The 57671-nt window shown below is 44.1% G+C and carries 43 protein-coding genes (2 of these 43 running past the window's edge); 33 read left to right on the forward strand and 10 right to left on the reverse strand.

What is annotated here, in order from left to right; all coding sequences use genetic code 11:
- Both FD04_RS05830 and FD04_RS05835 read right to left on the reverse strand, forming a co-directional pair.
- Nucleotides 1-884, reverse strand: partial view of an MFS transporter gene (locus FD04_RS05830; protein ID WP_056947655.1) — the 5' portion only. 274 nt of this gene lie to the left of the window's left edge; the window shows 884 of its 1158 coding nt (coding positions 1-884); its start codon is at nucleotides 882-884; the stop codon falls past the left edge of the window.
- Nucleotides 885-899: 15 nt separating this feature from the next.
- A complete protein-coding gene (locus FD04_RS05835) occupies nucleotides 900-1328 on the reverse strand; it encodes a MarR family winged helix-turn-helix transcriptional regulator (protein WP_054699855.1) in 429 nt (142 codons plus the stop codon).
- A 397-nt stretch (nucleotides 1329-1725) separates the two neighbouring features.
- Between FD04_RS05835 and FD04_RS05840 the strand changes: the two genes are divergently transcribed.
- The 4 genes from FD04_RS05840 (at nucleotide 1726) to FD04_RS05855 (ending at nucleotide 4873) form a co-directional block, all read left to right on the forward strand.
- Complete coding sequence (locus FD04_RS05840; protein ID WP_056947657.1) at nucleotides 1726-2355, forward strand: NADPH-dependent FMN reductase; 630 nt, start codon at nucleotides 1726-1728, stop codon at nucleotides 2353-2355.
- Between the two features lie 2 nt (nucleotides 2356-2357).
- Nucleotides 2358-3716 carry an NAD(P)H-dependent oxidoreductase gene (locus tag FD04_RS05845; protein WP_054700092.1) on the forward strand — a complete coding sequence of 453 codons (1359 nt, stop codon included), beginning with the start codon at nucleotides 2358-2360 and terminating at the stop codon, nucleotides 3714-3716.
- A gap of 216 nt (nucleotides 3717-3932) precedes the next feature.
- A complete protein-coding gene (locus FD04_RS05850; protein ID WP_054699859.1) occupies nucleotides 3933-4394 on the forward strand; it encodes a MarR family winged helix-turn-helix transcriptional regulator in 462 nt (153 codons plus the stop codon).
- Nucleotides 4391-4873, forward strand: coding sequence for a glutathione peroxidase (locus FD04_RS05855; RefSeq protein WP_054699861.1), 483 nt, complete (start codon nucleotides 4391-4393; stop codon nucleotides 4871-4873). Before FD04_RS05850 ends, FD04_RS05855 begins: the two co-directional genes overlap by 4 nt.
- A gap of 118 nt (nucleotides 4874-4991) precedes the next feature.
- Here the strand turns inward: FD04_RS05855 and FD04_RS05860 are convergent, their stop codons facing one another.
- The 3 genes from FD04_RS05860 to FD04_RS05870 form a co-directional block, all read right to left on the reverse strand.
- On the reverse strand, nucleotides 4992-5789 hold the full coding sequence (locus FD04_RS05860) for an alpha/beta hydrolase (protein WP_054699863.1): 798 nt from the start codon (nucleotides 5787-5789) through the stop codon (nucleotides 4992-4994).
- A gap of 156 nt (nucleotides 5790-5945) precedes the next feature.
- On the reverse strand, nucleotides 5946-6893 hold the full coding sequence (locus tag FD04_RS05865; RefSeq protein ID WP_056947659.1) for a 3-hydroxyacyl-CoA dehydrogenase family protein: 948 nt from the start codon (nucleotides 6891-6893) through the stop codon (nucleotides 5946-5948).
- 103 nt (nucleotides 6894-6996) lie between these two features.
- Nucleotides 6997-9273 carry a BspA family leucine-rich repeat surface protein gene (locus tag FD04_RS05870; protein ID WP_082603178.1) on the reverse strand — a complete coding sequence of 759 codons (2277 nt, stop codon included), beginning with the start codon at nucleotides 9271-9273 and terminating at the stop codon, nucleotides 6997-6999.
- Nucleotides 9274-9434: 161 nt separating this feature from the next.
- Here FD04_RS05870 and FD04_RS05875 point away from each other — a divergent pair, with 161 nt between their 5' ends.
- Entirely contained in the window at nucleotides 9435-9755 is a 321-nt protein-coding gene (locus FD04_RS05875) for a thioredoxin family protein (protein WP_056947664.1), read from the forward strand.
- A gap of 208 nt (nucleotides 9756-9963) precedes the next feature.
- Nucleotides 9964-10236, forward strand: coding sequence for a hypothetical protein (locus FD04_RS05880; protein WP_054699871.1), 273 nt, complete (start codon nucleotides 9964-9966; stop codon nucleotides 10234-10236).
- 126 nt (nucleotides 10237-10362) lie between these two features.
- On the opposite strand, the gene FD04_RS05885 is transcribed toward FD04_RS05880, so the two are convergent.
- The 3 genes from FD04_RS05885 to FD04_RS05895 all read right to left on the reverse strand — a co-directional run bounded on the left by FD04_RS05885 (nucleotide 10363) and on the right by FD04_RS05895 (nucleotide 12214).
- Entirely contained in the window at nucleotides 10363-10857 is a 495-nt protein-coding gene (locus tag FD04_RS05885) for a hypothetical protein (protein WP_056947666.1), read from the reverse strand.
- 215 nt (nucleotides 10858-11072) lie between these two features.
- Nucleotides 11073-11651, reverse strand: coding sequence for an LOG family protein (locus FD04_RS05890; protein ID WP_054699874.1), 579 nt, complete (start codon nucleotides 11649-11651; stop codon nucleotides 11073-11075).
- A gap of 62 nt (nucleotides 11652-11713) precedes the next feature.
- Complete coding sequence (locus tag FD04_RS05895; protein WP_056947668.1) at nucleotides 11714-12214, reverse strand: methylated-DNA--[protein]-cysteine S-methyltransferase; 501 nt, start codon at nucleotides 12212-12214, stop codon at nucleotides 11714-11716.
- A 169-nt stretch (nucleotides 12215-12383) separates the two neighbouring features.
- Between FD04_RS05895 and FD04_RS05900 the strand changes: the two genes are divergently transcribed.
- From FD04_RS05900 to FD04_RS05975, 16 genes are all read left to right on the forward strand, one after another.
- Complete coding sequence (locus tag FD04_RS05900; RefSeq protein WP_056947670.1) at nucleotides 12384-13094, forward strand: glycerophosphodiester phosphodiesterase; 711 nt, start codon at nucleotides 12384-12386, stop codon at nucleotides 13092-13094.
- A gap of 96 nt (nucleotides 13095-13190) precedes the next feature.
- Nucleotides 13191-14333, forward strand: a complete 1143-nt coding sequence (locus tag FD04_RS05905; protein WP_056947672.1) for an exonuclease SbcCD subunit D — start codon at nucleotides 13191-13193, stop codon at nucleotides 14331-14333.
- Nucleotides 14330-17431: an AAA family ATPase gene (locus FD04_RS05910; protein ID WP_056947674.1), complete on the forward strand. Its 3102-nt coding sequence runs from the start codon at nucleotides 14330-14332 to the stop codon at nucleotides 17429-17431. The genes FD04_RS05905 and FD04_RS05910 overlap by 4 nt, the downstream gene beginning before the upstream one ends.
- 40 nt (nucleotides 17432-17471) lie before the next feature.
- Nucleotides 17472-18263 (forward strand): type I methionyl aminopeptidase, encoded by a 792-nt coding sequence (gene map, locus FD04_RS05915; RefSeq protein WP_056947676.1) that lies wholly within the window; start codon nucleotides 17472-17474, stop codon nucleotides 18261-18263.
- Nucleotides 18264-18470: 207 nt separating this feature from the next.
- Complete coding sequence (locus tag FD04_RS05920) at nucleotides 18471-20462, forward strand: cation:proton antiporter (protein WP_056947678.1); 1992 nt, start codon at nucleotides 18471-18473, stop codon at nucleotides 20460-20462.
- 60 nt (nucleotides 20463-20522) lie between these two features.
- A complete protein-coding gene (locus FD04_RS05925) occupies nucleotides 20523-21122 on the forward strand; it encodes a TMEM175 family protein (RefSeq protein ID WP_054699888.1) in 600 nt (199 codons plus the stop codon).
- A gap of 18 nt (nucleotides 21123-21140) precedes the next feature.
- Nucleotides 21141-21533: a hypothetical protein gene (locus FD04_RS05930; RefSeq protein ID WP_056947680.1), complete on the forward strand. Its 393-nt coding sequence runs from the start codon at nucleotides 21141-21143 to the stop codon at nucleotides 21531-21533.
- Nucleotides 21534-21838: 305 nt separating this feature from the next.
- Nucleotides 21839-22552, forward strand: a complete 714-nt coding sequence (larD, locus tag FD04_RS05935; protein WP_056947683.1) for a D/L-lactic acid transporter LarD — start codon at nucleotides 21839-21841, stop codon at nucleotides 22550-22552.
- A gap of 191 nt (nucleotides 22553-22743) precedes the next feature.
- The gene (locus FD04_RS05940) at nucleotides 22744-23706 is read left to right on the forward strand and encodes an alcohol dehydrogenase catalytic domain-containing protein (protein ID WP_056947685.1); all 963 of its coding nucleotides are present in this window, start codon (nucleotides 22744-22746) and stop codon (nucleotides 23704-23706) included.
- A gap of 289 nt (nucleotides 23707-23995) precedes the next feature.
- Entirely contained in the window at nucleotides 23996-25294 is a 1299-nt protein-coding gene (locus tag FD04_RS05945) for an LPXTG cell wall anchor domain-containing protein (RefSeq protein ID WP_056947687.1), read from the forward strand.
- Nucleotides 25294-26118 carry an NEAT domain-containing protein gene (locus FD04_RS05950; protein WP_056947688.1) on the forward strand — a complete coding sequence of 275 codons (825 nt, stop codon included), beginning with the start codon at nucleotides 25294-25296 and terminating at the stop codon, nucleotides 26116-26118. Before FD04_RS05945 ends, FD04_RS05950 begins: the two co-directional genes overlap by 1 nt.
- A 10-nt stretch (nucleotides 26119-26128) precedes the next feature.
- Nucleotides 26129-27013, forward strand: coding sequence for a heme ABC transporter substrate-binding protein IsdE (gene isdE / locus FD04_RS05955; RefSeq protein ID WP_056947690.1), 885 nt, complete (start codon nucleotides 26129-26131; stop codon nucleotides 27011-27013).
- Between the two features lie 4 nt (nucleotides 27014-27017).
- A complete protein-coding gene (locus FD04_RS05960; RefSeq protein WP_054699898.1) occupies nucleotides 27018-27980 on the forward strand; it encodes a FecCD family ABC transporter permease in 963 nt (320 codons plus the stop codon).
- A complete protein-coding gene (locus FD04_RS05965) occupies nucleotides 27961-28722 on the forward strand; it encodes an ABC transporter ATP-binding protein (RefSeq protein WP_054699900.1) in 762 nt (253 codons plus the stop codon). The genes FD04_RS05960 and FD04_RS05965 overlap by 20 nt, the downstream gene beginning before the upstream one ends.
- Before the next feature lie 401 nt (nucleotides 28723-29123).
- The gene (locus FD04_RS12455) at nucleotides 29124-29345 is read left to right on the forward strand and encodes a hypothetical protein (protein WP_054699901.1); all 222 of its coding nucleotides are present in this window, start codon (nucleotides 29124-29126) and stop codon (nucleotides 29343-29345) included.
- A gap of 198 nt (nucleotides 29346-29543) precedes the next feature.
- Nucleotides 29544-30068, forward strand: coding sequence for a folate family ECF transporter S component (locus FD04_RS05975; RefSeq protein WP_235805661.1), 525 nt, complete (start codon nucleotides 29544-29546; stop codon nucleotides 30066-30068).
- A 43-nt stretch (nucleotides 30069-30111) separates the two neighbouring features.
- Here FD04_RS05975 and FD04_RS05980 read toward each other — a convergent pair whose 3' ends face one another.
- The gene (locus FD04_RS05980; RefSeq protein WP_056947694.1) at nucleotides 30112-30621 is read right to left on the reverse strand and encodes an effector binding domain-containing protein; all 510 of its coding nucleotides are present in this window, start codon (nucleotides 30619-30621) and stop codon (nucleotides 30112-30114) included.
- 81 nt (nucleotides 30622-30702) lie between these two features.
- On the opposite strand from FD04_RS05980, the gene FD04_RS05985 reads away from it, so the two are divergent.
- Both FD04_RS05985 and FD04_RS05990 read left to right on the forward strand, forming a co-directional pair.
- Nucleotides 30703-31650 carry a helix-turn-helix transcriptional regulator gene (locus tag FD04_RS05985; RefSeq protein ID WP_056947696.1) on the forward strand — a complete coding sequence of 316 codons (948 nt, stop codon included), beginning with the start codon at nucleotides 30703-30705 and terminating at the stop codon, nucleotides 31648-31650.
- Between the two features lie 63 nt (nucleotides 31651-31713).
- Nucleotides 31714-32673, forward strand: a complete 960-nt coding sequence (locus FD04_RS05990) for a DMT family transporter (protein WP_054699907.1) — start codon at nucleotides 31714-31716, stop codon at nucleotides 32671-32673.
- Between the two features lie 78 nt (nucleotides 32674-32751).
- On the opposite strand, the gene FD04_RS05995 is transcribed toward FD04_RS05990, so the two are convergent.
- Nucleotides 32752-34179 carry an APC family permease gene (locus FD04_RS05995; RefSeq protein WP_056947699.1) on the reverse strand — a complete coding sequence of 476 codons (1428 nt, stop codon included), beginning with the start codon at nucleotides 34177-34179 and terminating at the stop codon, nucleotides 32752-32754.
- 429 nt (nucleotides 34180-34608) lie between these two features.
- On the opposite strand from FD04_RS05995, the gene argS reads away from it, so the two are divergent.
- From argS to FD04_RS06040, 9 genes are all read left to right on the forward strand, one after another.
- Nucleotides 34609-36300, forward strand: a complete 1692-nt coding sequence (gene argS, locus FD04_RS06000) for an arginine--tRNA ligase (RefSeq protein WP_056947701.1) — start codon at nucleotides 34609-34611, stop codon at nucleotides 36298-36300.
- A gap of 195 nt (nucleotides 36301-36495) precedes the next feature.
- Nucleotides 36496-36963 carry an arginine repressor gene (argR, locus tag FD04_RS06005; RefSeq protein WP_056947702.1) on the forward strand — a complete coding sequence of 156 codons (468 nt, stop codon included), beginning with the start codon at nucleotides 36496-36498 and terminating at the stop codon, nucleotides 36961-36963.
- Nucleotides 36964-37376: 413 nt separating this feature from the next.
- Nucleotides 37377-39497: a PBP1A family penicillin-binding protein gene (locus FD04_RS06010; RefSeq protein ID WP_056947704.1), complete on the forward strand. Its 2121-nt coding sequence runs from the start codon at nucleotides 37377-37379 to the stop codon at nucleotides 39495-39497.
- A 57-nt stretch (nucleotides 39498-39554) separates the two neighbouring features.
- Nucleotides 39555-39896 carry a YlbF family regulator gene (locus tag FD04_RS06015; RefSeq protein WP_054699911.1) on the forward strand — a complete coding sequence of 114 codons (342 nt, stop codon included), beginning with the start codon at nucleotides 39555-39557 and terminating at the stop codon, nucleotides 39894-39896.
- A 126-nt stretch (nucleotides 39897-40022) separates the two neighbouring features.
- Entirely contained in the window at nucleotides 40023-41252 is a 1230-nt protein-coding gene (locus FD04_RS06020; protein WP_056947706.1) for a metallophosphoesterase family protein, read from the forward strand.
- The gene (locus FD04_RS06025; protein ID WP_056947708.1) at nucleotides 41233-43905 is read left to right on the forward strand and encodes an ATP-binding protein; all 2673 of its coding nucleotides are present in this window, start codon (nucleotides 41233-41235) and stop codon (nucleotides 43903-43905) included. Before FD04_RS06020 ends, FD04_RS06025 begins: the two co-directional genes overlap by 20 nt.
- Before the next feature lie 55 nt (nucleotides 43906-43960).
- Nucleotides 43961-44938: a 3'-5' exoribonuclease YhaM family protein gene (locus tag FD04_RS06030; RefSeq protein WP_054699923.1), complete on the forward strand. Its 978-nt coding sequence runs from the start codon at nucleotides 43961-43963 to the stop codon at nucleotides 44936-44938.
- A gap of 472 nt (nucleotides 44939-45410) precedes the next feature.
- The gene (locus FD04_RS06035) at nucleotides 45411-54944 is read left to right on the forward strand and encodes an MBG domain-containing protein (protein WP_056947710.1); all 9534 of its coding nucleotides are present in this window, start codon (nucleotides 45411-45413) and stop codon (nucleotides 54942-54944) included.
- Nucleotides 54945-54947: 3 nt separating this feature from the next.
- Nucleotides 54948-57671, forward strand: the start of a protein-coding gene (locus FD04_RS06040) for an MBG domain-containing protein (RefSeq protein WP_268873327.1). It continues 6195 nt past the right edge of the window; 2724 of the gene's 8919 nt are visible here — the first part of the coding sequence; the start codon lies at nucleotides 54948-54950; its stop codon lies beyond the right edge, outside the window.

Consider the following 57671-nt stretch of genomic DNA (forward strand, 5'->3'; position numbering starts at 1 on the left):
AGCCAGTTACTCAAGTCGGTCAGCCCTATAATGCCAATTAGGTTGAACCCAAGACAGAGCCAAAAAAACCTTTTAAACGGTACATGATCAAACGCATCTCGTAAAACTAGTCGCATGACCAGCAGAATTACGGCGTAGGTGGGGAAGAACGCACCGGCTGGCACGTCAAAATGTCGGTGAGCGATGTAGCTGACGATGTAAGATTCTGTGGCAAAGTATGGTAATGAAATCAACATCAAAATCACCGCTAATGGGACGACTTTCGGTTGAACCAACTGAAATTTTTGTGGCGTTGTTGTATTTTTTACTTGCGTGGTATCTGGTATGCCGTGGTTGCCGACAAATTGAATGACGATCAACATTAAAACACTAAACGTAGCGGCCACTAAAAATACACGCTGATAACTGTAGTGCTGGTATAAATAAACACTGAGTGCTGGACCAACTGCCATCCCTAACGCACTGGCTAACCCGTAAATGCCCATCCCAGAACCAATTCGGTCGGGCGGGAGTAAGGCTGCCATCCAGGTTGCCATGCAAACGGAGCAAAGTGTATAACCGAGACCGTTGATGATACGAAGTAGCACGACTAGCGCCACATTAGTCGTAAAAGCATACCCCAGGCTTGCAATTAAGATGAACACGCCACCTGCAAAAGTCAAAGTGTATTTCGAAACACGATCAGTTAAATTGCCGGCCAGTGGTCGTAATACAAGTGCCGTTAGGTTCATGGCACCAGCAATCACGCCCGCTAAAACACTGGTTGCGCCAATGTTGGCTGAAAATCCAGCAATAATTGGGTTAATTAACATGGGACTCATTAAATAAAAGAAACTTGCGGCTAAAACTAAGGTAACATCTTTGGTATATAAGTGCGCTTTCACGCTGTCATTTCCTTTCTAATTTTGGTGATCTAAGTTTGCGTTTGCACGGCGAGCGAGTGTGAGAAATTGTTGTTGTTCGGCAGGAGTGAATCCCTTAAATAGTTCACCACTGGTCTGCCAACCATGGGCATTGAGCTGTTCGTATTTGGTTGAGCCGAGTTCAGTTAGATTGACGAGTTTTGATCTGCCGTCTTCGGGATTCGGTACTAACGTAAATAAACCAGTCTGGACCATGTGTTGAATGATCACTCGAGCGGTCTGGTGAGTAACACTCTGATCGCTTTTAAACATTGAAATAGTGCGATTCGGATGATCACCAAAGTACTTCAAAGCATCACCTTGTCCCATCGTTAACTTTAAATCTTTGATATGTAGATTTCGTCGTTGTTTAATTTTGCGAGCTAACTGTATCAATTGACGTGCAATCATATCCTCGTTATCCATTTAATCACCTCACAGTAAACTATACAGTATACTGTACATTTTTGTAAGGCTAATTTTATTTTGGGTGTGCTGGATAGTTTTCCGCAAACAATTTCAATCATGAGTTGATTTCATTCCTTGCTTGAAGGGTCAATTAAAACATTCGAAATGCAAACCAAAAATATAACAAAACTAGTATTCCAAATTTAAATTTAAAAATTTCAAAAAATTCAATAAATTGTCAATAATTAATAAAGCGTTTCCGAAATTCATGTTATTATAGAGGAGTAGGTAATATTGAATTATGATATGTAGAAATCCTCACAAGCAGTAAGCTTCGACCTATTTAAGATGTTCAATTTATAGGGAAACGGTTTCATTTGCATATTGTAGTACTTAAGAAGGGTGGACCAAACCGATGAAAAAATTTGTAGCACTTGTGGGTACCAACACCGCTAAATCAACAAATCGGAAATTGTTAAAGTATATGCAAGGCCGATACGCTGACGAGGCCGAAATCGAAGTGGTTGAATTAAAGGGATTACCAATCTTCAAGAAGACGACTGAGATGTTCGTGCCGGAACAAGCTAAGACGATTGCCGAACAAATTAATGCTGCTGACGGTGTCATTATCGGCACACCGGAGTATGATCACTCAATTCCCGCCTTATTATCCAGTGCCTTAGCCTGGTTATCATATGGTATTCATCCACTGATGGACAAGCCAGTGATGATTGTTGGGACCTCATATGGCACACTTGGTGCATCACGTGCCCAAGCCCAATTACGTCAGATTTTAGACTCACCTGAATTAAAAGCCACTGTGATGCCTAGTTCGGAATTCTTACTGGGTCATTCATTGCAGGCCTTTGATGAATCCGGTGAACTCAAGAGCGAAGAAGAAGTGGCTAAGCTAGACGGCTTATTCCAAGATTTTCTGCTATTCACGGATCTTTCAAGTCAACTGGATCACTCGAAGGAATTACACCAAGAAGAAGCAGCTGAAAAGTTTTCATGGGACAATGGTTTAACGGAGGATAACAAATAATGGTGAAATTAGTTGGAATCGCCGGTTCAATCGGTGAAGAATCATATAACCGAATGTTGTTACAGTACATCAGCAAGCATTTTAAAGACACAGTTGAAGTTGAACTGTTGGATATTAACGATGTTCCTCAATTCAACGAAGATGAAGACGACGGCAACAGTGAAATCATTCAGGCACTTAACCGTAAAATCTCTGGTTCAGATGGTGTGATTCTCGCAACACCAGAACACAACCACACCGTTCCAGCGGCAATGAAGAACGTCATTGAATGGTTATCAAACAAGGTACACCCATTTGATGGTAAACCAGTTTGGATCGTGGGTGCCTCATACTACACCCAAGGTTCATCACGGGCTCAGTTGCACCTTAAGCAAATTCTTGAATCACCAGGTGTGAACGCGATTGTGATGCCGGGGAACGAATTCCTGTTAAGCAATGCTAAAAGTGCCTTCGATGAAAACGGTGATTTAAAAGATCAACGGACAGTTGGTTTCTTGAGCATGGTTTTGAAGAAGTTCCTTAAGTTTATGAAGGTGATTGATATGATGGACGCGCCAGATCCAAAGAACGCACACGAAGAAGATATGAAATCAACGAACAAGGTCAACACAACTGTTGAAGGTGTTGATATGGACGATCCTGAATGGGTTGAAAAGGCCGCTGATAAGACGCACGCTGCTTCAGGTGGTGATTACGTCAAGTTGGATCGCGGTTTGTTGACAGTTGATCAGTTGAACTGGTTCTTAAACTCAATGGCAGGCGAATTAACCTACGCTGATGATAACAACCAATTCATCTATTACAACAAGAATGCTGATGCTGCACACATGTTAGCACCACGGACCCCTGATCAAGTGGGTGATCCACTTGAAGATGTTCACCCAGCCCGTGTTGTTGAACACGTTAAGCAAGTCATCTATGCACTTCGTACGGGTCAATCAGATGTTGTCTCAATGCCTGCCCAACAAGGCCCTAACCAACACGTGATGCACTATTATCGTGCGATGCGTGATGAAAACCGTCGTTACCGTGGTGTGAACGAATTGGTTATCGACATTATGCCAATCTTGAAGTACTACTTGGCAGCTACTGGTCAAAAGTTGGTTAAAGATCCGGATGCAACGCCAATTTCACCAATCACTGGATTGGACGCTGTGACTGGCGCATCAGCTCACTCAGATCCTACTGCCGACGCCACAAGTGGTGCTTCTGCTGCAGCAGCACCTGAAGAAGAAAAGCCGGCTGCACCCGAAGTAGATGCAACCAGTGGTGCTTCCGAAGAAACTGAAGAAGTGGCACCTACGCCAGCTCCAACTCCTGAACCAGAAACCGATGCAACCACCGGTGCATCTGAAGGTTAAACTGATATAAAATGACTAATTAAAAACCAATCGTCAGGATAGACGATTGGTTTTTTTGTGTCTCTCAGATGGCTTAGCCCAGGTTCGTGTGTGAACTAAATTGAAACAAACAAAATACTGAAAGCGCTTGAAAAATCCCATATTATGAGCTATATTTGTTTTAAATAATCGTGTACGAATAGTTCAAGCACGATTAATATGAAATGAGGTGAGCTTGTGACTGAAAAAGTCCTGAATTTGGATCAGCAGCTGTGTTTTTCGGCTTATCGGGTCAACCGACTATTTAGTCAATTTTATGAACTGGCATTAACGCCATTTGAGCTGACTTACCCGCAGTATCTGGTGTTAGTGGCACTTTGGGAGCAAGATCACCAGGCGGTTCATGAGTTAGGTGACCATCTGCATTTAGCAAGTAACACGCTAACGCCGTTGTTGAAGCGATTAGAAACCGCGGGGTGGTTAACTAGAATTCGGCCGGCGTCCAACCAACGGCAACTTGTGATTAGTTTGACACCAAAAGCGATTAGTACTCAAAGCGAGGTTGCAACTGCTATTGCAGCTTGTATTGATTCGAAGGACCAGGATGTGCACACTGATTATGAGCGGCTATTAGCGGATAATCACCATTTAATTAAGACACTTCAGAGGATTATTGATGAAAGGAAGTCACAGGCATGAGCAAAATTTATGCGTTTCAAGAAACCGAAATGAACGGCGAAGTGATTGATTTTAAGCAGTATGCAGGCAAAGTACTTTTAATTGTGAACACGGCAAGTAAGTGTGGGTTGGCACCCCAACTTAATGGCATAGAGAAACTCTACCAAACTTATCATGACCAAGGGTTTGAAGTACTTGGTTTGCCATCGAATCAGTTTCACCAAGAACTTGGGTCGGATGAGGAAACTTCAGCATATTGTCAGTTGCATTACGGTGTGACCTTTCCAATGACGCAACAGGTTCGGGTAAACGGCACCGACGAAGATCCGCTGTTTACGTACCTGAAGGAAACAGCCGGCCATGGCCGAATCAAATGGAATTTCACTAAATTCTTGATTGGCCGCGATGGTCAACTGATTGATCGATACGCGCCAGTATTTAAACCTGAGAAGATTGAACCTGCTATCGTTACGGCTTTGGCAAAACCTGCAAATTCATAAAAATCAAATTTAAAATAGTTATTTCGTTCAATAGACAACACGACGGAATCACAAAAGTACCACCAAACTGTCCGATGCTGGGAGGTTTGGTGGTACTTTTTTATGCCATAACTGATTACTATAAATCTGGATGGGTGACAAGCACCGTACGACGTAAGAAGTCGACTGTTGAGTCAAAAACGTCATCCAAGTAACCTTTAGCATGTCGGTGTCCAGCTAGAAAATTCAACTGGTAAGGCACTTGTGCTTCGGTGAGGGCGGATGCCATAGTTAAAGCACCGCTGGTCGGCACAAACTCTGCCAAGGAATTGGCCATATAGATTGGGCCAGTTTGTGACGTCACGCGATGAACGGGTGTAGCAGCAGTCAGTTCATCTGTTCGCTGATTGAAATAGTTAAGGACGAACCACTTGTAAAAGGCGTCGTTAGTACCAGTTTGGTTAATGGTGGCACTTGCTTGTTGATTAAAATGACTGGTATCACCCTCATCAGGGACCACGTCTAGATGATTAGCCAGCCAATCGTCAATGTCTAAAATACCGGAAAGCGAGACTGCAGGGACACCATATCGAATCGCCAGTTCAACTGCTAAGTTCCCACCAGCAGAGGAACCGACAACACCAATTGGCATTTGATTAAAGTCACTTCGGGCAATCCAATCAAATAAACTCGCCATGTCAGACAGCGGTTCCGGGTAGTAGGCTGCAGGTGTTAATCGGTAATTAGGAACTAGCACCATGTAGCCTAGCGCTGCCAGTCGGGTTGCCCAGTCAGCATCCTTACTTTTGTCACCGCGAAACCAACCACCGCCGTGAATATCAATAATTAGCCCAAGATACGGCCGAGTTTCTTCATGATAGGTATCCAACTTCAAATGTTGATTTTGATCATATTCAATATCAGTTACAATTTGCATAAGACCACCTCCCAGTGCTTTCGAAGGCAGTATCGCAAATATTTATGAAGTGGTCAAGTAATCACCTTTGAAACGTTTTAGCGATTTGGTCAATCAATTATTGAGAGACTAAAAAACAACTGTGGCCTTGTAGTCACAGTTGTTACTTGTTGATGTTTATTTAGTATCAGGCTGCACGTCATCTTTGAGGTGCGCAAGTAATGCTTCATCCCGTTGTGCGACAACTTGTTGACCAGCGTCACCTTGCCAGTCGTAAAAGCCGGAACCCGATTTAAGGCCCAGATGACCTTCAGCGACCATTTTGCTAAGAAGTGGGTCGCCATCAGTTTGGTTGGCTAAATCAGCGTAAAGGTAATCACTGATCTTCTTAAAGACATCCAACCCGCCTAAATCGGCACTCGCAATCGGTCCGACTAAGCTCCAACGTAATCCTAAACTGGTTTTGATGATCTCATCGACTGCTTCTGGGGTGGCGATGCCTTCGTCGACGATATGAAGTGCTTCTCGTAACACGGCGAGTTGAATTCGGTTACCAACGAAGCCGAGGGCTACCTTTTTCAACGGCACAGCATGCTTACCAATCTGGGTGATGCGGGTCACCGTCTGATCGACAACTGATTGATCAGTTTGTTGACCTGGCACCACCTCAACCAGCGGCATTAATTGTGCTGGATTCCAGAAGTGCGCAACCACCAGACGTTCCGGGTGATCCAGGTCGGCCTGCATTTCGGTTGGGTCAAGACCTGAAGTGTTGGTTGCCAAAATGGTTTCCGGTTTGACGTACTTTTCAACTTCCGCCCAAACTTGCTTTTTAACCGCCATATCTTCGACAACGGATTCGATGACAAACTCGGTGTCGTTCAAAGCTAATTCATAGCTAGTCGTGGGGTGGATTCTCGCCATGATTTGATTTGGAAAATCGGTAAGAATTCCAGCGTGGTTAAACGTTTCTAAATCGGCTTCGATTAACTTCAAGCCGCGTTTTAAGGCTTCTGAACTGGTTTCTAAAAGGTTAACGTTATACCCGTTCATTGCAAATTGAAGTGCAATCGCATGGCCCATTGTTCCTGCACCAATATTGGTGATCACTTTCGTTTCGCTCATAAGGCAGACATCCTTTCTTGATGAAAACGGTTACTATGATTATTTTAACATAATCAAAAGGATGTTGAATTATGAGCTTGTTCATACCACAGATACTGAAAGTCTAGTGGGTCATCCGTCTGATCAAACGAATCGGCAAACTTGTCAGTGATAGCAATGCTAGACCAAGTACTGCTAGCCAGTGACTTGATTGCTCATCGGTTTGAGGTAATCTGGTTGTTGAATCATTACTCGAACCGATATGGGTTGAACCAGCATCGTGATGCGCTATGACAGCAGTAGTCGGATTGAATTGCGCAGTCTTAACGTGATTGAGTTCAGAATCCGTCTCAGGTGAGAGTTGAGTGGCGCTTTTGGCAGCTTGAGTATCGGATTGATTGGCATCGGCCGTTGTGTTTGAAGAAGTCAAATCAGTCGTTGCTGGCAACTCACCAGGTAGCGTCAGGTCCGAATCAGTCAGACTGTCAGGTTCCGTTGGATTAGTTACGGCAACCGCATCATCTGGTGTAGTAGGTGAAACTGGTGAAGCTGGTTGGCTAGGTGAAACAGTGGCATCAGGTTTTTGATATACGGCGTCTGAAACACGTGTTCGGACCCTTGGACCATCATCCAGCGTACCTAGATTCATGGGGTCACTTGTGGTATAAACACCAGCAGGGACTTTAGTACGAACCCAAATCCCATTGTCTAAGGTGCCAAGATTCATGGGATCAGTTGTGGTTGAGACAGCTGCAGGTACTTGAGTTCGAACTCGTACACCATCGTCGAGCTTGCCAACTTGATTCAAATTAAGTTGACCAAGATCAACTAAGAAGTATGTGCCACTTTGTTTACCATCATATTGGGCAACAAGTTGATTGGCTTTTGATTGGTATAACCAACCGGATGTGGCCGTAACATTTGGAAAAGCAACAGTGACGTTAAAGTCGGGTCCGAAAGTGACGTTCACCAGATCGTCATCATTATTGATGAAGCTTACTGCGTTGGTCACGTGATCTGTGTGCCACTGACTGAGATCCAGTGTTGTCAGAGCTGACATTCCTGCAAACAGCTGCCCCATATCGTTAACTTGGGTCACATCCCAATTTGAAACATTTAATTGACTGATTTTGGCGTCATCGGCGAACATCATGTCCATATTAGTCATTTTACTGGTGTTCCAATTTGACACGTCCAGAGCTTGTAAGTTCTCATCGCCGCTAAACATCATGGCGGTGCTGGTCACGTTGGCCGTGTTCCAATGACTCACATCGAGTTGCGTTAACGCAGTGTCACCACTGAACATCATCGCCAGATTGGTGACGTTAGCTGTATTCCAATTGCTAATGTTAAGTTGCGATAAAGCTGAATCGCCACTAAACATCATGCCCATATCGACCACGTTAGCCGTATTCCAGTTATCGACGGCTAGTGTTTGTAGGGCTGAATCATTGGCGAATAGCTGGCCCATGTTAGTGACTTGACTCGTATCCCAGTCACTCACATCAAGGGAGGTTAATGACGTGTCGTTCTCAAACATCATGGCCATTGAGGTGGTGTGTGATAATTTGAAATTCCGGGTATCTAAAACAGCTAACTTAGCATCATTGGCGAACATCATGTCCATATTGACGACGTTTTCGGTGTCTAAATTGGTGGTATCAAAGCTAGTTAGATTCTCAAAACCGGAAGCTGGTTGGTTACTTGAGTCTAGGGTGGTAGCGAATAGTCGACTTGAATCGCTTGGTAAAATAACTGGACCAGTTGCTTTTGAAGTATCAATCTTCGTGATCAATTGACCATAAAGCTGCCCCAAATTGATCGTGTCAGCTTGCGTGAGTGTTCCGCTGTCAAAAGAAAGTGTGCCGTCATCAGTTAAGGTGTAATGGGCCGTACCGTCAGTTCCAGTAGCGACGGTTTTGAGGGATTGCGATGAATCACTTGATGACGTTGATGCTGCGGTAGTGGTGGCAGTAGTATTCGTCTGACTTGTGTTTTGAGCAACAGAATCCGAGTTGCTAATTGATTGCGAACTGGTGTTAGAAGAATTATCTGAGTTTAATTCAGAATTGGCTTGAGTTGTGCCACTTGAAGATTGAGCCTGGTTTGAAGATGAGGCAACCGTTGCTTTTGTGGTAGCAGTATCCTGATTTGTATTATTTGAATTAGACGAATCCAATGATGATGACTTCGTCGCAGAAGATGCATTAGATGTAGTTGCAACAATTGTTGACTGGCTGGCGGTAGCTTGCGCAGAAATGCTCGGGGCGCCAGTACAAGTTAAGCCTAGCAGTGTGACACCGGCTAATAGCCAGTAATTTCCGCTTTTATATGTAAGGGAGTTATTGGGAAAAGAGTTAGTTTCTAACCTATTAGATTTGCGTGAGGTAATCTCAAACATCTTCTTTCAGCATTATAAAGTAGTACTTTCCTAATGCTCAGTTTACATCTCTTGATGCCCGATATTCAAGGGGTATTACCAAATTTCTGAAACCGGATGCAGATTAGTTCGGGCAGTTGGATTATAATGAATTTAAACTTCAACGTGAAAGGGGATAAATCATGCAGAACCAACTTCAGACGATCCATGATGAGCAGTACGTTGCCAAATCTTCTCAAGGTGTAGCTGTGATTGACTTTAGATCTGACTGGTGTCCGCCTTGCAGAACAATGGATACTGTGCTGTCGAAAGTTGCAACAACTCACTCGGAAGTTACCTTTTTGTCGTTGACGGTCAATCAAGAACCGCTGATTGCTAAGGCGGTCGGGGTCATGAGTACACCAACAATTTTAATTAAAAAAGATGGCCGGATCGTGGACGCTTTAATTGGGACTTGTACGGTTGGTGAGTTCGATGATCGATTGGCACGTGTTTTACAATAATCGCTTAATTGATTGTGAATGGTATAGGTATATTTACCTGAAATAACAATAGTTTTCATTTTAACTCATATTCTTGCAATGCTTTTAAACCACAATTAATCAATGCAAACCATCGAAATATCATTTTATTGAGCAAATGAGATAAAATGTTTTCAGAAAACTGGTATAATCTATTCATCAAATAAAATGGTACTTTGGGGGTACGATGATGACAAAGGAAGAATTTGACGCACAAGTTGAAGCTGCCAAGACGCTTTTTACGACCGAAATTGATGATACAGATTTACAACAACGCTACGATGACTTAATGGCATTAAGGCAATTATTAGACCAACGGTTAAATCAGTTGGATAGTCGGTTGCACCCAGTATCAAGCAAAAACTTAGTCAATCCACCAGCTTTTGAAAAAATCGGTAGTGAGAAGACAAACGATGACGATTCAGATGGGACCAACGTCATGATGGGCTTTTTGAAAAAGTAGTCTGAATATCTTTATCGTGTAAGCAGGACTTGATTAGGTTGCAGAATAGAAATTAAAGAAGTCGTGAACCCCTTTATTTTGGGATTCACGACTTCTTTGGCTGCCATAGTCGGGACTTGAGTTTTGTTAATGATGAAGCTGATATAACACGAAGCCGGCAATTACGGCCAACGCAATGACGTTACTCAAGTTGTTAAAGTGCGTCGCAAGTCGCATTTGGTGGCGAAAATGGGCGCTGATTTCGGTTAATGGGGCACTTGTTTTAATTAATTCGGTATGTTCCTGGTAGAGGGAGGTAAATTCCTGCTGTAGATTTTGATACTTCATATCCTTTGCCCACCAAACCCACGAGACTGTGAAAGCCACCACCATTACACCGATTAAGATGAGATCTAGCGGACTGGCAGCAATTTGCTTCAACGTTTCGCTCGTTTGGTTACTAGCAGTGAGCATCCTAGTGATGTTGGACAATACAGCGGTGATTAGCAGCACAATTAAACAGATCAACTGTAGTAGGGTCGCTCGCTGGTGTTTTGCAGCAAGTCGATCTAATGCAGTCAGTTGCTGAGAGACGTCGGTTTGAACTTGGGTGAAAAAATGTTCGTTAGAGATCATCGGCAAGTCAGTCCCTTCCGTAGTATCATTAACTTGATTTTACCCAATTATTGCGGATTTGGACAGTATTTAGATTGTGCCTGTGCGAGATTGGGTTTCAGCCAAATTTAACTAGAAGAAGGTCACCGCAAAGAATAACCGTTCAAGCGGTATGTTCACAGCCTGAACGGCTATTCTGATTAAATCCTATCCTAAAAATGAAGACGGTAAAACACTCTAAATCACTTGGGTTGATGATAATCCGTCCTGATTATCGGTGGTTGATAGGCAGTCATGAATTCAAAGATCGTCGGTAATTGGTCTGCAAAACAAAGTTTGGCTCGATGTTCAGCTGTCAGAAACCCCTGGGTCACCATCTGGTCGAACAAAGTGATCAACGGATCGTAGTAGTGATTAACGTTGTAAAACGCGCACGGATTGGGATTATCACCGATTCGTGCCCATGAGTAAGCTTCGATGATCTCTTCAAGGGTGCCTGGACCACCAGGAAGGGCAATACAGCCGTCTGAATCAGTTAGCATCTGCTGTTTTCGAGTGGCCATATTGTCGACGACGGTCAGTTCAGTTAAATTCTTAGCGGCAGCGCCACGGTCATAAAGTTCTTGGGGCATGATACCATGAACTTGACCGCCAGCGTCTAAGACTGATTGGGCTAAAACGCCCATCAAACCAACGCCACCACCGCCATAGACCAGCTTCAGATGGTGGGTCGCGAGATATTGACCTAATTGAATGGCGGCATCGTAATAAATCGATTGCTTTCCCGTATTTGCGCCACAGTAAACGGCAATACTATTCATCAGTTAATTGCTCCTTTTATTTTAATGGATATTGTATTGACCATTGTATAATACAATAACGATTAATTAGCTTCTAATTTCAATAAGGCTTTTTTACGGTCAAGACCACCCGCATACCCGGTAAGGCTACCGTTAGCACCCAGAACGCGGTGACAAGGAATCACGATTGAAATCGGATTGTGGCCAACGGCACCACCAACCGCACGCGCCGATCCAGTCGGTTGGCCATTTTGGGTTGTCAATTTGGCGACAATTTCTTGATAGGTGATCGTTTCGCCATAAGGTATGCTAAGTAGGACTTGGTAAACTTGACGTCTGAATTGGGTTGTTTCCGGGTGAGTCGGCAACAGAGCTGGATCAGGTCTTTTACCCGCAAAATAATCGTCAAGCCATGTCGTCGTTTCGCTTAGTATTGGTGATGCATCGGTTGATGCAGCGTCTAAATCATACTTTGCGCCAAAATAGGTTTGTTGGTCAAACCAGACCCCCAGTAGATATTGTTCGTCCGCCAGCATCACAATGGGACCAAGTGGTGACTGGTAAGTTGCTTTAAATTGCGTCATAAATTGCACTCCCTCGTTAAGTTTTACTTGCAGAGTAGGCTACTTTTGGCCAGAATGCAAGCCACAGTGAGAGCGGCAGTTTGATCAACTTTTACATGAATGATACGGGATCAATACGCTATCCTGACAAACGGTGTGTATAGTGAAGTGCGTAGAGAGGAGTGTTGTTATGACAACGCTGATATTTGGTCATCGAGGTGTACCTGCTAAATTGCCGGAAAATTCTTTAGCTGGTTTTGCGTACGCTATCGCACACGATATTGATGGCTTGGAATTTGATGTTCAGTTAACGGCAGATGGAATACCGGTCGTGATGCATGACGAGCGTCTTAATCGAACAACTGACGGACACGGCTTAATCAGTAGCTATCGTTATGATGATTTACGACGGTTTTGCTTGAGTAACGGGGAACGGATTCCGACCTTACAGGCGTTACTTAAGTTGGTTGGTCATCATGATGTTATTTTGAATTTTGAATTTAAAACCAATCGTGTTAGATATCCTGGCGTTGAAAAACGGGTGTTAGATATAATTAAGCGTGCACCACTTAAAAATCCAGTTATTTTTTCTTCATTTAATCTAGCGACGATTCAGCGTGCGCAACAAATTGATCCCAGGCAGTGTTACTGTTTGTTAGCAAACCACCACTTTAAAGATCCGAGTCAGTTCATCAAGCAACACCACCTTGACGGACTACACCTCAAACACCATCAACCCGAAGCAGAAGCGGTTGAGCGCATTTGGACCGTTAATCGGACCGTCGACATGCGCCGGTTATTTGTGGAACGGGTGGCAGGTATCATTACGGATGATTTTGAGCGCGCACAACTGATTCGAGCAGAACAACACCACTTAACCCAACCAGCTTTATCAATTTAATCACATACGCATGTGCGTCAACGAACGGCTAAGGTCGATTGTTGACGCGCTTTTTGCTAAAATAAAAGTTACCAATAAAGCAGGGAATGATAATTTTTGAAATTTTTACATACAGCCGACTGGCACATCGGTCGCAGGCTACACGGATTCGACCTCACCGATGAACAAACAACGGCCTTTGATCAAATTGAACAATTAGCGATTCAAGAACACGTCGATGGCATTATCATTGCGGGTGACTTGTATGATCGACGATTACCGGCAGAAGCGTCAGTAGCCCTGGTCAATCAGATGCTGCAGAAGTTAAATTTGGCGGATCATTTTCCAATTTATGCGATTTCAGGTAATCATGATAGTGCAACGCGGTTAGCAACCGGTACACCATGGTTTAAACAAACGGATTTGTATTTGCACACCGAATTAGGGCAGGCCTTTCAACCAATTGAAGTTGGCGATTGCCAGTTATTTTTATGCCCATACTTTGAACCTTTTGAAGCACAGCAATACTTTGAGGACGAGTCACTGCAACACCTGGATCAGGCTTTTGCGCGAGTCGTGTCGGAAATGAAAAAAGCGTTTGATCCGGCTAAAAAGCACCTGTTAGTTGCCCACTTTTTTGTTGCTGGTAGTGCCACTACGGATTCAGAGACCAACTTAACGGTTGGTGGCTTGGCAGCGGTACCCACCGATTTGTTGGTGGATTTTGACTACGTTGCATTGGGTCATTTACATGGTAAAGACGCGCTACATGCTGACCGTGCCCGGTACAGTGGGTCACCAGTCAAGTTTTCGTTGTCCGAAGCCAATCAACAAAAGGGGGTCTGGATCGTCGATACCGACCAAAGTCCAATCACCTACGAGTTTAAACCACTACAGCCGGTACACGACGTCAAGTTACTGACTGATAGTTTTGAAACGTTGATGTCTTCTGAAACTGATGACAGCATCGACCACGAGGATTATTACGGTATCACATTGACCGACCGTCAGCCGATTCCAAACGTCATGGCTCGACTACGAACAGTCTTTCCACGAATCGTGACGCTAAGCCGACAGGATGGATACTCAGCGCAGGTGAGCTACCAAGGTGAGACCAGCAAGCAATTAAAGCAAAAAGCGCCAATGGCGTTACTTGACGACTTTTACGAACAGGTTGCTAAAGAAAAGATGACCCCGCAACAACAAAAGTGGGCCCAACAGGCTTTGAAACAGGCCAATGAGGGAGGCACAAACGCATGAAACCACTCAAATTAACCATGAACTACTTCGGACCGTACGAACACCAAACGATTGATTTTACTCGTTTGGATGAGGCGCCATTATTTTTAATTGCGGGACCAACAGGAAGTGGCAAAACCACTCTTTTTGATGCCATGACGTTTGCCCTGTATGGCGAAAGCGCCAGTGATGATCGAGATCCAGCTGCCTTACGTTCAGACTTTGCGGTCCCTGACGAACCGACGTCAGTTGACTTAGTGTTTGAACATCAAGGGTTGCGATATGACATCAACCGGTTGCCAAAACAGGTTCTGGCGAAAAAACGGGGTACTGGTACCCGCCCGTTTCCTAGCCAGGGGACATTAAAAATTTATCGAGGCGATGAACAAATTGACGAAATCACCCGGTTGGTTGATATCAATCTTAAGTTAAGCGATGTGCTCCAAATTAATCGTAAACAGTTTGTTCAAATTGTCTTATTGCCTCAGGGCGAATTTCGCCGGTTCTTGGTAGCAGATAGTGCTAAAAAAGAGACCATTTTACGAAAGGTTTTCGGCACTGAACTTTATCAACATTGGGCCAATAATCTTCGCGCTCAGTTGAATACCCAAACTGACCAGGTCAAAAACTGGCAGGCCACCATTGATAACGTTTTGAAGCGGGTACGATGGGCAACTGATTCAGAGCATACCTTAGAGGCACTGGCCGAACAGCAAAAACAAGATCGTGCGACCTTAAAGACGGCGCAAGCCAAACTGGCAGACATTTCTCAGCAAGTTACAACGAGCCAACGACAATTTGATGCGGCCAATCAAATTAATCAAAATTTTGAACAATTAGCAAAACAGAATCAAGTTGTTGATACGTTGATGCAGCAGCAACCTCAAATAGTGGCTACCAATCAGCAACTGACGCAACTCAAGTGGGCTGCTGAGCAGCAACATGATTACCAGCAACAACAAACGATTGAAGCTTCAATCAAACAAAATCAGCAACAAGTTAGCGACATTGCCGCTACCATTCAACAACAGCAGACAACGTTGGCGACTGCAACTGGGAAGGCTGATGTCTTACACCAACAGGCCCCTGAAATCACGAAGTTACAAAACCAGTTGACGTTATTGGAAAATCAACGACCACTGTTTGAACAAGTTGATGCAGTGGCTCGGCAAGTCGAATCGCAGACTAGAGACTTTAAACAACTTAGTAAGACTACTGAAAATCAACGTACGCTACAAACTAAACTGAACGCCCAGCTCAAACAAACGACTGACCAATTGGACGAACGACCAGGTTTGATTGAAAAAATTGGGCAATTAAAGGCTACTCAAACTCAGCAGGCACAACTTACAAAACGGTTCGATAATCTGTCCGAACTCCAACATCGCGTTCAAAATCAGCGTAATTTAATTGCGCAAACAGCCATCAAACAATCGGCTGCGCAAGAAGAGGTCGAGTCAGCCACAACGCAATATGACAATTTGAAGAATCAGTGGTTGGTCAATCAAATTGCGGTTTTAGCGAGTCAATTAAAGCCAGGGACGCCGTGTCCAGTCTGTGGTAGTGAGTCACACCCACATCCGTATCACGGCACTGCTACTCAGACGGTGGATGACCAAATGGTTAAACAGTCCGAGCAGGCTTTACAACTGGCCAAAACTGCCTTGGCTAAGTTGGAAGCCACTCATGCCAGCCAAGAACGCGAGTTGGCAACTTTAACCACTGACGAGCAAAAGCAAGTGGATGAGCTAACTGATTTATTAACGACTGACGACAGCCTTGATATTGAGTCATTACACAGTCAGTTTGAGCAAAGTAAGTTGACCACGACACAGGATTTGCAGACTGCTCAACGTCGACAAAAGACGCTGGACCAGCTAACACTAGCCAAGGACGCACTAGCAAGCCAACTGGACCAAGTGACGCAACAATTGGCAGCTTCAGTCGAGACTACCCAAGCAGCACAGCTCGCACTGCAACGAACACAAGCCAAATTAGAAACCCTTCAACAGCGTTTACCTGAGTCGTTTGAAAATCTGACAGCGCTAGATGAATACTTGGCGAAACAAAAAACACAAGTAACGAGTTTTAACAATCAAACCCAGTTAGTGAATGAACAAATTCAAAGCACTCAACGTGAGTTGGCAACTAGTCAGGCCAACCAAAAGAATTTGAAAACTAGTATTGAAACCGACCAGGCAAAGTCTCTGGCACTTCAAAAACAATTGGCAAAGGCAATCGAGGCCACCTTGGGTAACGATGGTGATCAGCAGGCAGTGTTCGTGTCATTAATGGCTCAAACAGCTCAAATTCCAAGTCTTGAACAGCGCCTAAAAAAATACGACGCTGATTTAACCGCTGCGAAAGCCAGTGTGTCGGCATATCAGCAGTTGGTCGAGGGTAAAACTCGCACTGATCTAACAGTTATTCAGGCTACCTTAGATCAGCTCACAACTGATCAACAAGCGGCTGTCAAAGCCCGAGATGAGGTCCAAGAACAGGTGACTGTCAATGGTGATATATTGAAACAGCTTAAAACGGCAACTAAACAAGTGTCTAGTCAGCTTGAAGGTTTACACCAACTACAACTGCTGGTTGAAACGGTTGCTGGCGGTGGCGAAAACAAACTGGGACTCGAACGTTACGTCCTCCGCGCGCAACTGGTGGAAATTTTGGCGATTGCTAACCAACACTTAGCGCAACTTAGTTCAGGGCGCTACGCCATGCAGTTACATCTTGAAGCGGGCTCTTATCAGCGCAATACTGGTCTGGAGATTGACGTCTATGATGATAACGTCGGGCAGGTTCGAAGTGTGCACACGCTATCTGGTGGTGAAAGCTTTATTGCGGCATTGAGTTTGGCATTAGCGCTTGGTGAGATGATTCAAAATCAGTCTGGTGGTATCAGTATTGACGCATTATTTGTCGATGAGGGGTTTGGCTCACTGGATCAAGACTCGCTGACTGTTGCCATGGCTGCGCTTGAAAACGTTGAAAGTAGCCATCGGATGATTGGCATTATTAGCCACGTGTCGCTATTGCAAGAAACGATTCCTTATCAGATTCAGGTGTCAGCCATCGGCCAAGGAAAATCAAAAGCCAAAATCGTATTACCGTAGACCATATGTTTCGTACCAATTAATTTAAAGGAGAACGCTATTGATAACCATAAAATCACAACGAGAAATTGATCAAATGAAAGCATCAGGCGCCATTTTAGCAGGCGTTTTAAACGGTTTGGCAGACGTTATTAAGCCCGGTATTTCCGCTTGGGAGATCGAGCAATTTGCTGACCGCTATATCACTGAACATGGTGCCAAGGCGGAGGAGAAGGGTTTCGAAGGCTACAAGTATGCGACTTGCGTGAATGTGAACGATGAAGTCGCCCACGCAACGCCCCGTCGTGACCTGATTTTAAAGACCGGTGACGTGGTGGCGGTTGACCTAGTTGTCAACTTGGATGGCTTTTTGAGCGATGCCTGCCGGACTTATGCGGTTGGTGAAGTTTCAGCTGAGAAGCAACGCCTCTTGGATGTCACACGGACTGCCCTCTACAAGGGAATTGAACAGGCCGTTGTTGGTAATCGGCTTGGTGACATTGGTGCAGCCATTCAACACTATGTTGAAGACGAAGCTAACATGGGCGATGTGCGGGAGTTGATCGGTCACGGTATCCAACCAACGATGCACGAACAGCCAGACGTTCCAGCATACGGCCAGGCTGGCCGCGGCTTACGATTGAAAGAAGGCATGACCATCACCATTGAACCCATGGTTAATCTAGGCAGTCGTGAGATTCGGTCAGTTGAAACGGCCGACCATTCTTGGGAGTATTACGTTACTTATGATGGCTCGCCGTCTGCTCAATTTGAGCATACCATTGTGATCACTAAGGACGGCCCCAAGATTTTGACCTCACAGGACGCTTCGTTTGACCAGGCGTATCTATAAAACGATTCTGACACCTGAAACGCCATTACCAGCAGGCGTTTGAGGTGTTTTCTGTGTGAGAATCAGTTGTGACGCGTATAATAACTGACGTAATGTAACCTTTTAGGCAGTTACCTCAAATGAAGGTCAAAGTTTAAACGGAGTAGTCAATCATAGGGCATGACGTGATTGGTGTGATTTAATTATTTATCAAGGGGAAGTTTTGGCATGAATCAAGTATTACTTTTACTGATTATCTTGGCAGCGGTTGTGCTGGCCAATATTTTGGCACGACACGTGACAGTTATTCCGTTGCCGTTTTTTCTGATTATTTTCGGGTTGGTTTTAGCAACATTACCCATTTACACCCATTTTCAGTTGGATCCGTCAACCTTTGCGTTTGCGATTATTGCGCCGTTACTTTTTAACGAAGCGCAAAATAGCTCTCGGTTTTGGATTGGTCGATCAATCACCAATATTTTGTCCCTGGCAGTGGGCCTAGTCGTAGTCACAGTTTTAATTGTAGGTAGTGGTATTCATCTTATTTACGCGTTGTTGCCATTAAGCTTAAGCTTTGCTCTAGTTGCCATTGTGGCGCCAACTGATGCTTCTGCTGTGAATTCAATTTTTGAGGCGAACCCCATCGCCGAGGAACAAGCCGGCATCCTACAACACGAATCGCTGTTTAATGATGCTGCCGGGATCGTAATCTTTGACATGGGACTTGCTGCTTACATTTCTGGCCAGTTTTCGTTGACCCACGCGGTTGAAATGTTTTTCTGGGAGTTCTTAGGCGGTTTGTTATTCGGTGGCTTGCTGGGGGTCGTGATTGTCAGTGCCCGGATGTCATTGGTTCGCCACAATGATGACACACCGTTGATCATGGTACTTATCTCAGCTTTAACACCGTTTTTGGTCTACTTACTGGCAGAGGAGCTGGCGTTATCCGGCATTTTGGCGGTGGTTGCCGCTGGTTTAGTGCAAGGATCTGAACGTGACAAATTAAGGCTGAATTCGTCCCGGATGCAATTGGTGACCAGCAATGTATGGGAGATTATTAGCGGTGTACTATCTGGCACAGTTTTTGTGCTACTCGGTTTATCGCTGCCGGCAGTCATCCAAGCACTCAATCGCAACGTTACAGCCAATATGTCGATTTTAGGCCTGACGATGCTGGGGTTGGCCATTTACTTTACCAAGGGCCTCTTGCGTTTGGTTTGGACCCGTTACTTATTAAAACGTCGGGAAAAGAGTGACCATGTTTGGCGGGATAGTTTAGTGATGGCGTTGAGTGGCGCTAATGGGACCATTACGTTGTCCTTGGCGTTTTCAATTCCGGTCATGGTAAACGGTCAGGCATTTCTGCTGCGGGGACCACTGATTTATCTGGCGGCGGTTGTGATCCTAACGAGTCTCATTTTACCGACGATTTTTGTGCCAATCATTTTGCCTTCGCAGGTTAAGCAAAATTCTGGCTTTAAGTGGGTTAAACGCATGATTCAGGCCGGTATCAGTGATCTGCGTGATGAAAAAGATCACCCACAAGAAGCGCAGATCGTGGTGGATTCATTGCAGCAGCAACTGATTTTAGACAGTACCCCGAAGTTGCGGATCGAGCGTCAGATTATGCGTCAAACCCACGTGGTAGAACGTAAGCGTATTAAGGCGATGTTTGATGCTGGTGACATTTCTGCAGATGAACAGAAGTACTATAATAAGTTTTTACAACTGAACCATTTTAGCTCCGACGAAAAAGTTTGGAAAAACGTCTGGTTACGCATTCGGTTTAGTCTTCACATTGGGACGATGTATAAAGACCTGCACCGGGCCCAAGAAGCTTTTTTGACTGCGCCAGTTGCGTTAGAGGAAGTTTATTGGCGTGAACAGTTTGAGCGCCATGGCGAAGACATTCTACCCATTGAGACTGCTGGTTTTGAAGCTGTGATGAACTTTTTGAAGACCAATAGCGGCACAAATGGGGTTGAAACTAATCTGGTTCGTCGCTTTTATCGAACTCGTCATCGTCGAATCAACGGTGGCGATGTGGATGCAGATCGCGTTTATCAGCTATTCATGCGTGCCTTTCACGCGGAATATGAATTGATTCAGCGGGCAGTTGCCAGTGGCGATATTTCAACTGAGTTAGCCGAAAAACTCCAACAACGAATTTCCAATGATGAAATCACTTACATTCAAAATAGCGAAGTTTACCATCAGTGATTGAATTTATGTCATAAAATAGGTAACATATTAGCGAGTAGAGATTTCGGAGGAATAAAATTGAATAAAGCAAGAGTTGAAGCATTTACGGATGCAGTTGTTGCTATCATTTTAACTATTATGATTTTGGAGTTTAAGACGCCGTCATCTTTGGCATTCTCAGCAATTTTTGAGAACGGGCCTTATTTGATCTCTTACGTTGTGGGATACGTTTTTGTGGGCGTAGCTTGGTACAATCATCACTATCTGTTTGCGGTTTCGAAGCGGATTACAAAGCGGGTATATTGGCTCAATAACTTTTGGTTATTTTCGATGTCCTTTATTCCAGTCGCTACTGCCTGGGTAGGGCAAGGCCTAAACGCATTTGGGCCGGAAGCTTTCTATGCCATCGTTTATTTCTTATGGACGCTGTCCTATCAGTTATTAACGTTGGCATTACTAAGTACGAGTCGCCAGGCTGGGGATACCAAGGCGGTTAAGGCTATTAGTGCCATGCCACTATACCGATTTTTAACCACTTGGTATTGGGTTTTAGGACTGGTTTTAGTTGACGTGATTGCGCTTGTGATGATGCCAAGCTTACAACTCCTCGTGGTTGCCGGCTTAGTTGTGTTTGTCGGTGCTCGCACCAATTCTGATAGCGATCAACTGTTTAACTAGAGGATAGGGAGTGACAGTTTGATAGACTACACACTTAAGATTCGCAACAAGGTAACGACGCGAGATATTGTTGTGAGCTATAGAGCCATGGCAGAAGAGGGCCAAAAGGAACTCACCCGTGGCGAGATGACTTTTAACTTAGAAACCGCGAACCTTGACTACTTGACTCATAGCCAGTTTATTTTAGGGATCGTGGAGACGGTGATTTTAAGGTTGAATCAACAATGCGTGTTAGACCGCATTGAAATTGATCAATCGGCGAACCGATTAAAACTTCAAATTCCAAATATTTCGGAACTCAGAAGTTATATTCAAACCCATCATTTATTAACTCATGTAGCCCAATCAGCGGTTGCTAATGGCCACTCTGCCATCACAGTTTCGATTTCAACACCATTTAAATTAGGATAAGATTGTTTTATGTCGGGCGGCAGGACTGCTCGACTTTTTTATTGTCTTAATAATCATGGCTAGCTCAGTCGAAAGAGAACGCTTACATTCAATTTTCAAAATATGTCAAAAAGATTGCAAATTTGAAATTCACTTTTCATTTATAAGTTTAAACGGTAAAATATTAATCATGTCAAGAAAACACGATACTTATGTATGTGCAAAGCATTGAGCGGGTAACTCTTTAATCAGCCATTCACTGAAGCATTGACAACTGTCAAACACATAGCGCCATTATTTATATATTATATAGAATAGGATTGAACTTGATGCATCAGCTATTATCTGAATTTATGGGCACCGCTTTGATGATTCTCTTTGGGGTTGGCGTTCACGCCGACACAGTTCTGAACGATACCAAGTACCACGGTTCTGGTCACTTATTTGCGATCACAACATGGGCATTTGGGATTTCGGTTTCACTCTTTATGTTTGGTAACGTCTGCATTAATCCTGCCATGGCATTAACGCAAGTGATTCTTGGCAACATGACTTGGGGGACTTTCTTCCCAGTTGTGATTGCTGAGATGCTTGGTGGTATTATTGGTGCACTGATTGTTTACGTGATGTATGCTGATTCATTTAAGCATTCATACGGCAAAATTGATGGTGACACGATTCGTAACATTTTCTCAACTGCCCCTGCAGTTCGCAACTTACCGCGTAACTTCTTCGTCGAATTTTTCGATACCTTTTTGTTTATTTCGGCCATTTTAGCCGTTTCTGAAATTAAAACACCCGGGATCGTCCCAATTGGTGTTGGGCTTATTGTTTGGGCCATCGGTATGGGACTTGGCGGACCAACTGGTTTCGCCATGAACCAGGCCCGGGACTTGGGCCCACGGATCGCGCATGCGATTTTACCAATCAAAGGTAAGGCTAGCAACGATTGGCAATATGGGCTGATCGTACCAGGTATCGCACCATTCGTTGGCGCAATCGCCGCTGCCATCTTTGGCAAACTTTATTTAGGACTTTAATGAATTTGAAGCACATATGGTTTCGAGTTGACAGTTGAAAATGATTTTTGATGACATAACGGTTCAGGCTGATGCTTGGGCCGTTTTTTTGATGGTTCGATAGAAAGTTCTGAGATACACCCCAGTCTGATACAGTGAACGGTTGAAGAGGTGTAAACTATTGTTAAATTGAAATTATTGGAGGGGTTCACGTGAAAGCAGCAGTCTTTGAACAATTTGGTGCGCCAGAGGTTATCAGTATCCAGGAAGTACCTGAACCAAATTTAGGGCAAAATGATGTCCTAGTTGAAACAATTGGGGTATCAGTCAATCACGTTGATACATTTGTCCGCAGCGGGTCGTTTAAGACCAGCTTAGCCACACCACACATTATTGGCCGCGACCTTGTGGGCCGTGTGTTAACTGTGGGGCCGGCTGTGACAACGTTTAAGCCTGGTGATTTAGTTTGGAGTAATTCAATGGGTTACGATGGCCGTTCCGGCGTGACTGCCCAAAGAGTCGCAGTACCAGTTGAACGGTTATATCACTCTCCAAGTGGGGTGGATCCGCTCCATTTAGTTGCCGCCGTGCACTCTGCTGCAACTGCAGCAATCGTTTTGAAAAACGTTATGCACGCCTCAGCCGGACAGCGAATTTTGATTGCAGGCGCTGCTGGCCACGTTGGCACCAAACTGGTCCGTTTAGCCAGCATAATGGGACTCAACGTCATAACGACGGCTAATCCGGCTGACTTTGATCGGTTGGATCAGCTGGGCAGTTCGGTCTGCCTTGATTATCATCAACCATTGGCGGCGGCCACTATTCACCCAGTTGACCACGTTATCGATACTTCTGGTCAGTTAGACCTGCAAATCAGTCTTGATTTACTTGGTCAGAATGGGGAAGTCACGTTAATCACGGCACCAGCTCAACCGGAAGTGTTTGGTGGCCGGGCGTTTTACACGTCGCAAAAACAGATCAATGGTTTCGTCATCAGCCACGCAAGTTTAGAGCAATTAACGCGAGCAGCTCAGTGGCTCAACGTGCTTTTTGAAGCCGGTTTGTTGTTTGACGATGCGCTCAAAATCATGCCATTTGAACAAGCCCAACAGGCTCATCAAGAATTAGAAGCGGGTGTTGATCACCAAAAACGAATTGTTCTAAAGTTTAGCTAATTTTAGCGGTGAAAACACACACAAAGATGAGTTAAAATCGGAAAATCATTTATCAACAGATTAGTGAAAAGTCCATCTTTTTAACGATTTTGGCTTTTCTAACTCATGACTTTCGGGGTATACTACTTAGTATAAAGCAATTTGTAGGCATTCTAATTTATGATTAATGACTGTGAAGCATGAAAATTCAATAATTTGTTCATTAATATACAAATGTGGTCATAATATATTCCAAAAATATGTTAAACTGTCATTAATCAAGTTTATAGATATCCGGGAGGAATTATTCATGAAGAAAAATTGGGTAAAACGATTGCTAGGGGGCGTCATTTTGGGCGCTGCAATGCTGTTAAGTGTAACCGCTTTAAGTGGCGTGAAGGCTGAGGCTGATGAATCGGTGCCAGTCACAGTCTCATTTGAAACCGCAGACGGTGGTCCAGTCCCAATGATTGGCAACTTTGTGTCCACAAGTGGAGAAGCAGTTATAAGTGGAACGACTGCTAATATCAGTCTGCCACTCATGCCGAATGTTTCGAAATTGTTGGGATCAGCTACTATTAATAATCAAAGTGCTTTTACTACTGGGAGTGATTCATTGAACTGGAGTATGAGTACTTCGGAAACAAGGGTTCCCGCTTCGTTTGTTGTAACAGCGGTACACATGAGCCCAAGTTGTTATTTTGTAGTTAATTGGGGATCTTTTAACGCAGGGTCTAATAGTTCTTCAAACTCGTCTTCAAGCTCGGCAGTAGATTCCGGTTCGACGAGCTCAATATCAAATTCTAGTTCATCTCAAACGAGTACTTCGTCAAGTAGTGTTATATCCAATAGCAATAGCTCAAATAATTCGGGGTCAAGCACAACTCCTGGAAAAGGTTCAAGCACTACAAGTAACGGAAGTAGTGCTGCATCAGGTAATAACAATACCAATAATAGTAATTCCGGTTCACAAATCACCAACAATGACAAAATCACCAATCTAACCTATGAAGTTCTCCAAGCAGACAAAAAATCAAAGTCAGCTGCTGATCAGTACTATACCCACACCGCTAAAGTCGAAAAACAAAGCGACGGTACGTATAAAATCACCATGGAAGTCAAGTATGCCAAGGACTCTGGTATGACCGCCAAAGGATTCGTACCACTGACTGCAAACGGCACTAAAGTGAGTGATATTTCATATGGTACAGATGGCAACTACTATACGGCTTCATTCAGCTTTAACGTGCCAAGCTTGTCAGTTTTGAACAACTTAGTGAAGGGAACCATCCACGTCACTGTGCCAACCATGAGTATCAGCTCAGACTTTGACATTTACTACAAGTTCACCGGTGCAACCACTGATAATACAGCTAGCTCAAATGCTGACAGTACCTCTGGTGATAATGGCGCCGACTCAGGCTATACCGAAACGTCACCAATTGGGGTCTCAGCAACGAATAATAACACTAAGAAGAAGGCAGCTACTTCGAACGGCAAATTACCACAAACTAACGATCAACAGCAGGTCTTACTAGGCGTTGCAGGTTTGTTGAGTTTGGTGATGGTAACCGCAACTGTAATTTATAGAAGAAAGATGGCCAAATAATGAAAGCTCTTAAATATCTGAGTGTGCTTTTGGCAACGGTCGGAATCGGTGTTGTGTTAAGTGCTGGTACGACGGCATCAGCTAAAGCGCTTAATTACCGGGCCTTAACCTATGGCACAAATAAAACCTCGATGGCAAGCGGGTACTTTGTTCACCCAGCCAGCGTCAAGGTTAAAAGTCACAAATATGTGGTCACAATGCGCATTAAAACCGCTAAAAAATTATCATCATTTCCGGTTCGTGTTTTAAGCGTGAATGGTGGTAAACCACAGCACGTGCGGAAGGTCAAAGACAGAGCTGGTAACTCCAATCTTTATTATTCATTCACGACTAAAAATTTGAAACATAAAATTAATGCAAAATTGGCGATCAATGTGCCCAAGGTCTATAAAGCAACCCATAACATCACGTTTAAGTTTAGTACCAACGGGCTACCAAGTTTAAAAGGTAAAGCCGCAATGACTAGTGCGGCGACCAAGGCAACAACTAGTCATTCAACACAGACCAACGCAACCTCTGCGTCCTCAAAGCCGGATAACGGCAGTGTTAAAAAAATCGACAATGGCGCTAAGACAACCAATAGTTCATCCACAGCTAGTGTTCAGTCAACCAAAACAAGTGACAGTCAGTCATCAAGTCAACCTGTCTCATCATCATCCAGTCAAGTTAGCTCGGCGGCCGCTTCTCACGTGAACGCTGCCTCGACTGACACCCGTGATCAGAGTCAGACTCAATCACGACTACCATTTTTAATTGCTGGCGTTGTGGTCATTGTTTTGATTGTGCTTGGCGGCAGCTTAGTTGTGATGCGTAAGAAACGATAGGAGGTGCACTTTGAAGTCACCACGAAAAAAAGCATTGATAGTGATCGTCATCATCTTAGTGGTTGGCATCATTGGCGGCCTTTTTGCACAACATCAACTTGCTAAGCAGAAGCGCCAGTCTCGAATTGTAGCAACCACCTATGCAGTTGTTCAGATTGCCGATAAGTTAAAATTACCGTTGGTGGGCGTGCCTACCACGGCGAACAAAATGCCAGCACGCTATAAAAACGTGACGCGAGTCGGTAGTCCGATGAATCCGAGTGCCGAAAAAATCGCTTCCGTCCATCCAACTGCAGTTTATAGCGTGACGACGCTCAAAGATCAATTTGGAAAGTCCTTTAAACAACAGCACATCAAACCTTATTTCTTAAATTTGGACAGCGTTGCCCAATTGCAGTCCACTGTTACTCAGATGGGGAACAAGTATGATCGGCAGACTGAGGCTAAGCAGGCGAATGACACGATCAATCAAGCCATCAAGCGGGCCAAAAATCGCGCAAAGGGTCAGACTAAGCCGCGTGTGCTTGTCCTAATGGGCTTGCCTGGTGCCGGCTACATGGTATGCACTAATCAATCCTACGTGGGTGATTTAGTTCGGTTGGCAGGGGGGCAAAATGTCTTCACTTCTAAAAACCAGGCGTACATGCAACCTAACGACGAAGCGATTCGAAATGCGAAACCACAAGTGATCTTACGATTGGAGCATGCGATGCCCGAAATGGTGACGTCACAGTTCAATAGCACTTTCAAATCACAATCGTTTTGGGCTGATACACCAGCGGTAAAGGCCAAGCGCGTGTATGATTTGCAAGAACCAAATTTTGATGCAACTGCCAATATGCGGGCCGCAACGGCACTCAAACAGGTCTCTAAGTGGTTGTACCCAGGGAGTTAACGTGATGACCAAAGAATCGATTGCATACAGTTTAGTCTGTGTATTCATTTTAATCACGACTATCATCAGTTTGATGGTTGGGACGACGTTTATATCTGTTCAGCAATTATGGCAGGTGTTTAGCGCTCAGCGTCCAGACTTATTAGCGACGGTCTTAGACTTTCGCCTACCACGAATCGTGGCAGCCTTGATTGCGGGTGGCATGCTTGCATCTGCTGGGGCATTAAGTCAGGCCGTTTTTCGAAATCGATTGGCTGACCCCACCATTTTAGGGGTAACCAGCGCCGGTGAATTAATGATGCTACTTGGTGGCATGATTCTACCGGCTTTTGGTCTGCAAAAATTTATGCTAGCCCTGATTGGCGGTGTGATTGCGTTTGCGTTACTTGCAAATCGTCAAACGATGCAGCATCCGTATCAATTAATTATCGTTGGTGTCGCATTGAACCTGACTTTCACTGGGCTACAACAATTATTTACGAAAGGCATTAACGTCGGTAATAACATTGGGTTTAATGGACTCACGTGGTCAACCGTGTGGGTGCTGTTAATCAGTGGCTGTATTGGATTAGTGGCAGTGTTACTCTTAGCGCCGTGGGCTAACGACCTGAAACTCCCAGATGATCAACTGGCGACTGTGGGTGTACCGGTGCTGGCGATGCGATTAGGGCTATTAGCTCTGGTCATTTACCTCTCTGCGGACGTCACGTCGGCAGTTGGAACGTTACCGTTTATTGGCATCATTGTCCCGAATATTGCCCGGCGAATTGTTGGGTATGATTACCAAACGCTGTTACCATTTTCAATGCTCAGTGGCGGCTGGCTCTTGTTAGTCATTGATACGATCGGGCGAACCGTAATCTTGCCAAGCGAAATTTCTGCGGCAGTCTTGCTGGCAGTGATTGGCGGCCCATTCTTAGTTTATTTAGTTCAAAGGGAGGGGTTCCATGGAATTACGTCACGTTGATTACAGTTATGGCGCATCGCAACGGCAGATTACTGATTTTACAGCGACAGTTCCTGAGAGCCAGATATTAACCATCATTGGACCAAATGGCGCTGGTAAATCGACGTTACTCAAACTGTTGATGGGGACTTTGCCACCCGAGCATGGGCAAGTTCTAGTTGACAATCAGCCAGTAGCTCAATTATCTAAACGCCAACGCGCAACTAAAATCGCGCTTGTCAGTCAACAGCATCAAGTATATGACGAAATGACGGTGGGCGAGGTGGTTAAAACTGGTAGATTACCCTTTCACTCATTACTGGCAACGATTCCCGATGAGGAGATTCGACCGTTTTTAACCCAGGTGCACCTTGAAGAACTGATTCATCGACCATTACAATCGCTATCTGGTGGTCAACAGCAACGCGTTTGGCTGGCTGCGGCGTTAGCGCAAGAGCCGCAGTATCTCTTCTTAGATGAACCAACGACTTACCTTGATATCCGCTATCAACAAGACCTCATGAGTTTGATTAAGGAATTGAATCGCACGCAAAAGATTACCATTGTGTTGATTCTTCACGATATTAACCAGGCCTTTAAGATCAGTGATTGGATTTGGCTGATTAAGCAGGGGCGATTGGTAGCAGCTGATGAGCCGGTCAAGTTGTTGGACGCGCAATTACTCAGCACAACGTTTGGTTTGAAAGTCGAGATTGTAACCGTCCCTGATTACGGACCGTACATTGTGCAATTAAGTGATTAACATGAATCGTGTGACGGCGGGCCTGTCACACGATTTTTATTTGTCGAGCATTTCAAAAGTTACCACTGATACTCATGAACCGGTTTCATTACTGTTTAATACGTGAAAATCACAATATTATTTCAGATTTAAAGTAGAATAGTATGAAAGAATATCTGAAAATGACTAGATTTTTGCTGCGAATTAGTGTTAAATAGGTTTTCTTACAAGTTCGGATGAGAAACGGAGCCTATTCAATGCAACTTACGATGAAAATGAAAATATTGAGCCTTCTTTTTAGTAGTCTATTGTGTACGATGACGTTGATACTAACTGCAGTGAAGTTCGCTGGTATTTCTGCCTGTCTGACTTTAACTAATTGTTTAATATTCATGTTTTACCGCTTTTTTAGAGCACGAATAGTGACGCCAGTTTTCAAGCCACGGACACTAGCTGTCATCGAGCGGTTGATGACTTTGTCTGGTTATGTCAGTCTCGCAGTTCCCGCCCTACATCTAGCGTTAACTGCGAAATCAGTTAACTTTGAAATACTGTCGGTTCTTTTTCTACTGTTGGTAGGGTTCACGCTTTACATTCACCTTTCAATTGTGACTGAGCGTGAACTGGATGATCTGGATCGTTAAGTGGTGTTATTGTTTCATTGTTCGTTTTTGAAGCTTTATTATGTATTAAATAATATTAATTATTGGTACAAAATTAGAAATTGCCAACTGGTAGCACGAATGATTGTACATCATTCGTGTTTTTAGTATACTCAATGTACGATAAAAGTTGAAACTACTTTTATGCACAACGATTATGATTAAGAGGGGTTAAGGATCTTGAAGGCAATTAAGGTTGGTTCAGCGTACCAAGTCGCTACTTTAGCAATTTTAATGGCGATGCAGCTATTATTAGGGAGTTTTTTATCGATTCAATTTTTAACGGCTAAGATTACGTTTTCATTTATTGTCACAGCCTTTATGGCTCGTTTATACCCACCTAAGGTCACAGCGGGAGTAACCGCACTCTCGTATTTGATTGGAATGCTACTGTTTCCAAAATTCGCGTTTTTCTTTGGCTTTGTGATTACCGCTGCCTTAACGGGTTATACTTTTGGGATTTGTTTTTACCAAAAAACCATTACTTGGCGACGAATCGCAATCGCTGCCTTCGTGATTAACTTTGGCTGGAACTTATTTCTTAACAGCACGTGGCTTCATATGATGTATGGCATAGCCTGGTCGGGATTATTTGACACTCGAGTGCCGCAGGAAATTGTGTATTTTGGCATCTACGTCGTTTTAATCAAGATATGTTTCACTGCGATTCCCATTGAACGACTACAACGTTCTCGGCTTGATTAACGCAGAAATATCGTTTTGACCGTATTGACACCGAAAAGCTCATTTAGCGATTGCTAGGTGAGCTTTTTAAGGTAATCGGAACCTGTAATGCTACTTGTGATTTCTTATCAGCATTCTGAATCATTGTCTCAATCATCAATCCATCATCACGAACCAGGTTAGGGCGGTGTCGTTGAAGTTTACCGAGAAACGTTGCGATGAGCTCATCAAGCAATTGCCGGGGGTTATTGCCGCGGGCTGACATATTTAAGTAGTCGCCTGCAGGAATCGATTGCCATTCGGCTTCTTCGATGTGAACGATTGGCGGAATCTGAGTGCCGACGTAATAGCACAGAACGTTGTTTTGAATTCTGCTGACTGCGTATAGCCGGTGGTCAATACTATGAGCCAAGAGCTCTTGCAATTTACCGCCATGGGCGAGGCCAGCAATCAAGCCTTGTTTGCCTGCCGAAATCTCATGAGCGTTAGAGTCGGGAATTGGTAGTTTGGTCACGTAGGTGGCTAAGGTCATTGCAGGTAACTTATGAACGGCGAACCCCTCGATAGTTGTCATCTTGCGCCCCTTTCTGATAAACTCATAGTATCAATAAAAAGTTGACAACTGTTTGTCATGTTTTACGAAGAAGGGACCCTTATGAGATTAAGCCGACTTTTGAATATGGTGATGTGGTTATTACGTGAAGAACGCGTGTCGGCTAAGGAGATGGCCACCGAGTTTGAGGTGACTACTAGAACGATCTACCGAGATGTTGACGCCCTGAACATGGCAGGCATTCCGATTTATGCGACCCGGGGCCGCAACGGTGGCATTGGCATCTTGCCGAACTATAAAGTGGATAAAAAATTACTAACTGAAGCAGATATTGGTAATTTGCTGGTTGCGTTAGGCGGTGTGCAATCGTTGATCGATACACCTGCGATACGTGAAACCGTCCAAAAAATGCGCGCAATGTATCAGCCTGAGGACCACGGTAACTTGTATATTCAGCATGCGGACTGGACGGGCTCAGAAGAGTTAAAACAACTAGCCGTGCAGTTCAATCTGGCCATTGAAAAGCACCAGTTGGTTCAATTTAGTTACAGTGATCGTGAAGGTAACGTGACCATGCGTCAGCTAGAGCCGTATCGGCTGACCTATAAAAGTGAACGCTGGTACATTCAGGGTTATAGCTTAGAGCGGCAGGCATTTCGAACCTTTCGACTTTCCAGAATCAGAACGATCGAATTTTTACCGGTGACCTTTCAGCCCAGAGAAATACCAATCGGTCAATTTGATAACATCGGCTATGAGTTACCGAAGTTCGTCCCAGTGACCATTCTGGCTGACAATATTGTGCGTGATGTGATAGTTGAACGATTTAGCAGCCGGGTGATCAGCGATGAAAGCAAGACTCATTTTCGAGCCCATTTACAGCTACCACAGACTGATTCAGGCTACCGCTTTATTTTATCTTTGGGTGTGCACGTCAAAATTTGTGATGCGCCACAGTTTGTGACAGGGTTAAGGATCTATTTAGGGCGAGTTTTAGGTCAATATCCGACGACGGATCCACAATTTAAGCTTTTTAATCCTTTTGATTGACTTTATCAACCAGTTCGGTCATACTATGGCGTCTCTAAATTTCAAGTATTGGGGGAAGTACACATGTTAGCAATTGCGATTGGGCTAGTCATTGGCATTGGGTTGCCGATGCAAACCAGTATTAATTCGAAGCTACGTGCTGCTTTGGGGTCGCCATTTTGGGCCTCGTTGGTTTCATTCGGGATTGGCACGCTTTTTCTGGCCGTCATGACAATGATTGATCACCGATTACCTTGGGTGTCGATGAATTTGGTGGCACACCAACCGTTTTGGCTGTGGTTGGGCGGTTTATTTGGTGTAATTTACTTAACTGGTAACATCGTGTTATTTCCGAAATTAGGGAGTGTTCAAACCGTCATTATGCCGGTTTTGGGGCAGATTTTGGCTGGCTTACTCATTGATAATTTTGGGTTGTTTTATTCACCTACCAGTCCGCTCACAGTTTTGCGTGGTCTGGGTGCATTACTCGTGCTACTTGGCGTGATTGTGACGGTTGCTGGTGATGCTTGGTTGACACGTCGGGCTGATCAAGCAAGTTTTGAAGAAAGTCCAACAATTGCAACACCGCGTCAAGGCAATCTAATGATGTGGCGGTTGTTCGGGGTCTTAGCAGGGATGCTGAGTGCTACCCAAACAGCTGTCAACGGTCATCTAGGCAATGTATTGGGGTCTAAAATTCAAGCGGCTTACATCTCGTTTTTGGTCGGCACCCTGACGTTGATCGTTATTGTGTTGATTTTACGACCGCCGTTTCAAACCAATCAGTTTAAGACTGAGCGCCATCCATGGTGGATCTGGATTGGTGGCGTTTTAGGCGCGCTCTTTGTATTGGGCAATGTCTACCTGGTGCCAATTGTCGGAACCGGTTTGGCAGTTATCATCGTCCTAGTCGGGTTGATGATTGGTAGTCTCTTGATTGATCAATTTGGCTGGCTGGGCTCTGAGCAACATCCAGTCTCGTTCATCCAAATTGTTGGGCTGTTAGTCATGATTGCTGGCGTGACTGTCATTCGGGTGCTTTGATCCGTACTGAGAATAGCACAATTAAAGGCGCAGACTTCCGATGGAAATCTGCGCCTTTTAGATTTTAAATTGATTTTGCTATTCTTGTGCATCGTGTCGCCGACGAACGGCACTGTGACGATAGCCATAGCTGAAGTAGAAGATGAGGCCGATGATTAACCAAATGAAAAAGGCAATCCAGGTAAAGGCTTTGAGCTCTAACATCAAAACAACACATAGTACGAATGAAACGATTGGTAATACTGGGTAAAATGGTACTCGGAAGGCCGAATCTAATTGGTTGAATTCGGGGTTACGACGTAAGAAAACGATGCCGATTGAAACCATTGCGAAAGCAAACAACGTTCCAATATTAACTAGTTCGGTAATTTTATCAATTGGGATCACACAAGCAAAAAAGCTACCGAGAATCCCAAATAGCCAAGTATTAGTCACCGGTACGTGGGTTTTAGGGTTTAAATGACTAAAGACGTTAGGCAATAAACCGTCACGGCTAATGGCAAACACGAGTCGCGTACCACCGTAAAGAAAGACGATCAACACCGTTGTCATCCCAATGACGGCACCAAGTGACACGATCCCTGATACCCAGTCTTGGTGAATGAAGTGTAATGCGTAGGCAACTGGATCAGCTACGTTGAGCTTGGTGTATTTTACGATTCCGACTAAGACTAGGGAGAGGGCGATGTACAGCGCCGTTGCGAGCAAGAGTGAACCGATGATGCCAACCGGAACGTTCTTTTGCGGATTTTTGACTTCCTCAGCTGCGGTAGAAACGGCATCAAAGCCAATGTAGGCGTAAAAGGCAACCGCTGCTCCGGAAACAATCCCCTTAGCACCGAATGGTAAGAAGGGGTTAAAGTTGGCTGGTCGGACGTAAAACACGCCGACAACGATGAACAAAATAATCACCATAATTTTAAGAATGACCATAATCGCATTAATTCGAGCTGACTCACGAACACCACCAATTAGTAAGAATGAAACAATCATAATGATGATAAATGCGGGCAAATCAAAAATGGCGTGAGGCATACCAGCGGTTCCATAGGCCGCTTTCAGGGCTTCTGGCAAGTAGATGTGGAAGCCAGCCAAAATATTTTGAAAATAGGACGACCAACTGGCCGCCACGGCCGATACAGAAAATAAATATTCAGACACAAGCGCCCAACCAAGGATCCAAGCAATAAATTCGCCGAAAACGGCGTATATGTATGTGTAAGCACTCCCAGCTAGTGGGATAGTTGACGAAAACTCTGAGTAACACAGGGCGGCTAGTGAACACACAACGGCTGCAAGGACGAAGGCTAGAAAAGCACCAGGTCCTGTATACTTAGCCGCAATAATACCTGGTGTGATAAAGATCCCAGCACCGACGATTGCGCCAACCCCCATTGTAATTAGGCTGAAAGCTGTTAAAGACTTTTCCAAACCAGTCTTCTTAAAAATGTCAGTTTTGATATCTTTACGAAGAAAGAGCGTGGATGATTTCTTGGAATGATTCATAACCAAGCTCCTTTCAAATAAATTAATTGATTTAACATTTAATTCTAATGATTTTGATGGAAAGTGTCAATGGCGCGGATAGATTGCAGTTGAAAGTAAAAATTTACGTTATTTGCTTGTGTTCGTCTGGAAACTGTTATAGAATGCTACAAGTGAGATTACCACGGTAATCCCGTTCAATCATAAGAGAAGAGTAGTTAACCAATTAGTGATCAGCGAGTCTGGGATGATGGAAGCCAGATGACTAACTTAACGAAGCGCACTCTTTAGAACGTACAAGTTAATAGTTGAGTGGATAATTTATATCAACAAGAGTGGTACCGCGGGTAGTCTCGTCTCTTACAATATCGATTGTAGGGGAGAGACTTTTTTTATACCCCAGTGCAATCGAATTAGACTGAAATTAATAAAAAAAGAGGAGTGTGTGCAATGGATTACAAAAAAATGGTTGCTGAAACGTTAGCCCCAGCATTGACAGATGTGTTATCAGCTGAAGAGATTTACCAAAAGATCGAACGGCCTAAGGATACTGCGAAGGGTGATTATGCCTTTCCAGCCTTCACTTTGGCCAAAATTTTCAAAAAAGCACCGCAACAAATCGCTGCTGATTTAGCAGAAAAGATTGATGCTTCAAAATTTGATAAGGTGGAAGTTGCTGGACCATACCTGAACTTCTTCTTGGACAAAGCAGCTTTTAGTGCCGAAATTTTGGGCAACGTTTTAACCCAAGGCGCTGACTACGGTCAAAACCAGAACGGTAATGGCGGTAACGTGCCAATCGATATGTCATCACCTAACATCGCTAAACCAATTTCAATGGGTCATTTGCGTTCAACTGTGATTGGGAACTCGATTGCCGAAATCTTGAAGAAGAACGGGTACAAGCCTATCAAGGATAATCACCTTGGTGACTGGGGAACTCAATTCGGTAAATTGATTACGGCTTACTTGAAGTGGGGCAATGAAGAAGACGTCAAGAAGGATCCAATTAGTTATTTGGTTCAATATTACGTCAAGTTCCATAAGGAAGACGTTGAGCATCCTGAATTGGACGACGAAGCGCGTGAATGGTTTAAGAAGCTTGAAGATGGTGATCAACAAGCTCACGAACTCTGGTCATGGTTCCGTGACGAATCATTGAAGGCTTTCAATGCCATTTATGATAAATTAGGCGTCAAGTTTGATACCTATAATGGTGAAGCATTCTATAACGATAAGATGCAAGCCGTTATTGATGAATTAAAAGATAAGGGACTCTTGAAAGAATCCCAAGGTGCGCAAGTGGTCAACTTGGATAAGTATGACTTGAACCCTGCCTTAATTTTGAAGAGTGACGGTGCGTCGTTATATATCACCCGTGATATTGCAACTGCAGTTTACCGTGAAAACACTTATCACCCAGCTATGAACTTATACGTGGTTGGTTCTGAACAAATGTACTACTTCAAGCAATTAAAGGCAGTGTTGACCGAAATGGGTCTGCCATCTGCTAAAGATTTACACCACATTCCATTTGGTTTGATCACTGTTAACGGTAAGAAGTTGTCAACGCGTTCTGGTCGGATCATCTTGCTAGACGAAGTGCTGGATGATGCGATCGAGATGGCTCAAAAACAAATCGCGGCTAAGAACCCAGACTTGGCCAACAAAGACCAAGTTGCTAAACAGGTTGGTGTCGGTGCCATTATCTTCGGTGACTTGAAGAACGAACGGATGAACAGTATTGACTTCAACTTGGAAGAACAATTGAAGTTCGAAGGCGAAACCGGCCCTTACGTTCAATACGCTCACGCTCGTGCTGAAAGTATTTTGCGGAAAGCTAGCGACGTTGAAGTACCAACTGCTGACGCTAAAATTTCAGATCCGGAAGCTTGGGATACCATCAAGGCCTTAGCCGATTTCCCAGATACTGTGGTTGAAGCTTTGAAGGAATTCGAACCATCAGATATTGCTAAATATTCAATTCGGTTGGCTAAGAGTTTCAACAAGTATTACGCACACTCAAAGATTTTGGCTGATGATGCTGAAAAGCCAGCTCGGATCGCGTTGGTCAAGAGTGTTTCAACCGTCTTAAAGGAATCACTTCGTCTCTTAGGTGTCGAAGCACCAGACGAAATGTAAACCAGTATTTTCTCATAAAATGCAGACTCACATGATTGTGAATCTGCATTTTTTTGAATTTTAGGCTAGTTTTTACCCAAATAATACCGGGATTAGGTCAAATCATAAATAAATATTCAATTAAAAGTAGCCATAATCATCTCAGTTTGTTATAATAATCTCAGTGTTATTACAGTTGAAGGGGGCTGCATTAGGATGAAAAAAAGTATTCGACAATCACGGATTGAACAATTGATCAATCAGTATCCGATTGGTACGCAAGAAGACCTAATGCGTCATCTAAAAGATATTGGGATTAAGGCGACGCAAGCAACAATCTCACGCGACATTCGCGAGATGCAGGTAGTCAAAGCCCAAGATGGCCATGGACACTTGCGTTATACAATCTTTAAACCTGGTAATAAGTCAGAAGAAGAACACCTTCGCGAAACCATCAATGAGGTGGTTATTGGCTTAACGCGAATTGAATTTATGAACGTGATCAGAACTTTACCAAGCAATGGCAACCTGTTAGCTGCAATTTTGGATGATTTAAAGTTACCAGAAGTCGTCGGGACCTTAGCGGGTCACGACACGATTTTGGTCATCAGTCCAAATGCAGAGGTTGCGCAACAGTTGAACGATGAAATTGCGGAGAATATGAATCCGGATATTGTTCACTAGAGTGTGATAAAAAGCGGTTAATTCCCAGAGTGTAAGCAAACAATCCGTGTGACCTGTTTTGGGTCATGCGGATTGTTTGCTTACACGGCCGGGAATTGCTTTTTAGCACACGTTTCAGGTATATGACCGCGTTATTCCACCGAAACATCTGCTTTTGATGTTTTGGTGGGGTCTCGTTATATGGCCGGGTGCTGCCAGAGTTGTTGCACGTTTCAGCGCTGAAACAACGGTGTGTCAAGCTTGGGTCATACGGATTATTTGCTTACACGGCCGGAAATTGTTTTTCAGCACACGTTACAGAAATATCATGAGTAGTTATTTAAGCTCCGTTAAAGTTTGAAAGCAATCGCAACTGATTTTATAGAATATGCTAAAATGAAAGATGCAAATCTTTTACTTGTTGAGGAATTAGAATGAATAATAAACGGGGAAATCAATCAAATCAGAGATTTCGTGCGATGGTATCGCCGTATTATCAGCGCTTTAAAAAACGATTGGGTCGAGTATGGCATCGTTATCAGCTAACACGCTGGTTCATTGTACTCATCCTCGGCTTGATTTTTGTACTCAGTGCTGTGATGACCTTTGAAGCCAAGACGGCCAATGTTGGTAATTTAAAGGCCCAACTCGAAAAAACAACTTATATTTACGATAAAAATAACAGCAAGGCGGGCTCGCTGTACGCTCAAAAGGGAACTTACGTGCCACTCAGTAAAATATCGCCGAATGTTCAAAAAGCGGTGATTTCGACCGAAGACCGTAACTTTTACCACGAACATGGCTTTTCAGTGTCCGGGATTGGTCGCGCTGTGTTCTTGCTGATCAAAAATAAACTGCTAAATCGCGATTATATTAGTGGTGGCGGGAGTACACTAACTCAGCAACTGGTCAAAAACGCCTATTTAACACAGGAACAGACGTTCACGCGGAAGGCAAAAGAATTGTTTTATTCTATTGAAGTTGAAAACGTCTATTCCAAGTCAGATATTTTATCCATGTATTTAAATAACGCCTACTTTGGTAATGGGGTCTGGGGTGTCCAAGATGCTGCGGAGAAGTACTTCGGGACCAGCGCAGCGAATCTAACGGTGCCACAAGCAGCTGTGATTGCCGGAATGCTGACATCGCCAAGTGGTTATAATCCCATCGACCACCCAGAAGCAGCTAAGCAGCGTCGAAACGTCGTGCTTGGATTAATGGCGGAAACCGGGGCAATTACAAAATCACAGGCGGCGGCCTATCAAAATACGGCTGTGGTAACCAGTGATACCTATCAGTACAAGGATTCATATCGTTATCCGTATTACTTTGACGCGGTCATCAATGAGGCCATCTCGAAGTACGGGTTAACCGAGTCTGAGATCATGAATCACGGTTATAAAATTTATACTTATTTGGATCAAAATTATCAATCAAAACTACAAAGTAACTTTAAAAATAGCTACTTGTTCCCTTCAAACGCGGCTGACGGCACCAAAGTACAGGCCGCCTCAGTAGCGGTGAACCCCAATAATGGTGGTGTGATGGCCGTTGTTGGTGGCCGGGGCAAACACGTCTTTAGAGGGTATAACCGAGCGACCCAAATTAAGCGGCAGCCAGGATCGACAATTAAACCACTTGCAGTGTACACGCCAGCGATTGAGAGTGGCTACTTCTACGATTCAGAACTGCAGGATAAAAAAACATCGTATGGCACCAATCATTACACACCTAAGAATTACAACAATGTTTATTCTGGGAAAATGCCGATGTACCAGGCATTAGCTAATAGTGTGAATGCACCGGCAGTTTGGTTGCTGAATAAGATTGGTGTGAATAAGGGTTATGAATCCGTCAAAAAGTTTGGTTTACCAGTCACAAAATCGGACAAAAACCTGGCGCTAGCGCTTGGTGGCCTAAAAGAAGGTGTTTCGCCACAAGAGTTAGCTGAAGCCTATTCGGCCTTTGCTAACGACGGCACTCGAACGGACACTCACTATATTCGCAAAATCGTTGACGCCTCTGGTAACGTCATCGTGAGTTCACCAGACGTTTCGTCGCATCAAGTCATGTCAGCAAAGGTTGCAAAAGAGATGACAAGTATGATGCTGGGCGTCTTTAATAGTGGGACTGGTGCTACCGCCAAACCATACGGCTACTCCGTGGCTGGTAAAACTGGTAGTACGGAAGCTGATGCGACTGGTGATGGCGACGCAACCCGTGATAAGTGGATCGTTGGTTACACCCCAGACGTGGTGTTAGCCACCTGGGAAGGCTTTGATAATACTAATTCTAGTCACCATCTGGAAAATCTTAGTGGAACCGGTGTTGGTCCGTTGTTCAAAACTGAGATGGAAGAAATCTTACCGTACACCAAACAAACGAGTTTTAACACCAAAGACGCCGCTACATTGGCAAAAGCATCACAATCAAATAGCAGTTTCTGGGACAACGTTCAAAACGGGGCCTCAAGTGTGGGTGACCAAATTGAACAAGGTGCTTCCAACGCGGCTGATACGGTGAAAAAATGGTGGTCAGATACGTTTGGCAACTAGGCTTTCAAACGGTTTCATGATACAATATGTAGGTACTTAAGACAGGAGGACGCTGTAATGGCAGACATTTTAAAAACCGCTGGAGACCTGCGCGACCAATTAGCAGCTTCAGATGAATTTACAACGCTTCAATCAGCTTACAACACGATGAAGGCTGACCAAGAAGCCTATGATTTATTTAAGGACTTCCAAGCATTACAATTGAACTTGCAACAAAAACAGATGCAAGGACAACAATTAAGTGAAGATGAGATGAAGCACGCGCAAGAGCTCGCCCAAAAAGTCGGTGAAAAGGCCGTTATTAAAGCCTTAATGGACCAAGAAAAGGCCGTCAACGAGTTGCTGGCTAAACTTAACAACGAGATTACCAAGCCAATTCAAGATCTATACCGTAACTAAAGTTCGGATGTATTCATTGGTGAAGATCATTCACTGATAACGTCTCACCAAACAGTCTAATTATAGATGGTTTGGTGAGACGTTTTTATTATCGTGAAACAATTGATGTATTAGGGAGTGACAGAATTGAAATTTATTCATGCGGCTGATTTACATCTCGATAGTCCTTTTTTGGGTATGCAACAATTACCGGCCGCGTTATGGCAACGACTCCATGATGCACCGTTTCAAGCCGTTAAACGGTTAGTGGCGACCGCAATTGAACAGCAAGTTGATTTTGTAGTGCTGGTTGGCGATTTATTCGACCGCGAAACCCAAAGTATCCGGGCGCAGGTTTTCTTGGCCGAACAACTTCAGTTATTGATTGATCATCATATCAGCGTGTTTGTCAGTTACGGCAATCACGATCATTTGACTGAGAATCATGTGCTGACATTACCGACTGAGGTTGCAGTGTTTTCTGCTGATGTTGAAACCAAGCACTTCACGACACAAACTGGTGAACGGGTTGCCATTAGTGGGTTTAGTTATCCGCAACGTTGGTTAGAGACAAATATGGTTACACACTTTCCCGAACGTGGTACGGTTGACTATCAGATTGGCCTCCTTCACGGTGCCATCAAACAAGGTGATGAGAACCACTACGCGCCGTTTACCGTTTCGGAACTACAAGCGACCCATTATGATTACTGGGCGCTGGGGCATATCCACAAACCGCAATTGCTAGCGAGTCAACCCGAGATTGTATACGCCGGTACGATTCAAGGTCGCAATAAGCTTGAAGATGGTCCACACGGTTTTGAACTGGTGTCATCATCAACTGGTCAATTACACGCCGAATTTATCCGTGCTGATCAATTTGAATGGCTTACGTTAAATATTCAGGTTAACGCTGACACAACGGATGAGAGCTTGATGTCGCAAGTTGAAAATGCAATTATCGATGCGAAACAATCAGTTTTTGGCCTCATTGAACTTCAAATTTCAGGCATTGAGACACTGTCGCCAGCGTTAGTGTCTCGTTTGACGGATGGTACTTGGTTAGCTCGATTTGATCAGCAACAAAGACGACGCTATGACGAGCAAGGTGCCTGGGTTTATTCAATCTCGGTCGCTGCACCGAAGCAAACGGTCACCTATGCCCAATTGGATGCGAAATATTGGGCGCAAGCTGGTGATGCGGTCTTTACGCCAGATAACTTACAACAAACGGCTGGCCGATTGATGCAGTATGACTTTTTAGCAACCCACATTAAACAGGATGAAACGCTTAAAGCAATCACCGAAGCAGCCAAAACCGAGTTGTTTAACCAAGCTCGACTTGAGGAGGAACAAGATGCAGATCACCAAGCTTAACATCTATGGTTTCGGCAAATTTCATGATACAACGATTTCAATATCAAACCGTTTTCAACTGTTGTATGGTGAAAATGAAGCCGGCAAGTCGACGCTGGTGGCGTTCATCACAAGCGTGCTGTTTGGGTTTGAGACTGGCAAGCATCGTTACGCCATGTATTTACCAAAACAGGGGTCAACGTATGGTGGTGAGCTTTTTTTCACGCATCATGGTGAACACTATTGGTTAAAGCGAGTAAGTGGTACTCACGGCGGTGAAGTGACGTTTCGAAATCTGACCTTAGATCAAGATTTGACTAAGCAGGATTTGAACACGATGTTACGGCCGCTGAACAAAAGCTTATTTCAACAGATTTACTGTTTTGACGAACGTGCACTTCAAGCCATCTTCACACTCAACCGGTTTGACCTCACCCAACGCATTCAGCGTATCGGGGCAATTGGGAGTGATAGCTGGATTGGGCTCACTAAACAATTAACGCAAGATGCCCAACAGCTTTACAAACCGCGAGGACGGGTTCAACCCTTGGTGACGAAGTTAAAACAGTATGACGAGTTGACCCAAAAACTTGAGTCAGCGAAGACGCAGTATTCAAAATACCTGACAATCGAGCAGACAGTTCAGGACACACAGCGCACGCAGAATGGAGTTACAGCGCAATTAAAAACGCGTAAAGCGCAAGTGAACCAGTATCAACGACTGCTATCAGGGTTTGAAGACTACCAGCAAGTATTAGCATTAGAACAACATGGTGCTGAATCTGAATCAACACAGCACATCTCAACCGATGATTGGCAACAGGTAACGCAACGCTATACGAAGGTTGTGCAGTTGCAACAAGAACTCGATGAACTGTCTGGACATATGACTGAAAACGTTGCTATGACGGCCTCACAGCGCTTTTATGAGAGTCATCAACAACAATTTGATCAACTGGCCAATCAATTACCCGAACAACTGGCTAATGCCCATGACTTGCACTCACAAGAAGCACAACGAACTGCTTTTCGGCGCAGACTGCAGGGCTTTGAAACGCAATATGGCTTATCTTTGGCTCATCTTCAACTATTGTCGGCTGAAGCTGTGACCGCTTTAACCGATCTACTGCAGACCAAACAGCGTACTTCAATTGAACAAGAAACTACCACTAAGCAATGGCAGAAACATCAACAGGACTTTAATCGATTGAGCGACCAGTCAACAACGACAGCGACCAGTGGTGTTGATTTTAAGTGGTTAGGCGCAGGGATTGTGGTGGTTTTGATCGCGTTATTTGCGTTGAGCGGGCTCTTTAGAACACTTGGCGGCGTGGCTGGGCTGTTAATTGCGGGATACGGTATTTTTAAACCAACCTTGAATGGCACACAACGATCGGAAGCGGATTCACAGCTCGCCTTACTCTCTAGTCAACTTGATGCAGATCGGCGTCAATTGCACGCGTTAGATGACCAACTCATTAATTTGGATGCGCAACTGAATCAGTTTGGACAACTACACCAATTAACGTCGGTTGAACCAGACCAGTGGTTACCGATTCAAACCGCCTTGAGGGAATATCAGCAAGTGCAAATGCGTTTGAATGAAACGCAACAGCAAATTGATCACCTATCTCGGTCGAGTCGCGCTTTTCTAAGTCAATGGCAGTTTGCTGGTGAAGTCATCGGTTTAGGCGGTGACGTTGATCATCAATTAAGCCAAATTAATCAGTTTTTGTCTGAACGGCATGACGAATCGCGACGCCTTCAACGTGATAAGCAAACCGAAGCAGCGGCCAAATTACATCGTCAATCAATTAATCAGCAACTTCAACACGGTCGCCAATCATTTGCCCAGGCGCTGTCAACCTTTGGTGTAAGTGACATTGAAAGTTTTAACCAACGTTATCAAGCGGATCGAACCCTGGCTGAAAAAACGGCTCGAGCACAGGCGCTTGCAAAGCAGTTAACTGAAGAGGACCGCCAAGTCTTGCAACGTTTTTCTACACAGCGGGACTTAAACGTGGCACTCCAATCAATAATTAAGCAACAAAATAGCTTAGAGGGACAACACGAGGCCAATGTCCAACAACTTAGTGAGCAACGACTGGCGTTAACGCAATTAGCAAATAGCCACCAATATCAAGATTTGCTTCAAAAACAAGCTGACCTACAAAGCGATATTACCCAACTAACTGACCAGTGGTTAACTAAACAATTGTTAATTAAGTGGATCGATGAAACGTTATTGAATGCCTCAAAGGGCAGACAACCCGCTATCGTTACGGTAGCCGAGTCAGTTTTTCAGAGTGTGACTGATGGTGGGTATACGCAAATCGTATTTACTGATCAAACGGTCCAGGTTGTCGCCAAATCTGGCGTGACCTACGATGTTGGTGAACTATCTAGTGGTACGGCGGAACAATTATACGTGGCATTGAGATTGGCCTTTACTAAGGTCATGGCCGATACAGTTGATATGCCAATTATTATCGACGATGCCTTCGTTAATTTTGACCGTGGTCGTACGCAACACGCACTCTCGACGCTACAAGATTTGACTGATTCACATCAAATCCTATATTTCACAGCTAATCAAGATAATTTACAATTTGTTGACGATGCTCAGATTTTGGATTTAAACCAATTAACCTCTAATTCGGTGATGCAAAACTAGCCACCGACGTTAAAAAACAGTAAGATATAGATGAAAACTTAAAGGGGGGTAACTCATGGCAGAAGATCAATTGATGACCTACGCGGTAGGTGAACAGATGAATTTAATGGCATTACTCAAAAACGTTACCGTTCGGGTTGCTAAGAACGGCAAACAGTACCTTGATCTGACTTTTGAGGATCGCTCCGGCGAAATCACAGGTAAGTTCTGGGATGCAAGTGAAGCGGATGTTGAACGTTATCAGGCCGGCCGGGTGGTTCGACTCACTGGCAAGCGTGAAACTTATCAAGGCTCACCACAGGTTAAAATTGTTAGCTTGCGATTGGCCAATGCGGATGAACCCCACGAACCCGGTGATTTTATGATTCATGCACCGATGAAAACGGCGGAGATGGAAGAAGAGCTTAATCAAGTGATCTTTGAAATCACAAATCAAGTTTGGAATCGGATCGTCCGCTCACTGATTGCGAAACATCGCGATGAATTCTTCTCGTTTCCTGCCGCCAAGCGTAACCACCACGCCTTTGAAGGTGGACTGGCTTACCACACGCTGTCGATCCTAAAATTGGCTCACAGCGTCACGAGTCAGTATCCGAATCTGAATGCACCATTGCTGTACGCCGGCGCGATTTTACATGATTTAGGCAAGGTGACTGAACTTTCTGGGCCAGTCTCAACGCAGTATACTGCCCAAGGTAATCTGATCGGTCATATTAGTTTAGTCGATGGTGAAATTGTGGCAGCCTGTCAAGAGCTCAAGTTGGACGTCAACAGTGAGGATGTCGTGTTGTTGAGGCACATGGTGTTAGCTCATCATGGCTTGCTTGAATACGGGTCTCCCGTAAGGCCACGTTTGCTGGAAGCTGAAGTGTTACATCAGCTAGATGAACTCGACGCGTCAATCATGATGATGACCAACGCCTTAGATAAAACCACACCCGGCAACTTTGGTGAACGATTGTTCGCAATGGATGGCCGCTCATTCTACCGGCCGTCAGAAGGGCTGACCGGTAAGGTGGATCCGGAAAAATAAATGAATTATTTTGTTCCAATGAATTTATTTAATAAATTAGAGTGAAAATGCCGATTGTTGGTGTTTTCACTTTTTTTGTAAAATTCAGTTCGAAAACTCACGCAAACAAACGGTATTTTTTACAACCATACTTTTCCTGGCTAGTAGTATGAAAGCCCGGTATTTCAGCGATTATGTATGACATTTATGGTCTAATGTGATAAGCTGAGAGTGAATTTGTATATGTCGGAAAATGACTATTTGGGAGTAGCATCATTTTTCGAAGCTTGATTTATAAGATAAATTAGATAATTAAATGGGGATGACACGCTCAGCTGCTGATAATTGGAGGTTATCAGTGGCTCGAAGTGCGTCATCTTTTTGTATCTTACAACTAATTGTATCTGGAAGCATATTTCGTTTAATTGACGGCGTTTCCGGTTAAAATTAAGTTAGCAGATGCACTAGGCATAAGAGTTGGGAGCAATCTACTATGACGAAGAGAAAACAAAAAGCGTATGAATTAGCAACACAAACCCGTAAAGAACACTTCAAAATGTTTAAACACAAAGGATCTTGGGCCTTTGTCGAGATTACCGTTGTCACAGGTTTGTTTTTTGGTGTCAACAGTATGGTTGCTCACGCGCAGACTGGGGGGGATGCTGCGTCGGTGACAACTAGTTCAACGAAAACCACGACAAACAATTCGGCGAGTGTGACTAGCAGTACCAACGTGGCGTCAAATACTAGTGACGCTACATCAACTGGTCAGAGTGGCGCTGATTCATCTTCTGTGAGTGCTGAAACTGTCACTGATAATTCGAATACTGGCCAAAACAATACTCAAAGCGAAACGAACACGGCAACCTCTACGGCTAATGATTCAGGTACTTCATTAAATGATGAGACCAAAACTTCTGAGTCAAATAATAGCCAAACTACTACGACTGCCCAGACCACACCAGCGGTTGCTTATAAATCGATGCAGACAAGTGCTGCAAGTACACCGACCACGGCTACAACAACAGCCACTAACCAAGTGACGACAGCTAACTTGAATGGGACTAATATTGCTAATGTGAATGCGGATGGCACGATTAGTACGACGGATGTTAATCGGGTGAGCTATAGTACCGCCGATGAAATTGCGGCTAATTTTATAGCGACCAGAAATGTCAAAAGTAATAACAAAATTACGTCCACGGATTTATCAAGTCAAATTCAAACAGGCACGGTAACTCTAGTTCCAAATGTGGGGACAACTGCTGGGGCGCTCACATTTAATAACCAAATCGATACATCTCAAACCTTTACATTCACAACTGCATTAACGACTAATTTAGGCGATAACAGTGGTGGAGGTCTTGGCATTATTTTGCAACCAGTTGATCCAGCCGACACCGGTGTTGGTCCCGGATCTGATCCTACCGCTGATATTGGCATCTTAGGATTACCAAATACTTATTTCGCAGGTAGAGATGGTTATGCTCACTCCAATGGCGATGTTAACTGGAATACTCTTTCTATCCGCGCAACAGATAAAAATGGTAATTTAAGCACATCTACCCCAGTTTGGAAATCAACGTCAACTTTCAGCACAACGGCGACTGAATACGTCATTTTAAATTGGACACCGACTTTAATTAATAATGACAATACTGTCACTGGCTCACTTGTGTATACGAGTTATAGTGATGCGGCACACACAAAACAAAATCAAACTGTCACCGGAAATGATATTGTCTTGAACCGATCCGAATCAATTGCTGCGTTTGGGGCAACGGGTGGTGTCAGCGCAACTAGAATTGTTTCCGCACCTACTATTACTGCTACAATTGCATCTGTGCCGGTCACTATCAACTACGTGAACGTTGACACTGGTGCAACGATTTCAACCTCAGACGTGACAAACGTCAACATCGGTGAATCACTGACCATCGCAGATACGACTGATTTGTCAACTAATACGGTGGCCCCAAAGGCAATTGATGGTTATCGTTTTGTAAAGGCAATCTCAGGAGACGGCTCATCGACAGTTAACGTCACTAACAGTGTGCTAAATGCGGGAACTTCAAGTAGTTCAGCTAACAACATTACACTATATTACACTAATCAAAATACTTATACTATCCAGCCAGTAGATGGTGCAGGCAACAATATTTCCGGTCTTGGTGCGTTATCAACTACAGGGACGATTGGTTCAACTGTTGCGACTCCAGTGTACGCAGGATATACTGCTGCGAGTTCAACTGTAACTGTACCGAACACTAATGGTGCAACAGTTAAGGTCCTATACGTCGCCCAAAAAGCGGGGACTGTCACTGTCCAATATGTTGGCGCAAATGGCAGTAGTTTACCTACCAGTGTTCAGCCAGCTAGCGTCATACTTGGTAGTGGTACATTAGGTAGCCCGTTTAACGTGGCATCGCCATTGATTGATGGATACGTTGCGAGTCAATCAGCTATTTCCGGTACTTATACGACGGATGCACAAACGATTACTGTCACCTATACGCCAACTAATAATGCTTATACTATTACGCCAGTCGATACAAATGACAATCCGATTGCCGGCTTGGCTCCAACTGGTGGTAATGCTGTGACTGGTCAGACTATAACTTTACCGGATTATTCAGCTCAAGGATACAGTTTAGTTTCCGGTCAAAGTTATACGGTGCAGCCTGGTGTGATTAACTATAATGTGCAGTATTTGCCAATGACTGCGACAATCACCGTGAATTATATTGTCAAAGTTGCAGATGGTACTACAAGCACAACTCAAACGGTGCAGACTGTTGCAACTGGCAACAGCTACAATATCGTCACACCAGTTATTGCCGGTTACACACCTGATATTACGGCAGTAACAGGTGTATATGGCTTTACAGGTTCTGCAAGTCGACAAACAACTTTCACAGTTACTTACACGCCGAATCTGGTTACTGTTAGCTATGTTTTCACCGGTTTGGATGACGCAACTCTAAAAATTGCACAAGCAAGCCCGCAAGGCAAAACCACACAAATGCCAGTCGGAACACCGAATACTGTGCTGGCTCCAGATTTATCAAAATACGGTTATACTTTTGTTCAAAGAATGCAAACTGTCACCATCTCGGCTGACCCAAGCGCCAACGTCATCGTCATCGCTTACAAAGGTAACCCCACCCAAATCACCGTAAATTACGTCGACACAACGGGCAAAATCTTAAGTCCCGCCACGACGCAAACTGGGATCGTAGGTGGTTCATACACGATTACGTCGCCAACTGTTACGGGATATACGCCAAATCAGGCGATGGTATCAGGCACGTACACAGTTGCCAATCAAACGGCTAATAATTCACAACTTACTGTGACCTATAAAGCCAACACAACAATGGTCGCTTACACGATCCAACCAGTCGACGCAAATGGTAATAAAATTAGCAGTTTAACGCCAGTCACTGGTTACGCAGCCGCTGGCACAGTCATTACAGCCCCGGATTACACTAATCAGGGTTATCAATTAGTGACACCAAGCACCGTGACGGTATCGTCAACGCCAAATCAGACGTTGAACGTTACTTATGCACAATTGGTGAACTATACGCTGCAACCAGTTGATGCGAGCGGTAACGCAATCACGACTTTGCCGACGTCAACCGGTAAAGGGGTGGCTGGCAAATCAATTACACCACCAACTTACACGGGCTATAACGTTAATGGAACTTATACTGTGCCAACTGCCAGTGGTGTCGTGAAAGTCATATACACACCGAAAACGATGACGGTCACCATGACGCCCGTTGATGGTAATGGTAATGTGATTTCTGACTTGGCAGTTACCACCTATACCAATATGGCTGGTGGGACGATTATTAACACCTACCCGACGTATGCTGGTTACCAACTCAAAACGACTGGTTCAGTCACTGTGCCAATTAGTGACAATTCAACCTACAATATCCAGGTCACATATTTGAAACAAGCTACAATCAACGTGACTGGGACAAGTAGCGCCACTTATACCGGAGACGTGCAGGCGCCAATCCTTGCCAACTACAAACTGACGTTGCCTGATGGTCGGACTTACACCTTGTCTGCTAGCGACATTACCGCAATCGATGCTAAAGGACAGGTGACCAATGCCATTGACAGTGGGGCTTATTCAGTTGGCTTAACCAGTAGTGCGCTGGCGGCAATTCAGACACAACTGGCTAACAACTACGTCATTACCGCTGCTTCGCCAACTGCCACTTTTACGATTAACAAAAAAGCTGGTACGGCGACAATTGGTACTGGTCAAAAACCCTATGACAACGATCCCCAAACCAACCAAACTGTTTATACAGTTACAATGCCAACGGGCGAAACTGCACCGACTATGACAGCAGATGATTTTGATATTACTGGCATTAATAGCCAAGATGTTGGAAACTACACTATTAAGTTGAGTGACGCTGGACTAGCAAAGTTAAATGAAACCTCTAAGAACTTCAGCTTCACACAGAATAGTGTCAAAGCGGGTTCGTTTAAAATTACTCAAGCAACTGGCACCGTTTCAATTACGGGATATGCCCGCGATTTCGACGGTAGCACAGATGTTGATATTTCCAAACTTGCAGTTTCGGTTCCAAGTGGGGCGAAAATACCAACTTGGACGGCAGCTGATTTCGATTTAAGTTCGGTTAAGAGTGCGAATGTTGGTAATTATAACGTCACGCTTTCAGCAAAGGGTCTCGAAGATTTGAATGCTGTGAATATCAATTTTAGTTTCGCAGCTGGTAACTTAGCCAGTGGGACTTTCCAAATTCTACCTGCTAAAGCCACTGTAAAAATTGGTAATCACGAAAAAAATTATGATAATAATGCTGCGACAGATCCGACTATGTATGATGTGGCATTATCAGAAGGGCTTGTCGCCCCAACTTGGACGGCAGACGATTTTGATTTAAGTGGTATTACGAGTCAGAATGTCGGAACCTATGCAGTAAAATTATCTGACACCGGTGTGCAAAAATTGAAGGCGGCTAACGCGAACTATGCGATTGACGCATCAGTTGTGACAGCCGGACAATTCACCATTAACAAGGCAAAGGTTACGTTAACAGTTCCAACTGAATCGGTTGCCTACACTGGTAAAGCTGTTAGTGCCTTAACACCGGTTATTGAGGGCGTTCCTGAAAAGGGTGAATCGCTCAACGCCTCATTAACCGATATTAGCAAAGCAATTCAGGTCGGCACTTACCCGCTTACCGCAACCGTCAATCAAACTGACAATCCAAATTATCAGGTCACTGTTACGCCAGGATCTTTGACGATTACACCAATTTCTGGTGATGTGATTATTGGTTCTGGTCAAAAACTTTATGACGGCGATGTGAACACTGATTCGAAAATTTTTGATGTAACTTTGCCAAACTTGGCCATTGCGCCAACTTGGACACCGGCTGATTTTGATTTGAGTGGCATCACCTCTCAAAACGCGGGTCGTTATTCGGTTACCTTATCTGATCAGGGCTTGACTGATTTAAACAAGATCAACCCGAACTTCGTGTTTACTGAGGACAATATTAAAGCTGGCACCTTTACCATCAATAAAGCGTCAATCACAATTACAGCACCAACCTTGTCAAAAATATATGACGGCAAGGCTTATATTAGTGCGGACGTAAAAGCAAAAGTGATTGTCACTAAACCTGCTTTGGGTGTTGCGCCGGTTTATACTTTGACAGATACTAACCAGTGGACTAGTGCTGGTACTTACAATCTGACAATCAGCACTGACGAAAATCAGAACGGCAATTACGACATTACCGTCAAACCTGGTCAATTAACAATTACTCAAGCCCAAGGCATCGCTTCAGTGGTTTCAACTTCCAAACCTTGGGACAATAACGCAGCAACTGATCCAACGACATTTGACGTCAAAGTTGCTGATGGTTTAACCAACCCAACCAATTGGGAAGCGTCAGACTTTGATGTAACTGGTATTACTAGCCAGAAAGTTGGCAGTTATCCAGTTAAGCTGACTGCCGCGGGAATTTCAAAACTAGAAGCTGCTAATCTAAACTACACGTTTACGAACGGTGTCACTGCGGGGACCTTTACGATTGCTCAACTCACCCCGCAAATTCACATTGGTGACGGTAGCAAAGTTTATGATGGTGTTGTAGGTACTGAAGGTAAAGTCTTTGACGTAACTTTTGACAGTAAAATTGCCAAATTGATTGCGATGCCGACCTTTGATGCCTCCGACTTTGATACTAGTGATGTTGGTAAGGACGCTAAGATTTACACGGTGACATTGAACAGTCAGGGATTGGGCAAATTGCAGGACCTAAACCCTAACGTTGCATTTAAATCTGAGAACTTAATCGCAGGTCATTTCACAATTCTCAAACGACCTGCTACAATCACTGGACCAACCATGACAAAGGTTTATGGGACGTCAGATTTCACTACCACCCAGGATGTGGTAACAACAGGTGTAATAGATGGTGAAACGTTAAAATACGCCTTAGCGGAAACCTCTGAATCAGACGCCGGAACGCATGATCTTGACGTTATCGTTGGCGATAATCCAAACTATACTGTAACGACCCAAAGCGGGCATTACATCATTACACCGGCAACGGCTACCATTCAGATTGGTGACGTAACCAAAGTGTATGACGGTACAGCTACCACGGACCCAACTACTTTTACGGTGACATTGCCTGAAGGTGTCAAGGCTCCGTCGTGGCAAGCAGTGGACTTTGATCTCAGTGGCATCACCAGTCAGGATGTTGGTGAATACGAGATCAAATTATCACAGACAGGTCTGGACGATTTAAACGCGCAAAATTCTAACTATCTTTTCACACAGGATAACGTCACTGCAGGTACGTTCAGCATCACAAAAACACCGATTACAATTACCGCAAATGACATTGTAAAAACCTACGATGATCAGCCCGCATCAACACCAACTGCCACGGTTTCTGGTCTGACAGCGAACATGGTAGACGTGGTGTATTCACTTAATGCTGAAGAATTGAAGAATGATATCAACGCCGGTAATTACAATATTACTGTCACAGCGTTAGAAAATGAGAATAAGAATTATACGATTACAACCAATCCGGCGAAGTTGATTATTAATCAGCAGGCTATCGGTGTCGAACTTGGCACGGCGACAAAACCCTATGATAATGATCCAAGTACTGATCCGAAGCAGGTGGCAGTGAAACTAGCCGATGGCCTTACTGCACCAACTTGGACGGATGATGACTTTGTAGTTGAAACCCATGACCAATCAGTTGGCAATTATGCCGTGACGCTTAGTGACAAGGGTATTGACGCCTTAAACACCGCAAACCCTAACTATACATTCGAAAAATCGTTAGTGGTTGCAGGTGTGTTTAGTATTACCCAAGCTGCCGGTACAATGACGATTGAACCTCGGAGTAAAACCTACGATGGCGACACTAGTACTGATCCCGCCGATAACGCGTTAGTTGTTGATTTACCTACTAACGCAGTTCGGCCCGAATGGCAAGATGGTGATTTCACCGGTCTGACGAGTGAAAACGTGGGTGACTACATCATTACTTTGACGGCCCAAGGACTCAAACGCCTTCAGGATGCAAACCCTAACTTTTCATTTAAGGCTTCAAGCATCACAGCGGGAACTTTCTCAATTACTCCTGCTGAAATTACGATTCAAGCGCCAACGCTAACGAAAGTATATGATGGTCAGGCCTATCAAGGGGCTATCTCTGCCACGGTCACCGGCGTGCCGACAAAGGGTGTCACACCAGTCTTCACGTTGAGTGATATTTCGAAACAAACCAACGTTACGACAACGCCTGTCGCAATCAATGTCTTCCCGACTGAAGGAGCCAATGGTAACTACATGTTTACCACTACTGCTGGACAACTGACGATTACGCCAGCGGATGCCACAATCACTGCTATAACTGGCACGAAAGTTTACGACGGTAATACTGATGTCACTAATAGCGATTTTACCGTCACTTTAGGCCAAGGTTTAGTTGCGCCAGCAGATGGTTTTACTGTGGCCGACTTTGATGTGGACGGTATTACTAGTGCTGATGTAGGAACTCAATATACGATTAGCCTAAGCGCTGATGGACAGAAAAGACTGGCTGAGGCTAATCCAAATTACACGATTACGAATGCTGGATTGAAAGGTAACTTTACGATTACGCCGGCCACTGCCACAGCTTCAATCAATGGCGTCACAAAATCCTATGATGGTGATAGTTCAACTGATCCAAAACAATACACTGTGGAAGTTAACGGTGTTGATGGTCAGAAGACAGTGACATTGGATGCAAAATACTTTGCAATTAAGAATACTGGTCAAAATGTTGGTAATTATACTGTCTCGCTGACTGGTGATGGACTAGCTGAACTTCAATCACAATTTCCAAATTATACGATTGGCCAGGTTAGTGACGGTCAATACTCAATTACACCGGTTACAATTACGGGTTCACTGAGTGATTGGAAAGATACTTTTGGTCAGCAACACAATCCAGTCAGTGCAGTGCAATGGGCAAACCTACCAAATAAGGGTGATAAACCAGTTTACAGCATAACCGACACTACCAAGTTGACTGCAGTTGGCAACTACCAGGTCGTGATTACCGCCAGTCAGGCCGATAATCCAAACTACTTGATCCAAACCTCACCAGCGACCTACCATATCGTGAAAGCTGAAGGAATGGCAACTATCGAGGCTGCCACCAAGGTTTTTGACAACGATCAAATTACTGATCCTGCGACGTATACGGTGACGCTTAATTCTGGTGCAACTAATGTTGCCTGGACAGCTGATGATTTTGCTGACGACAATGCTACTGACCAAAATGTGGACAGTGTGCACCACATTACGCTTACCACCGCTGGATTAGCAAAATTGAATGAGGCTAATCAAAATTATTTCTTTACTGGATCGACCGAAGCTAATACTACAAGTGGAAGTTTAACGATCACACCTCGGCCGGTCACAATTACAGCGCCAACAATCATAAAGACCTTTGACAGTAACCCGTATTCAGGCGAAGTTATGGCACAGGTGGACGGGCAAGTAGACAGTTCACCAGTTATTTACAGTCTTGACAGTGTTAGTGATGATATAGATCAGGGTACTTACACCATTGGCGTCAAATATGATGAAAGTGCCAACGCTAACTACACAATTACCGCTGAGGCTGGCTCACTCACGATTAATCACATCTTGGCGACTCTAACAGTTAACACAAGTAGCCCCAAAACTTACGATGGCAAAAACGATGTAGATACTTCAATACTCACAGTTAGTCTACCTGGTGGATTAACGCCACCCGAATTATCTGCTTCTGACTTCGATTTTACTAACGTTGGAACGGACGTCGGCGATTATCAGATTTCGTTGACAAAAGCTGGAATTGATAAATTAAACACCATTAATAAAAATTACCAGTTTGATTTATCTCGTGTAAATTCAGGTACTTTTAGCATTATACAAGCAAAAGGAACGGCTACTATTCAAGGTGGCACAGCTGGTTATAATGGTGATGCTTCCACTGATCCGAAGACGTTTAATGTTACTTTGTATTCAAATGAAGTTGCCCCTGAAGGTGGTTGGGTGGCTAGTGACTTTACTGGTATTGCTAGCCAAAATGTTGGGACCTATTCCATTCAACTCACGCAATCTGGGTTGAATCGGTTGAATGCTGCCAATCCGAACTATATTTTTAATTTGGATGATATTACTCCAGGAAATTATGTTATTACAAAAGCGAATGTGACGATTACTGCGCCAACACTGACTAAAATTTACGATGGTAAGGCCTATTCAGGTGACTATCAACCGACTATCACCGGTCAACCTGCTTCTGGAGATAAGCTTGTTTACAAATTAACGGATATTTCTCAGTACACTGATGTAAAACAGACGCCAGTAGTAATTACGGTCGATCCTGGCGATAATCCAAACTATAACGTTACTCCTGTTAATGGCAAGTTAACCATTACAAAGGCTTCAGCCAGTGTCTAATCTATCACTGGCAGCAAAGTTTATGATGGCTCCGGGGTGACTTCTGCTGAGGGTATTCAAGTCAGCCTCTCGACGGGAATTGTTCCACCAGAAAATGGGTGGCAACTTGATGACTTTGATGTATCACATGTTGATACTGACGCCGGTACCTATACAATCAAACTAAGTGATACGGGTCTTTCGAGGTTGCAACAACAAAATCCAAACTATGCGATAACAGATGACACGACGTCGGTGACGGGAAATTATCAAATTCTTAAAGCGGACGCCAATGCTCAAATTGTGTCACCTGGGGATAAAACATATGATGGCATCTCAGATACTGATCCTAAAACTTATGACATTATCATTAATGGTGATAAAACTAAGAAAGTGACATTAGATAAGTCATATTTCACAGATAACAACGGTAATGAAGACGTTGGTACCTACACGATTGCTCTAACTGGTGAAGGATTCAGTGCGTTGCATGATGCATTTCCAAACTATGATTTCACTGCAGATAGCGTTAAAACTGGTTCATTTAAGATTACACCAGCACCTGTGACTTTGAGCTTTGAGAATTGGTCGGATGATTATGGTCAGCCGACAACACTCAGTAACAAACAGGCAATTATCTATTATGGTAAGCCAGAGAAGGGTACTGACATCAAGGCCAGTTTGACTGACAATTCAATGGACACAAACGCCGGCACTTACACCATAGACATCAGTGTTGATACGAACGCCAATCCGAACTACACAATCACAACGCAGTCTGGTACGTACATCGTCAACCAAATTCCTGGGTCCGTTACGATTAGTAATAAAACCAAGACCTACGATGGCGATGAGTCCACGGACCCAGACATTTATGATGTACAACTCAACGATGGCGCCACTGATGGCGTCACTGATATCAACTGGCAATCTAGTGATTTTGAAGATACTAACGCTGATAATCAAAATGCCGGTAGTACGCACACAATTACTTTGTCGCAAAGTGGTTTAGATCGACTCAATGCGGCTAATCGGAACTTTAAATTTAATGCGAGTGTTGTTACTACAGGCACTTTAACAATCAACAAGGCGCCGATTACGATTACTGCACCGACTGTTTCGAAAATTTATGATGGACAGGCTTATGGTGACTTGCCTGCTGCAACTGTGATTGGTTTACCAGCCAAGGGAGTTGCCCTAAATTACGACCTGACAGACGTTTCAGGTGACACAGAGGCTAATGAAGGGTATGCAATTGATGTCCTGAATTATTCGGATAACAATCCTAACTATGACATTGCTCCGGTTGCTGGAAAATTAACCATCCAAAAGAAGTCTGTAGTAGCAACTGTGGAAGATTACACGCGACCTTATGATGCTACGAAGAACGTTGACTGGCAGACATTAGTGACCCTGCCAGAAGACACAAACCTTCCGTCTGACTGGTCAGAAGCTGATTTCGACTTCTCTGCAGTTGAATCGGATGCTGGCAGTTACGCCATTACGTTGAATCAAGACGGAATTACCGCCTTGAATAAAACCAACCCTAATTATCAATTTGATTTGGCCACAACCAAGGCAGGTACCATGACCATTACAAAGGCCCCAGGTCAATTGTCAATTAGTGGTGGCGAGAAAGTTTACGATGGTGATTCCACCAATGTTCCAAGTGTTTTTGATGTGACCTTACCCGAAAATGACCAAACTCAAATTGATTGGCAAGCTGGTGATTTTACAGGTATAACTAGCAGTAATGCAGGAACGTATACAGTAACCTTGAGTGCTGCAGGACTAGTGCGACTCAATGCTGCTGATAAAAATTATCAGTTTACGTCAGATCCTGAAAGTATGACGCCAGGTATCTACAAGATTGACGTCCGAAACATTACGATCACAGCGCCAACTTTGACTAAAGTTTATGATGGTAACCCGTACCAAGGTGATTATGCGGCTACTATTACTAATACGGTTGACGGCTCAGCATTACCAAGTACGGCAGTTAAACCTACGTATAGTTTGACTGATATTACTGGGGATAAGAAAGCTACTGATAGTCCAATTGAAATTACGGTTGATGCTGATGCAAATGCAAACTATATCATTACGCCTGTTTCAGGTAGCTTAACCATTACCAAAGCACCAATGAGCATTACTTCAATTGCCGGTGGTAAAGTTTACGACGGTCAAGAATTAACTAATGCGAGCGACATTACTGTAACTGTGCCCAATCAGTTAAAACAGGTGGATTGGGATGTGTCTGATTTTACTGTTACGAAACCAAGTGCCAACAAAGGCCAATATTTAATTGGACTGAGTGAAGCTGGTCAGGGTAAATTGACTGCGGCTAATCCAAACTATGACATTCAAAATCTAGACATCACAGGTCAATATGTAATCAATCAGGCTGTTGGAGCTGCGCAGTTGGATACTTCTGCTGAAAAACCATATGATGGTCTGGACGGCACGAATCCGTCCACTTTCAACTTGTACGTCAATGGTGATACAACCAATCCACTAAAGCTGACTAGCGACCAATTTGTGATTGCCGGGAATAGTCAAAACGTGGGCACGTACACAGTTTCATTAACGTCAGCTGGATTAGATGCTTTAAAGACTGCCTATCCAAACTACACATTTAAAGATACAGATATCCAAGACGGTAGTTTTACGATTACACCAATGGCTATCACGATTGCAGCGCCTACTTGGTCGGATACTTATGGTGAAAAGGGCCAAATTCCAGCTTGG

The sequence above is a fragment of the Secundilactobacillus odoratitofui DSM 19909 = JCM 15043 genome, assembly GCF_001434895.1.
GTDB classification, from domain to species: Bacteria; Bacillota; Bacilli; order Lactobacillales; family Lactobacillaceae; genus Secundilactobacillus; species Secundilactobacillus odoratitofui.

Bases quoted from the DNA above. Each gene is read 5' to 3' on its own strand.
- FD04_RS05855 (WP_054699861.1), top strand. From the start codon at position 4,391: ATGAGCAAAATTTATGCGTTTCAAGAAACCGAAATGAACGGCGAAGTG.
- FD04_RS06015 (WP_054699911.1), top strand. From the start codon at position 39,555: ATGGCAGACATTTTAAAAACCGCTGGAGACCTGCGCGACCAATTAGCA.
- FD04_RS05835 (WP_054699855.1), bottom strand. From the start codon at position 1,328: ATGGATAACGAGGATATGATTGCACGTCAATTGATACAGTTAGCTCGC.
- FD04_RS05860 (WP_054699863.1), bottom strand. From the start codon at position 5,789: ATGCAAATTGTAACTGATATTGAATATGATCAAAATCAACATTTGAAG.
- FD04_RS06010 (WP_056947704.1), top strand. From the start codon at position 37,377: ATGAATAATAAACGGGGAAATCAATCAAATCAGAGATTTCGTGCGATG.
- FD04_RS05870 (WP_082603178.1), bottom strand. From the start codon at position 9,273: ATGTTTGAGATTACCTCACGCAAATCTAATAGGTTAGAAACTAACTCT.
- FD04_RS05945 (WP_056947687.1), top strand. From the start codon at position 23,996: ATGAAGAAAAATTGGGTAAAACGATTGCTAGGGGGCGTCATTTTGGGC.
- FD04_RS06030 (WP_054699923.1), top strand. From the start codon at position 43,961: ATGGCAGAAGATCAATTGATGACCTACGCGGTAGGTGAACAGATGAAT.
- argS (WP_056947701.1), top strand. From the start codon at position 34,609: ATGGATTACAAAAAAATGGTTGCTGAAACGTTAGCCCCAGCATTGACA.
- FD04_RS05950 (WP_056947688.1), top strand. From the start codon at position 25,294: ATGAAAGCTCTTAAATATCTGAGTGTGCTTTTGGCAACGGTCGGAATC.
- FD04_RS05920 (WP_056947678.1), top strand. From the start codon at position 18,471: ATGAATCAAGTATTACTTTTACTGATTATCTTGGCAGCGGTTGTGCTG.
- argR (WP_056947702.1), top strand. From the start codon at position 36,496: ATGAAAAAAAGTATTCGACAATCACGGATTGAACAATTGATCAATCAG.
- FD04_RS05895 (WP_056947668.1), bottom strand. From the start codon at position 12,214: ATGACGCAATTTAAAGCAACTTACCAGTCACCACTTGGTCCCATTGTG.
- FD04_RS05865 (WP_056947659.1), bottom strand. From the start codon at position 6,893: ATGAGCGAAACGAAAGTGATCACCAATATTGGTGCAGGAACAATGGGC.
- FD04_RS05995 (WP_056947699.1), bottom strand. From the start codon at position 34,179: ATGAATCATTCCAAGAAATCATCCACGCTCTTTCTTCGTAAAGATATC.
- FD04_RS06035 (WP_056947710.1), top strand. From the start codon at position 45,411: ATGACGAAGAGAAAACAAAAAGCGTATGAATTAGCAACACAAACCCGT.
- FD04_RS05980 (WP_056947694.1), bottom strand. From the start codon at position 30,621: ATGACAACTATCGAGGGGTTCGCCGTTCATAAGTTACCTGCAATGACC.
- FD04_RS06025 (WP_056947708.1), top strand. From the start codon at position 41,233: ATGCAGATCACCAAGCTTAACATCTATGGTTTCGGCAAATTTCATGAT.
- FD04_RS05960 (WP_054699898.1), top strand. From the start codon at position 27,018: ATGACCAAAGAATCGATTGCATACAGTTTAGTCTGTGTATTCATTTTA.
- FD04_RS05890 (WP_054699874.1), bottom strand. From the start codon at position 11,651: ATGAATAGTATTGCCGTTTACTGTGGCGCAAATACGGGAAAGCAATCG.
- FD04_RS05990 (WP_054699907.1), top strand. From the start codon at position 31,714: ATGTTAGCAATTGCGATTGGGCTAGTCATTGGCATTGGGTTGCCGATG.
- FD04_RS05985 (WP_056947696.1), top strand. From the start codon at position 30,703: ATGAGATTAAGCCGACTTTTGAATATGGTGATGTGGTTATTACGTGAA.
- FD04_RS05840 (WP_056947657.1), top strand. From the start codon at position 1,726: ATGAAAAAATTTGTAGCACTTGTGGGTACCAACACCGCTAAATCAACA.
- FD04_RS05910 (WP_056947674.1), top strand. From the start codon at position 14,330: ATGAAACCACTCAAATTAACCATGAACTACTTCGGACCGTACGAACAC.
- FD04_RS05875 (WP_056947664.1), top strand. From the start codon at position 9,435: ATGCAGAACCAACTTCAGACGATCCATGATGAGCAGTACGTTGCCAAA.
- FD04_RS05900 (WP_056947670.1), top strand. From the start codon at position 12,384: ATGACAACGCTGATATTTGGTCATCGAGGTGTACCTGCTAAATTGCCG.
- FD04_RS05880 (WP_054699871.1), top strand. From the start codon at position 9,964: ATGACAAAGGAAGAATTTGACGCACAAGTTGAAGCTGCCAAGACGCTT.
- FD04_RS05965 (WP_054699900.1), top strand. From the start codon at position 27,961: ATGGAATTACGTCACGTTGATTACAGTTATGGCGCATCGCAACGGCAG.